This is a genomic window from Pseudomonas sp. WC2 (assembly GCF_050586545.1).
Lineage (GTDB): Bacteria > Pseudomonadota > Gammaproteobacteria > Pseudomonadales > Pseudomonadaceae > Aquipseudomonas.
The window spans coordinates 1-54,743 of record NZ_JBOBDR010000015.1 but is presented as its reverse complement, the minus strand read 5'-3'; the positions used below and the strand labels follow the sequence as shown (position 1 = coordinate 54,743).

Sequence of the window (54,743 nt, the reverse complement as noted above, 5' to 3'; positions counted from 1 at the left end):
TCATTGCTGCGGGCGCAGGGCCTGAGCGTCGGTGTCTACAATTCTCCGCACCTGCTGCGTTATAACGAGCGGGTGCAGCTCAATGGCGTCGAAGCCACTGACGCGCAGCTGTGCGAAGCCTTTGCTGCGGTCGAGGCCGGGCGCGGCGACACTTCCCTGACTTACTTCGAAATGGGCACCCTGGCGGCGTTCTGGCTGTTTCAGCAGGCTGGACTCGATGCGGTGGTACTCGAAGTCGGGCTGGGCGGTCGTCTGGACACGGTCAATGTGGTTGATGCCGATATCGCGCTGGTCACCAGCATTGGCGTCGATCACGCCGATTATCTGGGCGATACCCGCGAATCCGTCGCCTTCGAGAAGGCCGGCATCTTCCGTCAGGGCAAGCCTGCGCTGTGTGGCGATCTCAATCCTCCGCAACCGTTGCTCGACAAGGCGCGCGAACTGGCCTGTCCGTTCTTCTTGCGCGGGCGCGATTTCGACCTCGGCATCACCGATCAGTATTGGCAATGGCGTGGCACCGATGCGCAGGGCCAAGTGATTGAACTGCGTGACTTGCCGCTGCTCGATTTGCCGATGGAAAACGCCGCGCTGGCGTTGCAGGCCTATCTGTTGCTCGATTTGCCGTGGGATGCACAGCAAATCGTCGCAGCCTTGCAGGCGACGCGCGTGGTCGGGCGTCTGGATCGTCGCTCGCTCGAGTGGAACGGCAAGCGCCTGAATGTGTTGCTGGATGTGGGTCACAATCCGCACGCCGCCGAATATCTGGCCCGTCGTCTGGCGGCGCGGCCACCGGTCGGCAAACGCTTGGCGGTGTTCGGTCTGCTGGCTGACAAGGATCTGGATGGTGTCGTCGGTGAATTGAGTGCTAGTGTCGCGCATTGGGCCGTGGCGCCGCTGGATTCGCCACGCTCGCGCCCGGTGGCTGAATTAAACGCTGCATTGCAGAACGTTGGCGCTGCGGTCACGTCTTACGGCAGTGTCGCCGCTGCCCTGGAAGGGCAGTGCGCCGTGGCGACCAGTGACGACGAGATTCTGTTGTTCGGATCATTTTATTGTGTCGCCGAGGCCCTTGAATGGTTGGCCCGGCGCTCCACGGAGGAAGCGGCAAATGGCTTTGCTGGATAAAGCGTACAAGCAGCGCATGGTTGGCGCGTTGGTGCTGGTGGCGCTGGCGGTGATTTTCCTGCCGATGCTTTTTTCCCGTCAGGATGAACAGCGTCAGGTGACCGTTGAGGCGCCGGCGTCTCCGCAGGCGCCTGCCATGCCGCAGATTCAGATGGAAACGGTCGCCGTCCCTGAACCGCAAGCCTTGCCGCAGGAACCCGTGCCAACGGATGACGAAGTCGCTGAAGACACTGCGCCTGCTGCGCCCGTTGCAGCGACCCCGGCGGCCCCGATCATGATCACCAAGCCTGCTGCGCCGCCCGCGGTGGCCAAGTCGATTCCGGCCCCTGCGCAACCTATCGCTGCGGCGTCGAGCAAGCCTGACACCACGCAAAGCCGTGTCGATGCCAATGGCCTGTCGGTCAGCTGGTCGGTGCAGCTGGCGAGCCTGTCGAGCCGTGCCAGTGCCGAAAGCCTGCAGAAAACCCTGCGCAGCCAAGGCTACAACGCCTATATACGCTCGGCCGATGGCAAGAACCGGGTGTTTGTCGGTCCCCTGATCGAGCGAGCCGAAGCCGATCGTCTGCGTGATCTGTTGGGCCGTCAGCAGAACCTCAAGGGTTTTGTCGTGCGCTTCCAGCCTGAGCGCGGCTAAAAACTATCGCCTCGATTGAAATGCACTGACAATCGCAGCTTACCGAGAGGCATGCGCTCTGCTAAAATGCGCCGCCTTATCCGTCTGTAGGCTGCACTGTGCCATTTACCTGGGTTGACTGGGCGATCGTTGCAATCATCGCCATCTCCGCTTTGATCAGTTTGAGCCGCGGCTTCGTCAAGGAAGCATTATCGCTGGTGACCTGGATCATCGCAGGAGCCGTCGCCTGGATGTTCGGTGGTTCACTGTCCGAGTACCTCGCCGGATACATCGAAACCCCATCGGCTCGCGTGATCGCGGGCTGTGCCATCATGTTTGTCGCCACACTGATCGTGGGCGCAATGATCAATTATCTTATCGGCGAGTTGGTACGCGTCACCGGGTTGTCCGGGACCGATCGATTCCTCGGCATGGCCTTCGGCGCTGCGCGTGGCGTGTTGCTGGTGGTCGTGGCGGTCGGGCTGTTGAGCCTGGGGCCGGTACAGCAGGACGGGTGGTGGAAAGAATCACAACTCGTGCCGAAGTTTCTATTGGTCGCCGACTGGTCCAAAAACCTGATCCTCGGGTGGAGCAGTCAGTGGCTTGCCAGCGGAATCAGCGTACCCGCTGATATTCCGTTCAAGGAGCAACTCTTGCCGTCGGCGAAAACGCCTCAGTGAGTGTTGTTCAGTTCAGATCCATAAAGTAGGGGTTGCGTCGCATGTGTGGCATCGTCGGTATCGTCGGTAAGTCGAACGTCAATCAGGCGCTGTATGACGCGCTAACCGTGCTCCAGCACCGCGGCCAGGACGCTGCCGGTATCGTGACCAGCCATGATGGCCGGTTGTTCCTGCGCAAGGACAATGGCCTGGTGCGTGACGTGTTTCAACAGCGTCACATGCAGCGTCTGGTCGGCCACATGGGTATCGGCCACGTCCGTTACCCGACCGCGGGCAGCTCGACTTCGGCCGAGGCCCAGCCGTTTTACGTCAACTCGCCTTACGGCATCACCTTGGCGCACAACGGTAACCTGACCAACGTTGAACAGTTGGCCAAAGAGATCTACGAATCCGATCTGCGTCACGTCAACACCAGTTCCGACTCGGAAGTGCTGCTGAACGTGTTCGCTCACGAACTGGCCCAGCGCGGCAAGCTGCAGCCGACCGAAGAAGACGTGTTTGCCGCCGTGACCGACGTGCACAACCGTTGCGTCGGTGGTTACGCCGTCGTGGCGATGGTGACCGGTTACGGCATCGTCGGTTTCCGCGACCCGCATGGCATCCGTCCGATCGTGTTCGGTCAGCGTCACACCGACGAAGGCGTCGAGTACATGATCGCCTCGGAAAGCGTCTCCCTGGACGTGCTCGGCTTCACCCTGATTCGCGACCTGGCCCCGGGCGAAGCGGTCTACATCACTGAAGACGGCAAGCTGCACACCCGTCAGTGCGCGACCAACCCGTCCCTGACCCCATGCATTTTCGAACACGTCTACCTGGCGCGTCCGGACTCGATCATCGACGGCGTGTCGGTCTACAAAGCTCGTCTGCGCATGGGTGAGAAACTCGCCGAGAAGATCCTGCGCGAGCGTCCAGAGCACGACATCGACGTGGTGATCCCGATTCCAGACACCAGCCGTACAGCGGCGCTGGAACTGGCTAACCACCTGGGCGTGAAATTCCGCGAAGGTTTCGTCAAGAACCGTTACATCGGCCGCACCTTCATCATGCCGGGCCAAGCGGCACGCAAAAAGTCGGTTCGCCAGAAGCTCAACGCGATCGAACTGGAGTTCCGCGGCAAGAACGTGATGCTGGTCGACGATTCGATCGTGCGCGGCACCACTTGCAAGCAGATCATCCAGATGGCCCGCGAAGCCGGCGCAAAAAACGTCTACTTCTGCTCGGCGGCTCCGGCGGTACGCTTCCCGAACGTATACGGCATCGACATGCCGAGCGCGCACGAACTGATCGCGCACAACCGCTCGACTCAGGACGTGGCGGATCTGATCGGTGCTGACTGGCTGATCTATCAGGACTTGCCTGACTTGATCGAAGCGGTCGGTGGCGGCAAGATCAAGATCGAGAACTTCGATTGCGCGGTGTTCGACGGCAAGTACGTCACCGGCGACGTCGATGAGGCGTACTTGAACAAGATCGAGCAGGCGCGTAACGACTCCTCGAAGATCAAAACCCAAGCGGTCAGCGCGATCATCGATCTGTACAACAACTGAGTTTCTACCGGCCCTGAGGGGCCGGTTTTGTATCTGACTTTCAATTTTCGAGAACAGGGCAAGGAGTGACAGCATGAGTCAGGAATGGGATGCCGGTCGGCTGGACAGCGACCTTGAAGGTGTAGCGTTCGATACCCTGGCCGTACGTGCCGGTCAGCACCGCACGCCGGAAGGCGAACACGGTGATCCGATGTTCTTCACCTCCAGCTACGTGTTCCGTACTGCCGCCGACGCGGCTGCGCGGTTTGCCGGTGAAGTGCCGGGCAACGTGTACTCGCGTTACACCAACCCGACCGTGCGCGCGTTCGAAGAGCGCATTGCCGCGCTGGAAGGCGCCGAGCAAGCCGTTGCGACCGCAACCGGCATGGCGGCGATTCTGGCGGTGGTGATGAGCCTGTGCAGTGCCGGCGATCACGTGCTGGTCTCGCGCAGCGTATTCGGCTCAACCATCAGTCTGTTCGAGAAGTACTTCAAACGTTTCGGTGTGGAAGTCGATTATGTGCCGCTGGCTGACCTGTCTGGTTGGGATGCCGCGATCAAGTCGAACACCAAACTGCTCTTCGTCGAATCGCCGTCGAATCCTTTGGCTGAGCTGGTCGACATCGCCGCACTGGCAGAAATCGCTCACGCCAAAGGCGCGATGCTCGTAGTCGACAACTGCTTCTGCACCCCTGCCTTGCAGCAGCCGCTGAAAATGGGCGCAGACATTGTTGTGCACTCGGCAACCAAATTCATCGACGGCCAGGGTCGTTGCATGGGCGGCGTGGTCGCCGGTCGCAGCGAGCAGATGAAAGAAATCGTCGGCTTCCTGCGCACTGCCGGGCCGACCCTGAGCCCGTTCAACGCGTGGATCTTCCTCAAGGGGCTGGAAACCCTGAACCTGCGGATGAAGGCGCACTGCGCGAACGCCCAAGAGTTGGCTGAATGGCTGGAGCAGCAGGACGGCATCGAGAAGGTTCATTACGCCGGTCTCAAGAGCCATCCGCAGCATGAATTGGCTCAGCGTCAGCAAAAAGGCTTCGGTGCGGTAGTGAGTTTCGAGGTCAAGGGCGGCAAAGAGGGCGCGTGGCGCTTTATCGATGCGACGCGATTGATTTCCATCACCGCCAACCTTGGCGACAGCAAAACCACGATCACCCACCCGAGCACCACCTCTCACGGCCGTCTGGCGCCGCAAGAGCGTGAGGCAGCGGGCATTCGTGACAGCCTGATCCGTATCGCGGTCGGTCTGGAAGATGTCGCTGACCTGCAAGCCGACCTGGCACGCGGTCTGGCGGCATTGTGATCGAGTTGTCCACCCCGACAGCCGGTACCCATGGCCGCGTTGCGCTGGTCACGGGTGCTGCGCGTGGCATCGGTCTGGGGATTGCGGCATGGCTGATCAGCGAAGGCTGGCAGGTGGTGCTGACCGATCTGGATCGCGCGCGTGGATCGAAAGTGGCGAAGGTGCTGGGCGAGAATGCCTGGTTCATCGCCATGGACGTTGCTGATGAAGCTCAGGTCGCGCTCGGTGTGGCTGAGGTGCTGGGGCAGTTTGGCCGTCTCGATGCGCTGGTGTGCAACGCGGCGGTGGCTGATCCGCACAACATCACGCTGGAAAGCCTCGATCTGGCTTACTGGAATCGCGTATTGGCGGTGAACCTCAGTGGGCCGATGTTGCTGGCCAAGCACTGTGCGCCGTATCTGCGCGCCCACAACGGTTCGATCGTCAACCTGGCCTCGACCCGCGCGCGGCAGTCGGAGGCGGACTCCGAGGCATATGCGGCGAGCAAGGGCGGTTTGTTAGCGCTAACCCATGCGCTGGCAATCAGCCTGGGGCCGGAGATTCGCGTTAACGCCGTCAGTCCCGGCTGGATCGATGCGCGGGATCCTTCCGCGCGTCGAGCGGAGCCGTTGGCTGATGCCGATCATGCTCAGCATCCGGCGGGTAGGGTAGGGACGGTTGAGGACGTGGCGGCGATGGTCGCTTGGTTGCTGTCGCGGAATGCCGGGTTTGTCACCGGACAGGAATTCGTCGTCGATGGCGGCATGACGAAAAAGATGATCTACAGCGAGTAGATCACCTTTTCGTCTGAATTCGCGTTGAATGAACTGACGCCTTCGCCAGCAGGCTCGCTCCCACATTTGGAATGCAATCCCCCTGTGGGAGCGAGCTTGCTCGCGAAGGCGTTCTTGCAGGATAGAAACAATTTCGTCTTTTTCAGAAAAACTTCAATCCTGCTATTGACTTAGGTTCCCTACCTGCGTAAATTTCGCGGCCTCGGAGATGCAAACGGGTGATTAGCTCAGCTGGGAGAGCGTCTGCCTTACAAGCAGAATGTCGGCGGTTCGATCCCGTCATCACCCACCACTCCCCGAGAAACTTGCGTAAGCAAGAACGTAGGCTGAAAGTGCCTGCACCGACGCGCAGCGGTAGTTCAGTCGGTTAGAATACCGGCCTGTCACGCCGGGGGTCGCGGGTTCGAGTCCCGTCCGCTGCGCCATATTTTACGAGTCAGACATTGTCTGGTTCGCGATTGCCAAGCACCGAAGCTAGCAATCAACACGAGTTACTTGAGCGCAAGCTCAAAGCGATACGCAGCGGTAGTTCAGTCGGTTAGAATACCGGCCTGTCACGCCGGGGGTCGCGGGTTCGAGTCCCGTCCGCTGCGCCATATCTGTTTCAAGGACCACTGAACGCCTTGAAGCACCGAAAGTAGCCTTTGGCTGGTTCGGAATCGATAGCAAAGACCCTGGTCGAAAGACCGGGGTTTTTTGTGTCTGAAATTTGCCTTTTCCCCTCTGCTCCCTCTGCCTGATTCTGAATCCGACACAAATCCCCATGTGGGAGCGAGCCTGCTCGCGAATGCGGTGTATCAGCCAAAATTGCGCTGACTGACACTACGCCTTCGCGAGCAGGCTCGTTCCCACATGGGGCGTCGGTAGGTTCAATGAGCTCCTGCGGTACCACGTCGCATTGATTTTTTGATTCTTTAGTCAAATTTTTGTAACTGGTTGTTTGCTGCGAGCGCAGAAACCTTTAAAGTTAACCTTTCGGTCAGCTTTGCACTGTCAACACGCCCTTTGTTTAGCCAAGAAGGGCTTCTGCAAGACTCGAGATTCCCAGTAGATAACCAGAAGGGCGGACACATAACCGCCCAGAGGATGATCCATGTCCAACCGTGATATATCCCGGCGCTCGTTCCTTCAGGGCGGGCTGGTGGCGGGTGTGAGCGTCACGCTCACGCCGCTCAGCACCCAGGCGCTGGCTGCCTTGATGGAAAATAGCGTGACCGTGCCGTCCGAGAAATGGCTCGGCAACAACGGCAAGGCGCGTCAGCGTAACGATGCACTGTCCAAGGTCTGCGGCAGCAAAGTCTTTGCTCGCGACATTCGCTCCAAGGACATGCCGGGCTGGCCCGAGCAACAAGGCCACGCCATGCTGCTGAAAACCATCAAGGCTGATCGCATCTACGACGGTTACGACCTGTCGTGGCTCGGCGCCGATTTGCAGCCGGACCGCATCGTCACCGCCGCTGATCTGGACAAGGACGGCATCGTCTTCCCGGAAGAGCATGCCCCGGATCCATTGCTGCCGGAAGGCAAAGTGCCGATGTTCATCGGTCACCCGGTGGCCATCCTGATCTGGAACGATTTCGAGCGTTTTCGTCAGGCCAAGAACAAACTCAAATTCAATGACAAAGCGATTCGTTACGGCGCCAAAGTGCCGTTCTACGAAGGCGACCCCTACGGTAGCTTCCGCTATGTGCGCGTCGGTGGCCCGACCTCGGCAGACGAAGACGAATTCGCCAGTCTCAAGGATTCGATCCTCTTTCCGATGCTGAAAAACCGTCGGCCAGTGTGGAATTCCCAGCCGAACCTGCACGGCAACCTGACCGAGCGCGGCCTGTTTTACGCCGACCGCATGAAGAAAGAGATCGATACCCCGCCAGACAACTGGCTGGTGTTCGATGAGCGCTACAAGACGCCATCGATCGAACCTGCGGCAATGGAGCCGGACAACGGCAACGGCTGGTACGACCCGAAGACCAAGACCCTGCATTTCGTGGTGGCCACCCAGTGCCCATTGGAAGCGGCGACCGAGACCGCGAAAATGATTTCGCCATCGCGCTTCGGCCTCGACAACCTCAACATGCACCCGGGTTACACCGTCGGTTACGGTTCCAAAGACCACAACATCTTCGTCTACTACGCCGCCCTCGCTGCGTTGTACGGCGCCGGTGTGCCGGTGCGTCTGGCCAACGATCGATACGAGCAGTTCCAGAGCGGTATCAAGCGTCACCCGTTCGACATCCGCTACCAGTTGGCCGTGGACAAGAACGACTACAGCTTCAAGATTTTCCGCGCTGAAATGAGCGTCGACGGTGGTGGCCGGATCAACTACAGCCCGTCGGTGGCTGCGGTTGGCGCCACTGCTGCGCAGTCGATCTACTACATGCCGCAAAACGATCTGCAAGTGACCGCCTACCACTCGCGTGCTGTCGAGGCCGGTTCGATGCGCGGTTACGGCACCCTGCAGAGCATGGCATCGACCGAAATGATGGTCGACGAAATTGCGGATCGTCTGGGCGTCGACGCCATCGATCTGCGTCGCAAGAACGCGCTCCGTTCGGGTATGAAAAACACCCAGGGCGCGATTCCGGCCGGTGCGCTGCGCCTGCACGAGATTCTCGACAAGGCCTCGGTGCACGAAGTCTGGAAAAATCGCGACGCGATCAAGAAACAACGCGAAGCCGCAGACCCGGACAACTGGTACGGCGTCGGGTTTGCCATTTGCCAGAAAGACTTCGGCACCGGTTCCGAAGCGCCGATGGCCAGTATCGAATTCACTGCCGACGGTCGCATCACCCTGCGCCACATCGGTATCGAAATTGGCACTGGCATGTCCACCTCGCAAGCTTTGGTCGTCGCTGATTTCCTCGGCAGCCCGGCGCACGAAGTGAAGACTGGCGAAACCGAATGGAAGGAAATGCAGCTGATCACCAGCGGCAACCCTTACATCATGAGCCAGGCCGAGCAAGACAATCTGCTGCGCAACCCGCGCTGGGTGGGGAAGTTGGCTTCTGCTTCGTCGGCAACCAACTCGGCGTACTACTTCAGCCATGCCACCCGTGAAGCCGCGCGCGTGCTGTTCAACAACGGTTTGTGGCCTGCGGCCATGGAGATCTGGCGTCAGGGTCCTTACGGCGGTCAGGCCAACCCTTACGTCGTGCGCCGCGAAGATGCGCACTGGGTTGACGGCAAGCTCACCGCTAACGGCATGCAGCCGCTGAGTTTTGAAGAGCTTGCCAAGCACGCTCACGAGCGTGGCCTGGTGACCGGCGCCACCGTTCACGCCTTCAACCGCTGGAGCTGGGCCGAGGCCGAGTACAGCATCGACGGCGTGCGTGAACGCCTGCCGCTCGACGGTCTGGCCGTGAAGTACGGCGACGGTGCGCCAAACGCGAAAAAAGCCCTGATGAACACGGCCGGTTTCCACTTGTTGGATCGCCAGAACATCAACTACCCGGTTGTGCAACTGAACAACGCAGCGGTGACTTACTACAGCCCGGTGGCGACGCTGGTCGAGTTGAAGGTCAACAAAGGCTCGGCAGAAGTCGAAGTGCTCAACCACCATTCGTGGGTCGAGTGCGGTCGTGTGCTGGTCGAAGAGCTGGTCAAGGGCCAGATGGAAGGCGGTATTGCCATGGGCATCGGTCATGCGTTGATGGAAGAAATGCCGCTGTATGAAGGCGGGCCGGGGGAGGGTGACTGGAACTTCAACCGTTACCGTCTGCCGATGGCGCGTCACGTTGCCGTGTGGAAACAGACCTCGGAAATTCTCCCGGCCCTGTCGCCGAGCGATCCGTCCAAAGGCATCGCCGAAGTGGTGATGATCCCGATTGTCGGCGCCATCGGTAACGCCGTGGCGCACGCCATCGGTAAACGTGTTCGCGATCTGCCAATCACTGCTGCGCGCATCAAGGAGGCCCTCAATGGCTAACCGTCCGCTTCAACTGACCCTCAATGGTCAATCCGTCGGTCCGGTGGACATCCCTGATGACCTGCCGATGATCGACTACCTGCACGAATACAAAAACCTCACCGGTTCGCGTCTCGGCTGCGGCCAAGGCATTTGCCACGCCTGCGTGGTGATCGTCGACAACCCGGACGGCACCAGCGAAGAAGTGCGCACCTGCATCACCGGCGCGCATTACTTCGAAGGCAAGAAAGTCCGCACCATCGAATCTCACGCCAAGCGCGACGAGAGCGGCCAGGTCACCGAGCTGAACCCGATCCAGCAACGCTTCGTCGACGAATTCGCCTTCCAGTGCAGCTACTGCGCCCCGGGCTTCGTAAACGCCGCGACCGTGTTGGTCGAGAAGCTGCAGCGCCAGCCGATTGTCAAAAGTCAGCTGGAAAAAGTCATCGAGGACAGCCTCGGCCATCACGTCTGCCGTTGCACCGGGTATGTGCGTTATTACAACGCTACCCGCAACGTGCTGACCGATCTCGGCTTGGTCAAGGAGGGTTAAGCATGAAGCTTTTTCTGACCCGCCTGACCCTGGCGGTCGGCCTCGCTGCGCCAGTGTTGTTTGCCCACGCCGACGATCAGGTCAAGCGCGGCGAGTATCTCGCCCGCGCCGCCGACTGCATGGCTTGCCACACCGCACCGGGCGGCGCGCCGTTTGCCGGTGGTCTGCCGATCGTCTCGCCATTCGGCACCATCTACGGCACCAACATCACGCCGAGCAAAGAGCACGGTATCGGTTTGTACAACGATGACGAGTTCTTCGCGGCGCTGACCGAAGGCAAGCGTCGCGACGGCGCGAACCTGTATCCGGCGATGCCGTACACCTCGTATCACCTGATGCCCCGCGCCGACTCCGATGCGATCCATGCGTACCTGAAAACCATCGAGCCGATCGAGCGCGCAGCACCGGTCACCGGTCTGAGCTTTCCGTTCAACGTGCGTCTGGGCCTGATGGGCTGGAACATGATGTACGGCAAAGCCCTGAAACTGGAGACAGCCGAAGGCAAAAGTGAAACCTGGAAGCGCGGCCAGTACATGGTCGAAGTCCTCGGTCACTGCGGCGAATGCCACACACCACGCGGGCTGCCGGGCGCGATGGAACTGGACAAACGCCTGACTGGCGGCATCCTCAACGGTTACCTGGCGCCGAGCCTACTGGCGACTGATCTGGCCGCGCGTGGCTGGAATCAGGAAGACCTGAGCACATTTCTTAAACACGGCATGAGTGCGCAGGGGACGATGTTCAACGAGATGTTCCCTGTTTTCCATAACAGCACTCAAGGTCTGAGCGATCAGGACTTGGCGGCGATGTCGACCTTCCTGCTCGGTGATAAACCGCCGGCAGCCAAAACGCTCGTCGAAGTGCCCGTAGAGAAACTCAGTACCAGTGCCCAGCGCGGTCAGCAGGAATACCTGAACGTCTGCGCCGGTTGCCATGCGGTCGGTGGAGAAGGCAAGCCGCACATCGCGGTGGCCATGCGCGGCAACACCACGTTGCGTCTGGAAGATCCGCGCAACCTGTTGCGCGTGATCGAGGACGGTATCGGCGAACAGAAATTCTCTGGCTTCGAGCACATGCAACCGATGCCGGGGTTCGCCGACAAGCTCAGTCCTGAACAGCTGACCGATCTGCTCAACTACCTGCGTCAAGGTTGGGGCGGTCAGTCTGCCGAGCTGGCAGTGAGCGAAGTGCAGAGGCTGCAAGCTGACGCGCCATCCATCGAGCACAAGGCGCATTGACATGCAGCATCTCGATCTGCAAGTGGTGCGCCGCGCGCTGGAGTGGTCGGTGGCGGGGCAGCGCATCTGGCTCTGCACCGTGCTGACCACTTACGGCTCGGCACCGCGTGCGCCGGGTTCGCTGCTAGCGGTGAACGATGGCGGACAGTGGATCGGGTCGCTGTCGGGTGGCTGCGTCGAGGAAGACTTTCTCGAGCGCGTCGCCGAAGGTGCATTTCTCGATGCGGTCAACGTCGTGCGTTACGGCGAGGGTGACGATCCGCGTTCGCGGGTCAGCCTGCCCTGTGGCGGCATTCTCGATGTGCTGGTAGAGAAATTTGACGCTGACTGCGATGTGCAAGCGCACCTGCGGGAATTGGAATCGGCACTGCTCGGTCAGCGTCGTTTGATTCGCGAGGTCGATCTGGCCAGCGGTGCGCGCAGTCTGTTTGCGGATCGCGAGCAGGGTGTGCGGATCGAGCGCGAGATTGATCGAGTGCGCATTCGCATTGGTGCGGCGCAGCGCTTGTTGCTCGCCGGTTATTCCAGCGTGGCGCAGGCGTGTGCCGAGTTCGCCGTGGGCCTAGGGTTTGAAGTGATTCTCTGTGATCCACGCGATGAAGTGCTCGAAGGCGTGGTGCTCAATGGCGTGGAGATTCGCCGGCAATTGCCTTCGGTGTTTATCGCCGATGGCGGCTGCCACCGCGATACGGCTGTTGTTGCGTTGACCCATGATCCGCGCATCGATGATCTGGCGATGATGGAAGCGGTGCGCACTGAAGCGTTCTACATTGGCGTGATGGGGTCGCTACAAACATCGCAGAAACGTTTTGAGCGACTGCGCCGGATTGGCGGTTTGGGCGAGGCTGAGTTGGCGCGGATTCATGCGCCGATCGGGCTTAACCTCGGCAGCAAGACGCCGGCGGAAATTGCCTTGGCGGTGCTGGCGGACATCCTGCGGATTCGTAGCGGGATTGCTCGGGATCAGCTTTAAATGTTGAGCAATGAAAAGGGCCGCTATCAGCGGCCCTTTTTTTACATTCCGAATTTGTCGCGCAAGCCGTAATACCACGCGCCCAGCGCGGCGAACGGAGTACGCAGCAACTGGCCACCGGGGAACGGGTAGTGTGGCAGGTCGGCAAACGCATCAAAGCGCTCGGCCTGACCGCGTAACGCCTCAGCCAGCACCTTGCCCGCCAGATGGGTGTACGTCACGCCATGGCCGCTGCAGCCCTGCGAGTAATAGATGTTGTCGCCCAGTCGGCCAACCTGGGGCAAGCGCGACAGAGTAAGCAGGAAGTTTCCGGTCCAGGCGTAATCAATCTTCACATCCTTGAGTTGCGGAAATGCCTTGAGCATTTTCGGACGGATGATCGCCTCGATGTTCGCTGGATCTCTCGCGCCATAAACCACGCCGCCGCCGAAGATCAGGCGTTTGTCACCCGTAAGGCGGTAGTAGTCGAGCAGATAGTTGCAGTCTTCGACACAGTAATCCTGAGGCAGTAACGCTTGCGCCAATTCTTCGCCCAGTGGCTCGGTGGTGATCACTTGCGTGCCGCACGGCATCGATTTGGCCGCCAGCTCCGGCACCAGATTGCCGAGATAGGCGTTGCCGGCGACGATGATGAACTTGGCTCTGACTTTGCCTTGCGGAGTGTGCACGACGGGATTGGCGCCGCGGTCGATACGCACGGCGGGCGATTGCTCATAGATCGAGCCGCCGAGCGACTCAACCGCAGCCGCTTCACCCAGCGCCAGGTTCAAGGGGTGAATGTGTCCGCCACTCATGTCGAGCATGCCGCCGATATATTGATCGCACGCCACGACATCGCGCATACGGCGCTGATCGAGGAGCTCCAGTTGCGTGTGGCCAAAACGCTCCCAGAGGCGCTTCTGCGATTCCAGATGGCCCATCTGCTTGGTGGTCAAAGCGGCAAATACGCCGCCATCCTTCAGGTCGCACTGGATATTGTATTTGGCCACGCGCTCACGAATGATGCGGGCGCCCTCGAACGCCATATGGCCAAGCAACTGTGCTTGCTTGGGACCGACCGAACGTTCGATCACGTCAATGTCACGGCTATAGCTGTTAACGATCTGCCCGCCATTGCGGCCCGAAGCACCGAAGCCCACCTTGGCTGCTTCCAACACGGTCACACGAAAGCCGTTCTCCAACAGAAACAGGGCCGAGGACAGCCCGGTATACCCGGCACCGATCACACAGACGTCCGTCTCCACATCATCCTGCAAGGCAGGGCGGGGCGGTACGGCGTTAGCCGACGCAGCGTAATAGGACTCTGGGTAAGGGGTGTTTGCCATCCTGCAGCCTCTGTTTAATATATTTTACGAGTGCGCCGATCCTACCCGAGTTGAAAAACCTCCGCCAGCCACCGAAAAATCCCCGTCGCCGAAGCGAAATTAAATATTTTGCATATTCATAGGGTTAGGTGAAAAAAAGGTGTTGACACCCCTCCGGAATTCCGTAGAATGCCGCCTCACAGCAGGCACGTAGCTCAGTTGGTTAGAGCACCACCTTGACATGGTGGGGGTCGTTGGTTCGAGTCCAATCGCGCCTACCAAACAAAATCCGCTCTGCTGGGCGGTCTAGAAGGGCTCACCGAAAGGTGGGCCCTTTTTTGTTGTCTGCGATTTGCAAAACTTTTGCAAAACCCCACCTCAGAACGCCAGTTCGGCGCTCACCTCGATTTACACAAGCTTTTCGTTTCTATTCCATGCTGCATGCCCAGCCCGAGATGGTTTGGGTAAAAACCGCGCTTGCCGTAAAAATAACTCGGGTATTTAACAAGTTACGAGATTTTGTAACTGACCGGTTATCCAAAAAAACTTGTTACCCACTGTGAATTTCCGTAACATCCTCCCCGCGTTCACCACCACGGTTTATGCATTTTTAAATCCCAAGCTTCCATCAGCTGCTTGGGATTTTTTTTGCCTGCGATTTGGCAATCACTGCACTGCCCCGAGACCTCGCGGGCAGCTCCGCACTTTTTCAACTACTACTGACTGGCCGATTTCCAACTCTTTCTAATTGGGGGTTTATCGATGCTCGCTCATTGGTTTCTGGCAGCTCTTCATTTACTCGCTTTTGCCTTGGGCTTCTGGGCGGTGCTGACGCGTGGAACGGCATTCAGCCGCCTGGCGGCCGGGACCGGGGACGCCAGGAGCGTTTTACTGGCCGACAATATCTGGGGCGTCTCTGCGCTGATCTTGCTGGTCACGGGCGTGATGCGCGCCTTTGGCGGCTACGAGAAAGGCGCAGACTATTACCTTCATCAACCGCTGTTTAATCTGAAGATGACGTTGTTCGTACTGATTCTGCTGATAGAGCTTGCACCGATGATCACGCTGATCAAATGGCGGATCGCAAAGGCGCGGGGCGCGGCGCTCGGTACCGGGCGTTGCAAGCTGTTCGCCCGCATCAGTCACGTCGAAGCACTGCTGCTGATATTGATGGTCATCGCAGCCACGGGTATGGCGCGTGGCGTGACGTTTGGTTAGGAAGGCGAATTCTCTGTGCTCTATCGGAAATGTCCGACAGTCAGCTCTGGGAATGGCAGGTAATATCGGGCGGCAATGGAGGGCGAAAGCAGAAACGGAGGAGAGCGGGTGTGTCAGGCGCCGTACCCAGCGGAGTGGGGAGCGGATGGCAAAACGGCGCGTGAATCTTTAGCCAGTCATTGCGCGCTGGCAAACGAACTGGCTACTGACTGCAATGCGGCTCAGGGAGTCTGTGGCTTGTCCGGGGCGGTCAGGCCAGCCTGGATGCGCTGATAGATCTCTTCACGGTGCACTGCAACGTTTTTCGGAGCATTGATGCCAATGCGGACCTGTTGGCCGCTTACGCCCAGAATGGTGATAGTGATGTCATCACCAATGTTTATGCTTTCACCGACTTTGCGGGTGAGTATCAGCATGGTCTTCTCCTTGATTGCTTTGTAGGGCACCTGATTCAGACAGTGCAGAGGTCGGTGGTACGTATAGATTAGTGCGAAGTCTCACGGTTTGGGTGCCTCTTTCTGACGCGCAGATGCGGCATTAATTCCCAGGGCGTAACTATACAGAGGCTGCAATCATCAATCTCGTTGTTTTGTGCCCATTTTGCGGGGCTCGCGAAGTATTTATGAATGTTAAGATCGCCGCTTTGAGAATTTCGAGGGAAGCGTTGTGCGCAAATTGGTCTGGTTGGTCGCGGCACTGGCATTGGCAGGATGTGGTGAAGGCAAGAGTGTAGACGTGCAAAAGCCGAAAACGGCGGTCGCAGCAGCTCCTGCCGTAGCGCCGGCTGCGCAGTGGGATCTCGAAGTTCGCGGTGAAACGCCTCAGGCAGTCAGTGACCTGAGCGGCTGGTTGATCGAGCATGCTTTCGTTCCGACCGTTGTCAGGGACAGTAGCGGCAAGACGCGCATTCTGATTGGTCCATTCAACACCCAGGCCGAGGCTGAAGCCCGGAAGGTCCAAGTGGATGCGGCATTGGTGAAAGCTAAAAAGCAGAACGTTGAATCAGTGATTATCGAGCATCCGATCACGCCGTGAGCGCTCCATCCGGCGGAGCTGCCTAAAGGCAATCAAACGCGATTCGTTCCTATAGGACTCGCTGATGATTCCCAGAAGGAGCTCCCCATGGCCTCCGCCAATCCTTACAAGTTGTTCGATGTCACCCTGCACCGTAAAACGCAGTTGAGCCCGCACATGATGCGTCTCACGCTGGTGGGTCCACCGGTTCGCGAGATGGCCACGTGGGCACCGGATCAGCGGGTAAAACTGTTTTTCCCTGCTGCTGACGGTTCGCAATCCAGGCTTGCCCAAGAAGAAGGTTGGTACGCGCGCTTCAAGTCGATGCTTGTAGATCGACGTCCCGCGATGCGTACTTACACCATCCGCCACCTCCGGGCAGAGCAGGGCGAGGTGGATATAGATTTTGTTCTGCACGGTGAAACCGGTCCGGCTTCGCGTTGGGCATTGCGCGCGCAGGCTGGGGATTCCATGCAGATCCTCGCCCCTGATCGTCATTATTCAGCGCAGCAAGCCGGTGGTTTCGAATGGAAGCCGCCAACAGCGCTCAAGCAATTGCTGCTGGTTGCCGATTCGACGGCGTTGCCGGCAGCCATGGGCATTCTCGACGAATTGGCAGTCCGCGCCGAGCCGCCGCAGACACAGGCATTCTTCGAGGTCGACACTGCGCAAGACATGCTGGCCGTCCCTGACTGGCCCGGCTTGTCGGTGCAATGGCTGATTCGCGATGAGTCGGCTGCAACGGTTGCCGGTGCGTTGATGGTTGATGCCGTGCAGCAAGCGTCCTTGCCAGTGCATGCCTCTCATAAGGGGCAGGCTGTAGAACTGGCGGAAGTCGACATCGATCAAGACATTCTTTGGGAGGTCGCCGACACCGCGACTGAAGGCTTTTACGGCTGGATAGCGGGTGAAAGCGCTGCCGTAATGCGTTTGCGCAAGTACCTGATCAAGGAGTGCGGCATCCCACGTGAAGCGCTCAACCTGATGGGCTACTGGCGTTACAACAAGTCTGGCAGCTAGACATGAAAAATGGCCTCGAACATAACGTTCGAGGCCATTTTGTTTTGCGTGGTCGATCAACCGCAGGCTTTCAGGTTCACCGGGCCGACGAACTCGTTACCGCGTCCCATCACGCACGCGACGCTCTGATTGCGCTGGCGCTCCCAATCCTGCACGGGATAAGTCTTGTTCCACGCCTCATACAGTTGCCGATCCTGTTTCGACAGGCGCAAGCCGTATTGCTTGCTCATGTAAAAATAAGTGCGGGCAATCATGCCGCGAATCGAAGGGCGGGGCATGACCTTCTTCGCCTTGAAGTCGACCTGGGTCAGGCACGAGCCGTATTGCCCGGATTGCACCGGCAGCCAGCCATAACTGAAGTTGCTGCGGTCACCATTGACCTCGCCAATGCTCGGCACCAGGTTGTGCAGGTCGGCCTCGGCTTTCTGGTATGTCGGGTCATAGCGCGTACAGTTCTTGCGCCCGCCTTCCTGCCAGCATTGACGCTGATGGCCAAACTGCCAGGCCGGAACAATGTGCTCCCACTCGATGCGCGAAGCGCGCTTGGCGCTTTTGCGCGGTACGTAACCGCAAGCCTTCAAATCAACCTTGTTGCCGGTGTACTTGCACCCGCAATAAAACTCGGTGGACTGCGGTGCGTACAGCTTCCATGCGACCTTCTTGGCTTCGGTGAAGGTGCGGGGTGCGCCAGCCTGGGCGCCCACGGCAATAAACAGCAACAGCAAAGCAAAACAGCGGACACTCATTGAATCAATCTTCCTTCGGCACAACCCAAAAAATCTGCACGCCACCGTCGTCGCGGTAAGCGAGGGTGACGTTGTCGTTCTCGTCGATTTCCTCGAGCAGACGCTCCCAGTCATCCATTGGCTCATCCGGCAAACGGAAGATCAGTGCGGCTTTGGCTTTCTGTGCGGTGGGGGAGTTGATGATTTTCTGAACGCGCATACCCATGCGTTCGTAAGCGTCAGGAGCATCAGGAGAGGTGGCCACGAGGTTATCCTTATTAAGCTGTACGTGCATACAGTATTTAACTGTAAGCATTTTCGCAACTGCTTAAAATTCAAGAAAATCCTCTGACAGCGGTTTTCTGATTTTGGTGTAGGTCGTGTCGAAATTTTTGTAGGAAAAGTACAGAAGGTTTGTAAGTAGCTCACCACCCGCCAAGCACAAGGGTGGTGAGCTCAGTGCCTGATCGAGAATTGATCGGGCGACGGTCAATCAGTACTCCCAGAACATCCGTTGCAGCTCTTTGCTGTCATTGGTTTTGGTCAGTGCGACCATGGCCAGAATGCGGGCTTTCTGCGGGTTCAGGTCGTGCGCAACAACCCAGTCGTACTTGTCATCAGGCTGTTCGGCGTTACGCAAAACGAAGCCGCCAGCATTGACGTGGGATGAACGAATAATCTGCACGCCATCCTTGCGCAACGCCTGCAGGGCTGGCACCACACGGGAGGACACCGAACCATTGCCGGTACCGGCATGGATGATCGCCTTGGCGCCGGACTGGGCGAGCGCTTTGTAGGCGGTATCGCTCACGTTGCCGTAGGAATAGGCGATTTCTACGTCAGGAAGGCTCTTGATGTTTTTGATGTCGAATTCCGAGTCCATGGTGTGACGCTTGGCCGGCAAGCGGAACCAGTAGGATTTGCCTTCAACCACCATGCCCAATGGGCCCCAGGCGCTTTTGAATGCCTCGGTCTTGATGTTGATCATTTTGCTGACGTCACGACCGGACTGAATCTCGTCGTTCATGGTCACCAGCACGCCTTTGCCGCGAGCATCTTTGCTGCTGGCAACGGCGACGGCGTTGTACAGGTTGAGCATGCCATCGGCGGACATCGCGGTGCCCGGGCGCATGGAGCCGACGACGATGATCGGCTTGTCGGTCTTCTCCACCAGGTTGAGGAAGTAGGCGGTTTCTTCCAGGGTATCAGTGCCGTGAGTGATGACGATGCCATCGACGTCTTTGCTGTCAGCCAGTTCCGCGACACGGCGACCCAACTGCAGCAGGTTGTCGTTGGTGATGCTTTCCGAGGCGATCTGCATGACTTGTTCGCCGCGCACATTGGCCAGTTTGTTCAGCTCGGGAATGCCGGCAATCAATTGCTCGATGCCAACTTTCGCGGCCTGGTAGGTGGCGCTGTTGGCTGCGCTCGCGCCGGCACCGGCAATGGTGCCGCCAGTGGCAAGTACCACGACGTTGGCGAGTTTGGTCTGGGCTTCGACTTCTTTCGCCTGAAGGGCGGTGGGCAGGAGCAGCAGAAGGGCGAAAGCGCCCGGAACCAAAGTGTTGAAAGCAGATTTCATTATTTTTCTCTCTAGTGGTGAGACGGTGCTGATGCAGGTTCATCTAGATGCACCCCGGGCCGATCTGAATGCCTGGGGTACCTGGGAAGAGCAGGATCTGTACCAGCCGGTACTTTGCCCGAGAGAAATGTTTAACCTGATGATTTAAATCAATTTTTCATCAATGCTTGAGTGTCAGCGTACGTCCTTTATCCGGGTTTCCGAACAATGGCGGCGTTCGCGTTCGGTTCACCGAAAGGGACTACAGATCCTGTCGAACGAATCGGCTTGCCGGATCACGCCTTTCTGCTAAAGAAAGCCTCGTGCGGGCCGATGAGCTTCAAGGAAACTAAAATTAAGGAAGTCCACATGTCACTGACGATCGGTTTTTCTAACCCTGGCGCAGTCACTATCGGCGGCAAAACCGCAGCGACAATCAATGCATTGAGTGAAGCGGGGGCGGACGCTTCCAGCGAGGCGTTGGGTACTGAGAAGGCACATAGCAATCAGGTTCGAACCGGCGGTGGTGCCGCGCCGGAAGAGACCAAGGCTGAAGGCAGCGACAACCAGAGCGTGACCGTCAAAACGCTGTTGAAGCGGATGCAGGAATTGCAGAGGCAACTCCAGGAGCAGCAGCAACGATTGGCCGCGGCACAGGCTCAAAGCTATCCGACACCGGAGGCCAAATCGCAGGCAGTCATGTCTATTCAAGGGCAGATCGCGCAAACCAGTGGCGAGTTGATGCAGGTCGCGGCAGCACTGGTCAAGGAAATGACCAAGGGCTCCACTAGCGGCAACTTGGTCAGCACAACGGCATAAGCGATGCCGGGGCGAATCAGACGATTCGCCCTACAATAAATGACGACTTCTGATTGTTGACAAATGCTGGCGGGATTCGCATAGTTCGGTCTACGCAAACGTTTGCGCGGGTTTCCGGGTGGCCTGTCTCTCCGAAGAAAGCCCTGTAGCTTACGCTGGCGCAAGCGTTGCTCACAATAATCATAAGATCGGAGTGAACCCATGAAGCTGCCATTCGCTGGACGTCTTCTTGCTGTCGCTATGCTGGCTGCCACAGCCGCCGCACTACCTGTCTCTTCGGCATTCGCCGAGTCCCCGGAAAAACCTAAAGTCGCGCTGGTCATGAAGTCTCTGGCCAATGAATTCTTCCTGACCATGGAAGACGGCGCCAAGGCTTATCAAAAAGAACACTCCGCCGATTTCGACCTGATCTCCAACGGTATCAAAGACGAAACCGACACCGCCGGCCAGACGCGCATCGTCGAGCAAATGATCCTGGCGAAGGTCAATGCGCTGGTCATCGCACCTTCTGATTCCAAGGCCATGGTGCCGGTGATCAAGAAAGCGGTCGATGCCGGTATTACTGTAATCAACATCGACAACCAGCTCGATCCGGCCATCGTCAAAAGCAAAAACATCAGCGTGCCTTTCGTAGGGCCGGACAACCGCAAAGGTGCGCGTCTGGTCGGTGAGTACCTGGCCAAGCAGCTCAAGGCCGGTGATGAAGTCGGCATCATTGAAGGTGTCTCGACGACCACCAACGCCCAACAGCGCACCGCCGGCTTCAAGGATGCAATGGATGCGGCGCAGATCAAGGTTGTTTCGCTGCAATCCGGCGACTGGGAAATCGACAAGGGCAACAAGGTTGCCGCATCGATCCTCAGCGAATACCCGGACGTCAAAGCGCTGCTGGCCGGCAACGACAGCATGGCCGTCGGTGCTGTTTCCGCTGTGCGCGCCGCCGGCAAGGCCGGTCAGGTGCAGGTCGTCGGTTACGACAACATCAACGCGATCAAGCCAATGCTGAAGGACGGTCGAGTGCTGGCCACCGCTGACCAGTACGCCGCCAGGCAGGCGGTGTTCGGCATCGAAACCGCGCTGAAAATCATCAAAGGCGAGAAAGTCGACAGCGGCACCAATGGCGTGATCGAAACGCCGGTCGAGCTGGTCACCAAGTAAGTCTTCTGGCGACACAACGGCGCTCGTCCGTCCGGGCGAGCGCATGGAGAGTTTATATGTCAGTTTCCGCCCCGAACGCTGTCCTCTCGGTCAGCGGTATCGGTAAGACCTATGCGCAACCGGTGCTGAACGGCATCGATTTGACGCTGATGCGCGGTGAAGTGCTGGCGCTGACTGGCGAGAACGGCGCCGGTAAAAGCACCCTGTCGAAAATCATTGGCGGATTGGTCACGCCGACCACGGGCCAGATGCAGTTTCAGGGCAAGGATTATCGCCCGGGCAGCCGCACTCAGGCCGAAGAGCTTGGCGTGCGCATGGTCATGCAAGAGCTCAATCTGTTGCCGACGCTGTCGGTGGCAGAGAACCTGTTTCTCGATAACCTGCCGAGCAACGGTGGCTGGATCAGCCGCAAGCAACTGCGCAAAGCGGCGATCGAAGCCATGGCACAAGTCGGCCTCGACGCGATCGATCCGGACACGCTGGTCGGCGAGCTAGGCATTGGCCATCAACAAATGGTCGAAATCGCCCGCAACCTGATCGGTGATTGCCATGTGCTGATCCTCGACGAGCCGACCGCGATGCTGACGGCGCGCGAAGTCGAAATGCTCTTCGAGCAGATCACCCGACTGCAGGCGCGTGGTGTCTCGATCATCTACATTTCCCATCGACTCGAAGAGCTGGCGCGCGTCGCTCAGCGAATTGCAGTCCTGCGCGACGGTAATCTGGTCTGCGTCGAGCCGATGGCCAATTACAACAGCGAGCAACTGGTCACGTTGATGGTCGGCCGTGAGCTGGGCGAACACATCGACATGGGCCCGCGCAAGATTGGCGCGCCGGCCCTGACGGTGAAAGGTCTGACCCGCTCGGACAAAGTGCGTGATGTGTCCTTTGAAGTGCGTGCTGGCGAGATTTTCGGAATTTCCGGGTTGATCGGGGCAGGGCGCACCGAGCTGCTGCGGCTGATCTTCGGTGCCGATGTCGCCGACAGCGGAACGATCGCGCTCGGTTCGCCGGCGCAGGTGGTGAGTGTGCGCTCGCCGGTCGATGCAGTGCGCAATGGCATTGCCTTGATTACTGAGGATCGCAAAGGCGAGGGCCTTCTGCTTAGCCAGTCGATCAGCGCCAATATCGCACTGGGTAACATGCCGGAAATTTCCCGTGGGGGAGTCGTCAACAACGGCGACGAAATCTCCTTGGCGCAACGTCAGATCGACGCCATGCGCATCCGCAGTTCGAGCCCGACACAGCTTGTTTCAGAGTTGTCAGGCGGTAACCAGCAGAAAGTGGTGATCGGCCGCTGGCTGGAGCGTGATTGTTCGGTGCTGCTGTTCGACGAGCCTACCCGTGGCATCGACGTCGGCGCCAAGTTCGACATCTATGGCCTGCTCGGCGAATTGACCCGCCAGGGCAAGGCGCTGGTGGTGGTCTCCAGTGATCTGCGTGAGCTGATGCTGATCTGCGACCGTATCGGTGTCTTGTCGGCAGGGCGTCTGATCGACACCTTCGAGCGCGACAGCTGGACCCAGGATGATTTGCTTGCCGCCGCATTTGCCGGCTACCAAAAACGTGATGCGTTGCTCAACGAAGCAGCGCCTAGGGATCTCCCATGAAAACTGCATCTCCTGCCGGCAAACGTAGTGGCAACTTCTACGGGTTGGGCACCTATCTGGGCCTGGCCGGGGCCTTGCTGGCGATGGTCGCGCTGTTCTCGGTATTGAGCAGCCACTTTTTGTCCTATAACACCTTCAGCACGCTGGCCAACCAGATTCCTGACTTGATGGTGCTGGCGGTCGGCATGACCTTCGTGCTGATCATCGGTGGCATCGACCTTTCGGTGGGGTCGGTGTTGGCATTGGCCGCGTCGACCGTCAGCGTGGCGATTCTCGGCTGGGGCTGGGGCGTCTTGCCCTCGGCGTTGCTCGGCATGGCGGTGGCGGCACTGGCCGGTACCGTCACCGGTTCGATCACCGTCGCCTGGCGTATTCCGTCGTTCATCGTGTCCCTCGGCGTGCTGGAAATGGCCCGGGGGCTGGCCTATCAGATGACCGGGTCGCGCACCGCCTACATCGGCGATTCGTTTGCCTGGCTGTCAAACCCGGTGGCCTTCGGGATCTCGCCGTCGTTCATCATTGCCTTGCTGGTGATTTTCATCGCGCAGGCGGTGCTGACTCGCACGGTGTTTGGCCGCTATCTGATCGGCATTGGTACCAACGAAGAGGCGGTGCGTCTGGCCGGGATCAATCCGAAACCCTACAAGATTCTGGTGTTCAGCCTGATGGGGTTGCTGGCCGGGGTCGCTGCGCTGTTCCAGATTTCGCGTCTGGAAGCGGCTGACCCCAACGCGGGCTCCGGGCTCGAACTGCAAGTGATCGCGGCAGTGGTGATCGGCGGAACCAGCCTGATGGGTGGGCGCGGTTCGGTGATCAGCACGTTCTTTGGCGTCTTGATCATTTCCGTACTGGCGGCCGGTCTGGCGCAGATCGGTGCGACTGAACCGACCAAGCGGATCATCACCGGGGCGGTGATCGTCATCGCTGTGGTGCTCGACACTTATCGCAGTCAACGCGCCAGTCGCCGGGGCTGAGATACCGATATGGCAACGATCAAAGATGTAGCGGCGCTCGCGGGCATTTCCTACACGACCGTGTCCCATGTGGTGAACAACACGCGGCCGGTCAGCAAGGAAGTTCGTCTGAAGGTCGAGGCGGCCATCAAGACCCTCGACTACGTGCCCAGTGCGGTGGCGCGCTCGTTGAAAGCCAAGACGACGGCAACCATCGGTTTGCTGGTGCCCAACAGTCTCAACCCTTACTTCGCCGAGCTGGCGCGAGGGATCGAGGATTACTGCGAGCGTAACGGCTACTGCGTGATCCTGTGCAACTCCGACGACAACCCGGAAAAGCAGCGCAGCTATCTGCGTGTGCTGCTGGAAAAACGCATCGATGGTCTGATCGTCGCCTCTGCGGGTGGCGACAGTGGCCTGGCACAGGGTCTGGCGGGTGTGAAAACGCCCATGGTCATCGTCGACCGTGGCCTGGATGGCGTCGATGCCGATCTGGTGCGCATTGATCACGAATACGGCGCGTACCTCGCCACCCGGCATCTGCTCGAATTGGGTCACCGCGACATTGCCACCATCGGCGGCCCGGCGAGCACCAGCGTGGCGCAGATGCGTCAGGCCGGATATTGCCGGGCGCTGAAAGAGGCGGGCATCGCAGTTCGCCAGGCGCGCATGCTGGAAAGTGATTTCACCAGTACCGGCGGTTACAACGCGGCGGCTATTCTGCTGGAGAGCAATCCGCCCAGCGCGATCTTCGCCGGTAACGACATGATTGGTATCGGCGTGCTGCGTGCCGCGGCCGAGCGCAATGTGCGCGTTCCGAGCGAACTGTCTGTGATCGGCTTCGACGATATCCAGATGAGCCGTTATGTGTATCCGGCACTGACCACCGTCGGCCAGTCGATCCTGCAACTGGGCGAAATGGCGGCGGAAGTTTTGTTGCGAAGAATTGCCACACCGAATCTGGGCACCGATCAACGCATCGTGACCCCGAGTATTGTCCTGCGCGAATCGACTGCGCCGCTGTCCGGCGTGTTCACCGAATACCGCTGAAACCGAATTGACGAGTACTGATGTATGCCAGCAAATGTAGTGGTAATAGGCAGCCTGAACATGGATCTGGTCACCCGGGCGCCACGGCTGCCGCGGGGCGGTGAAACTCTGATCGGTCATTCCTTCGCCACCGTTTCAGGTGGCAAGGGCGCCAATCAGGCGGTGGCCGCTGCACGGCTGGGCGCCCAGGTTGCGATGGTTGGCTGCGTCGGCAACGATGACTATGGCGTGCAACTGCGCGACGCTTTGCTGGCCGAGCAGATCGACTGTCAGGCGGTCAGTACCGTCGAGGATTCCAGCGGTGTGGCGTTGATCGTGGTCGATGACAACAGTCAGAACGCCATTGTGATTGTCGCCGGCGCCAACGGTGCGATGACGCCTGCGGTCATCGATCGGTTCGATGCGGTGCTGCAAGCCGCCGACGTGGTGATCTGCCAATTGGAAATTCCCGACGCAACCGTGGGCCATGCGCTCAAGCGTGCGCGCGCACTGGGCAAGACTGTCATTCTCAATCCGGCGCCGGCCAGTCGGCCGCTGCCGGCGGACTGGTATGCCGCGATCGACTATCTGATTCCCAACGAAAGCGAAGCCGCTGCATTGAGCGGGCTGCCGGTCGACTCACTGCAAACCGCGGAAGTTGCTGCCAGCCATCTGATCGGCATGGGCGCGGGCAAAGTCATCATCACCCTTGGTGCCGAGGGCTCGTTGTTCGCGAGCGGCAAAGGCTTCGAGCATTTCCCCGCGCCCAAGGTGAAAGCGGTCGACACCACTGCGGCTGGCGACACCTTTGTCGGTGGGTTTGCGGCGGCGCTCGCCAGCGGCAAATCCGAAGCCGAGGCCATTCGCTACGGGCAGATCGCCGCCGCACTGTCGGTTACCCGAGCCGGCGCGCAACCGTCCATTCCAACCATGTCCGACGTACAGGCCTTTGACCCCGCATGAAAAAGACTCCTCTGCTCAACGTCGCGCTGTCGCGACTGATTGCTTCTTTGGGCCATGGCGACATGGTAGTCATCGGTGACGCCGGGCTGCCGGTGCCGCCGGGTGTCGAGCTGATCGACCTGGCGCTGACGCACGGAATCCCCGATTTCGTCAGCACCCTGAAAGTGGTGCTCAGCGAGATGCAAGTGGAGAGCCATGCGCTGGCCAAGGAGATCTTCGACAAACAACCGACAGCGCTGACCGCGCTCGATACGTTGAATGACGAAGGTGAGCTGGGCCGTCGCGACCTGCTCAGTCATGAGCAATTCAAAGTCCTCAGCCGACAGGCACGGGCGATTGTTCGTACGGGCGAATGTCAGCCGTACTGCAACATCGTGCTCGTCGCTGGGGTCACGTTCTGATTTTTGATTTCACTGCACAAGGAATGCGCCATGCAACGCTATGCTCACAAACTGCATCAACTGATCCGGAGTCTGCTGCTTTTGTCCGTGATAACTGCCACCGGCGCTCACGCGGCGGAAAAAATCGACCTGATCATCGACACCGATCCCGGTGCTGACGACGTGGTCGCCTTGTTGTTTGCCTTGGCTTCGCCGGATGAACTGAATATTCGCGCGCTGACCACTGTCGCCGGCAACGTGCGCCTCGACAAGACTTCGCGTAACGCGCGTCTGGCCCGCGAGTGGGCAGGGCGCGAGGATGTACCGGTATATGCTGGCGCTCCAAAGCCGTTGATGCGCACGCCAATCTATGCCGAGAACATCCATGGCAAGGAAGGCCTGTCGGGTGTCACCGTTCACGAGCCGAAAAAGGGCCTGGCGCAAGGCAATGCGGTCAACTATCTGATCGATACCCTGAAGAACGCCAAGCCGCACAGCATCACCATTGCCATGCTTGGTCCGCAGACCAACCTGGCGCTGGCGCTGATCCAGGAGCCTGAGATCGTTCAGGGCATCAAGGAGGTGGTGATCATGGGTGGCGCGCACTTCAACGGCGGCAACATTACCCCCGTGGCGGAATTCAACTTGTTTGCCGACCCGCAAGCGGCTGAAGTTGTGCTCAAAAGCGGTGTGAAGCTGACTTATCTGCCGCTGGACGTGACCCACAAGATCCTCACCAGTGATGCCCGTCTGAAGCAGATTGCCGCACTCAACAACAATGCGAGCAAAATTGTCGGCGACATCCTCAACGAGTACATCAAGGGCGACATGGAGCACTACGGTATCCCGGGTGGCCCGGTGCATGACGCAACCGTCGTGGCATATTTGCTCAAGCCGGAACTGTTTACCGGTCGTTCGGTGAACGTTGTGGTGGACAGTCGTGAAGGGCCGACGTTTGGTCAGACCATTGTTGACTGGTATGACGGCCTGAAAGCGCCGAAGAATGCGTTCTGGGTGGAAAACGGCGATGCCCAGGGCTTTTTCGACCTGCTCACTGAACGTCTGAAACGCTTGAAGTAAGCCGCCAACCCGCAGGTGCCAGCTTGCGGGTATTCACACCTTCTCTGCGTGTGCGTGCCCGGCCTGTTCGGTCGGGTAGCGCTCGAAAATCTGCTTGATGAATTGTTGCGCCCCTTGGGTTCCCAATTCCTTGACCAATAGATCGATGCCTATAAGTGCCAACTCTTCCGTGGTTCCCGGACTGTAAGAACTGTGTCCGTCTGCCCATTTGGCGTTGATGGCGGCGTCGATGCTGATGGTGGTCATGAGAGCGCTCGAAAAGTCGGAAGGTCTTATGTCGAGTTAACCATTTTGTCCGGCGTTTGGCACTGCGACTTAGGCATGAGCGGAGTGCTATGCGACACTTGGTCTTTTCCGGCTGACCCAAGGATCGTGCTGTGCAGATCGATTTGAATACCCCTGATGGCCTCACGCTCGACGCGGTGCGCCAATTACTCGCCTCCGCCAGCGATGACGAGCACACACAGTTGCGCGTTACGAAGGGCGGTATTGCCTATATTTCCACGGGCGTTACCGGCGGGCAGGACATCGACGGTCTGCTGTTTCGCCTTGAGACGTGGGCCAAGGGCTCTGGCTATGTCGGAAATGTCGCGGCTAGTGATGAGGTCTGGGTGATGCAGATTTTCAATGCGCTGAAAGAGAACTGGCCCAAACCTCCGTATGACTACATCGACGTTTACTGAGCGCCGTTAATATTCAGTCACGATTGATTGATGAAGAGCCGAGCGTCGCTCAGGCACACTCGGCGTTTTTCCGGTCGTGGGGCAGGGGGATGGCCTTGGCCGTGAAACCAAACGCCGGAATGGCGGTCGCACGATCTCAGCTTAACTTTTTGAAAACAAGGAGGCTTCATGCCTTTGAAGTTCGCGACACTGGGTGCACTTATGGCCGCTGCCCTGTTGGCCGGTTGCAGTACGAGTTCCAGCGAGTCGGCAAAGGATGCAGTGGCAACCGAATCCGGTCATAGCCGCTGTGAAGCGACGGCGGCGGAGTTCGCCATTGGCAAGAAGGCTTCGCCAGAACTGCTGGAGCAGGCTCGCGTCAAGGCTGGCGCGCAGAATGCCCGTTTCCTCAAGCCCGACGATATGATCACGCTGGAGTACCGTTCTGATCGCTTGAATCTGAACACCGACAACAACCTGGTGATCACGCGCGTCAACTGCGGCTGATCGCAGGACGCTTTTGTTGCAGGCATAAAAAACCCCGTCACATGGACGGGGTTTTTTTAGTGCGCCGAGAAATTACTCTGGGCGAACCTGTGCAGCTTGCATACCCTTTTGGCCTTTCTCAGCCACGAAGGAGACGGTCTGGCCTTCTTTCAGGCTTTTGAAACCGTCGGATTCGATAGCTTTGAAGTGTACGAACAGGTCGTCACCGCCACCTTGAGGAGTGATGAAGCCGAAGCCTTTTTCATCGTTGAACCACTTAACGGTGCCGGTTTGGCGATTAGACATGGTGTATCTCCAAGAAACATATATTTTTCAGTACTGTGCTGCTCAGGCCAACTGGGCACACCCGGGTATCATAGTCGAAATGTTCGCTTTGGTAGCCCCCCGGACGTGCTGTTTGCCAATCAGTCGTGTTTTCTTTACTGCCTTTTTTCGCTGAAAGCCCCGGTTTAAAAGGCTTTGAGGGAAAAGTAAAGACAATAAAAAAACCTGTAAAACCTGCATAAATCGTCTGAAAAGGCTCAATTCGGCTACTTTTTTCGCCCCTTTAGCTGATCATTCAGGCCTTTTTTGTCACTTTTTAACTGGTGTGTTTGCCTTGCATTTGGCGATTTGGCCGAGCGCTTTTTGCTGCAGCTGCGGGGTCGCCTTGTTGTCCATCAGTGCCTGAATATCGCTGGCCGGATAGGACTTGATGGCGTCAGCACCACACGCGCAATGGGATTTCGCTGCAGCAGCGCCAATCTGTGGAGTCGCCGCCTGGGTGCACTGCGCCATGTACTTGTCACGCTCGCCCTTCGGCCAATCGGCGTGAGCACTCAGTGGCAGCAGCAGAACAATGGGGGCGACTACGGCGAATAGGGTATTCAGACGCATGCGAGGATGCTCCTTGTGGGTCAATGTCTTGTTATCTGAGGGCTGAAGGGCCGATCAAGTTCAGCACTCTGGCATAAAAACGGACGATTCGCCTTCTGATCAAACAGAGGCATAAGTGACCGCTCATCTGTGCTAGCATGCCGGGCTCAAGCGTTATCAGGCTCCGGATGACCTTCAGTCCCGGTGCGGTCAACGTGCGAATATTCTCGATTTGAATCCCAGTCACTCTGGTTCGGTTTTCCGGTTGGCCGCAAGGCTCCTGCCGCTGTAAGGCAGGCGTTCGTCATTGAATGGCCTGGATCGGATCTTGTACTGGCTCATCCCAACCCACGTGACCTTTGGTAGGGGTCACCACTAGGAGAGGAGGCGCCATGCCAACTATTACTCTTCCCGACGGCAGTCAACGTTCATTCGATCATCCGGTTTCCGTAGCCGAGGTCGCCGCATCCATTGGTGCGGGTCTGGCCAAAGCCACACTGGCCGGTAAGGTCAATGGTCAACTGGTCGACGCCAGCGACATCATCAGCAGCGACGCGACCCTGCAAATCATCACGCCAAAGGATGAAGAGGGGCTGGAGATCATTCGCCACTCTTGCGCCCACCTGGTCGGCCACGCGGTCAAGCAGCTGTACCCGACTGCGAAAATGGTCATCGGCCCGGTCATCGACGAAGGCTTCTATTACGACATCGCCTTCGAGCGTCCTTTCACCCCGGACGACATGGCGGCCATCGAACAGCGCATGCAGCAGCTGATCGAGAAAGATTACGACGTCATCAAGAAAGTCACTCCGCGCGCTGAAGTGATCGAGGTGTTCAAGGCCCGCGGCGAAGACTACAAGCTGCGTCTGGTCGAAGACATGCCGAACGAACAGGCCATGGGTCTGTACTATCACGAAGAATACGTCGACATGTGCCGCGGCCCGCACGTGCCGAACACGCGTTTCCTGAAGTCCTTCAAACTGACCAAACTGTCCGGTGCCTACTGGCGCGGCGACGCCAAGAACGAGCAATTGCAGCGCGTTTACGGCACCGCTTGGGCAGACAAGAAGCAGCTGGCGGCTTACATCCAGCGCATCGAAGAAGCTGAAAAACGCGATCACCGTAAGATCGGCAAGCGTCTGGGCCTGTTCCACACCCAGGAAGAATCTCCGGGTATGGTGTTCTGGCACCCGAACGGCTGGACTCTTTACCAGGTGCTCGAGCAGTACATGCGCAAGATCCAGCGCGATAACGGCTATCTTGAGATCAAGACTCCTCAAGTCGTCGACCGCAGCCTGTGGGAGAAATCCGGGCACTGGGCCAACTACGCCGACAACATGTTCACTACCCAGTCGGAAAACCGCGACTACGCCATCAAGCCGATGAACTGCCCTTGCCACGTGCAGGTGTTCAACCAAGGCCTGAAGAGCTACCGCGAGCTGCCGATGCGTCTGGCCGAATTCGGCGCCTGTCACCGTAACGAGCCGTCGGGTGCGCTGCACGGCATCATGCGCGTGCGTGCGTTCACTCAGGACGACGCCCACATCTTCTGCACTGAAGAGCAGATGCAGGCTGAATCCGCCGCGTTCATCAAACTGACCATGGACGTTTATCGTGACTTCGGCTTTACCGATGTCGAGATGAAGCTGTCCACTCGTCCGGAAAAACGCGTCGGTTCCGACGAGTTGTGGGATCGCGCTGAAGCGGCATTGGCTGCAGCCCTTGATTCTGCGGGCCTGCCGTACGATCTGCAGCCGGGTGAGGGTGCGTTCTACGGTCCGAAGATCGAATTCTCGCTGAAAGATTGCCTCGGTCGCGTCTGGCAATGTGGTACCTTGCAGCTCGATTTTAACCTGCCTGTCCGTTTGGGCGCTGAATACGTCTCCGAAGACAACAGCCGCAAACACCCAGTGATGTTGCACCGTGCGATCCTCGGTTCCTTCGAGCGTTTCGTCGGGATTCTGATCGAGCACTACGAAGGTGCATTCCCTGCGTGGCTCGCGCCGACTCAGGCGGTGATCATGAATATCACTGATAAACAGGCAGATTTTGTTGCAGAAGTTGAAAAAACTCTCAACGAAAGCGGATTTCGTGCCAAGTCCGACTTGAGAAATGAAAAGATCGGCTTTAAAATCCGCGAGCATACTTTGCTCAAGGTTCCTTATCTCTTGGTAATCGGGGATAAGGAAGTCGAGATGCAGACTGTCGCTGTGCGTACTCGTGAAGGTGCTGACCTGGGCTCGATGCCCGTCGCCCAGTTCGCTGAGTTTCTCGCGCAAGCGGTTTCCCGGCGTGGTCGCCCAGATTCGGAGTAATTATTATTAAGCGTGAAATGAGACAAGATAAACGAGCTGCACCGAAAGCCCCGATCAACGAGAATATCTCGGCACGCGAGGTTCGGTTAATTGGGGCTGAAGGTGAACAGCTTGGGATTGTGTCAATTGAAGACGCGCTTCTTAAGGCTGAAGAGGCCAAACTGGATTTGGTGGAAATTTCCGCCGATGCAGTACCCCCTGTTTGCAAACTGATGGATTACGGCAAATCGATCTTCGAGAAGAAGAAGCAGGTTGCCGCAGCCAAGAAAAACCAGAAGCAGATTCAGGTTAAAGAAATCAAGTTTCGTCCAGGGACGGAGGAAGGGGATTACCAGGTAAAACTGCGCAACCTGGTACGTTTCCTGAGTGATGGGGACAGGGCCAAGGTATCCTTGCGATTCCGCGGCCGTGAGATGGCCCACCAGGAGCTGGGGATGGAACTCCTCAAGCGGGTTGAAGCTGACCTGCTCGAGTACGGTTCGGTCGAACAGCATCCTAAGATGGAAGGACGCCAGCTGATCATGGTCATCGCCCCGAAAAAGAAGAAGTAATCAACAGGGCACGGCAGGCCTTCTGATTATGTTTATCAACTGAATGCGGAGTATCCGAACATGCCAAAAATGAAGACCAAAAGTGGTGCTGCTAAGCGGTTTCTGAAAACTGCTAACGGTATCAAGCACAAGCACGCTTTCAAGAGCCACATCCTGACTAAAATGTCGACCAAGCGTAAGCGTCAACTGCGCGGTAGCAGCTTGCTGCATCCGTCTGACGTGGCAAAAGTCGAGCGCATGCTGCGCCTTCGTTAATTTAGTCAAGAATAGAGGAAGTAACTCATGGCTCGTGTAAAGCGTGGCGTCATTGCCCGTAAGCGTCACAAAAAAATTCTGAAACTTGCTAAAGGCTACTACGGCGCGCGCTCCCGCGTATTCCGTGTTGCCAAGCAAGCGGTAATCAAGGCAGGCCAATACGCCTACCGTGACCGTCGTCAGAAAAAACGTCAGTTCCGCGCTCTGTGGATCGCTCGTATCAACGCTGGTGCTCGTGTTAACGGTCTGTCCTACAGCCGTTTCATCGCTGGCCTGAAAAAAGCGTCCATCGAGATCGACCGTAAGGTTCTGGCTGATCTGGCAGTGAACGAAAAAGCGGTGTTTGCTGCGATTGTCGAGAAAGCTAAAGCCACCTTGGCTTAAGTACCCCCGACAATCACCCGGCCTCACTTCCGTGGGGCCAGGTGGTAAACGTCTTAAATAGGGGAAGAGCCTTCAAGCTCTTCCCCTATTTTGTATCTGGAGTCTGTACATGGAAAACCTGGATGCGCTGGTCTCTCAAGCACTAGAGGCTGTGCAAAGCGCTGAAGATATCAATGCCCTGGAGCAAATCCGGGTTCAATACCTTGGCAAGAAGGGCGAATTGACTCAGGTGATGAAGACCCTGGGGAATTTGCCGGCAGAAGAGCGTCCGCAAGTCGGCGCCCTGATCAACGTTGCCAAGGAACGTGTCACAGGCGTACTCAATGCGCGCATGGCCCTGTTTGAGGAAGCCGAACTGGCTGCCAAACTGTCCGCCGAATCCATTGACGTGACGTTGCCGGGCCGTGGCCAGACCTCCGGTGGTCTGCATCCGGTGACCCGGACTCTGGAGCGTGTTGAACAGTTCTTTACCCGCATCGGTTACGGCATTGCCGAAGGCCCTGAGGTCGAAGACGACTATCACAACTTTGAAGCGCTCAACATCCCAGGCCACCACCCGGCCAGGTCGATGCATGACACCTTCTATTTCAACGCCAACATGTTGCTGCGCACCCATACCTCGCCGGTACAGGTCCGCACCATGGAATCGAAGCAGCCGCCGATCCGCATTGTCTGCCCGGGCCGTGTGTACCGCAGCGACTCCGATATCACCCACTCGCCGATGTTCCACCAGGTCGAAGGCCTGCTGGTTGATCGCGACATCAATTTTGCCGATCTCAAAGGCACCATCGAAGAATTCCTGCGCGTGTTCTTCGAAAAAGAATTGGCCGTACGTTTCCGTCCTTCGTACTTCCCGTTCACCGAGCCGTCCGCTGAAGTCGACATGGAATGCGTGATGTGCAGCGGTAAAGGCTGCCGCGTCTGCAAGCAGACCGGCTGGCTGGAAGTGATGGGCTGCGGCATGGTTCATCCGAACGTGTTGCGCATGTCCGGCATCGACCCGGAAGAGTTTTCGGGCTTTGCCTTCGGCATGGGCGTCGAGCGTCTGGCCATGCTCCGTTACGGCGTGAACGACTTGCGTCTGTTCTTCGACAACGACTTGCGGTTCCTCGCGCAATTTCGCTAGTCGTAACGAATTCTTAGGAGAGCAGGATGAAATTCAGTGAACAATGGCTGCGTGGCTGGGTTAGCCCGCAGGTAAATCGCGATGAGCTGGTTGCTCGTCTGTCGATGGCCGGTCTTGAGGTCGATAGCGTTACGCCGGCCGCCGGTGTTTTCAGCGGCGTGGTAGTGGGCGAGGTGCTGAGCACCGAGCAGCACCCTGATGCCGACAAGTTGCGCGTTTGCCAGGTCAGCAATGGCGCGGAAACCTTCCAGGTCGTATGCGGAGCGCCAAACGTGCGTCCGGGCCTGAAGATCCCGTTCGCCATGATCGGTGCCGAACTGCCGGGCGACTTCAAGATCAAGAAGGCCAAGCTGCGCGGCGTCGAGTCCAATGGCATGTTGTGCTCGCAAGCCGAGCTGCAGGTCGGTGAAGGCAACGACGGTCTGATGGAACTGCCGGCCGATGCGCCGGTGGGCGAAGACTTCCGAGTGTACCTGGATCTGGAAGACGCCAGCATCGAGGTCGACCTGACCCCGAACCGTGGTGACTGCCTGTCCCTGGCCGGTCTGGCCCGTGAAGTCGGCGCGCTGTACGACGCGCCGGTCACCCGTCCAGTGGTCATGACTATTCCTGCCGTGCACGACGAAGTGCGTGCGGTAGAAGTACTGGCGCCTGCCGCGTGCCCACGTTACTTGGGTCGCGTCATCCGCAATGTCGACTTGTCGAAGCCAACGCCGCTGTGGATGGTTGAGCGTCTGCGTCGCGCCGATGTGCGCAGCATTGACGCTGCCGTCGACATCACCAACTACGTGATGCTTGAGCTGGGTCAGCCACTGCACGCTTTCGATCTCGCCGAAATCAACGGCGGCATCCGCGTGCGTATGGCGGAAGAAGGCGAGAAGCTGGTATTGCTGGACGGTCAGGAAGTCAGCCTGCGTAGCGATACGTTGGTGATTGCTGACCACACTCGCGCGCTGGCGATCGCCGGTGTGATGGGTGGCGAGCACAGCGGTGTATCCGCGACCACTCGCGACGTATTCCTTGAGTCTGCGTTCTTCGACCAGATCGCTGTCGCCGGCAAGGCTCGTTCCTACGGTCTGCACACTGATGCCTCGCACCGCTACGAGCGTGGCGTTGACTGGCAACTGGCCCGTGAAGCCATGGAGCGTGCCACTGGCCTGCTGCTGGAGATCACTGGCGGTGAAGCCGGCCCAGTCATCGAGACGGTCAGCGAGCAGCACCTGCCGTCGATCGCGCCGATCACTTTGCGTTCCCAGCGCATCGCTCAGATGCTGGGCATGGAAATGGATTCGGCACAGGTCGAGCGTTTGCTCAGCGGCCTGGGTCTGGGCATTGTTGCTGAAGGTGAAGGGCAGTGGCGCGTAGAAGTGCCAAGCCATCGCTTCGACATCAGCCTGGAAGTGGATCTGATCGAAGAACTGGCTCGCTTGTACGGCTACAACCGTCTGCCGGTTCGCTACCCGCAAGCGCGTCTGGCGCCACAAGCCAAGGCCGAGGCGCGTAGCGACTTGCCGGAACTGCGCCGTCTGCTGGTGGCTCGTGGTTATCAGGAAGCGATCACCTACAGCTTCATCGATCCCCGTCAGTTCGAACTGTTCAACCCGGGCGTTGAGCCGTTGTTGCTAGCCAATCCGATCTCCAACGACATGGCCGCCATGCGTTCGTCGCTGTGGCCGGGTCTGGTCAAGGCACTGCAGCACAACCTCAATCGTCAGCAGGATCGCGTGCGTTTGTTCGAAAGCGGTCTGCGCTTCGTCGGTCAGCTCGAAGGTCTGAAGCAAGAGCCGATGCTGTCGGGCGTGGTTTGCGGCAGCCGTCTGCCGGAAGGTTGGGCGCAAGGTCGCGACACCGTCGATTTCTTCGACGTCAAAGCTGACGTGGAAGCGGTTTTGGGCTTCGCCGGTGCGCTGGATTCGTTCACTTTCGCAGCGGGCAAACACCCGGCGCTGCACCCGGGTCAAACCGCGCGTATCGAGCGCGAAGGGCGTGAAGTTGGTTTCATCGGCGCCATTCACCCGGAATTGTCGAAAGCCTTGGGTCTGGATCGTCCAGTCTTCGTTTTCGAGCTGGTTCTGGCTGAAGTGGCAGTCGGTAAAATGCCGAAATTCCATGAGTTGTCGCGCTTTCCTGAAGTGCGTCGTGACCTTGCACTGATTGCGCACAAAGACGTCGCGTCCGCGGCCGTGCTGGACGTAATCCGTGAAAATGCAGGCGAATGGCTCACAGATCTCAGGCTGTTTGACGTATATCAGGGTAAAGGCATTGATCCTGATAGAAAAAGCCTCGCAGTTGGCTTGACCTGGCAGCATCCATCGCGCACTCTTAATGACGATGAGGTGAATTCGACGACGCAAAATATCCTCACCTCGCTCGAACAAAGGTTGAACGCCACGTTAAGGAAGTGACGTATGGGGGCTTTGACGAAAGCTGAGATGGCGGAACGTCTGTATGAAGAGCTGGGCCTGAACAAGCGGGAAGCCAAGGAATTGGTAGAACTGTTTTTCGAGGAAATCAGGCACGCTCTTGAAGACAACGAGCAGGTCAAATTGTCCGGTTTTGGCAATTTCGACCTTCGGGACAAGCGCCAGCGGCCTGGCCGCAACCCGAAAACGGGGGAAGAAATCCCGATCACGGCTCGCCGTGTGGTCACCTTTCGTCCAGGGCAGAAGTTGAAGGCCCGAGTTGAGGCTTATGCTGGAACCAAGTCATAACGACGAACTACCCGTTATCCCGGGCAAACGCTACTTCACCATTGGTGAAGTCAGCGAGCTGTGTGCCGTAAAGCCACACGTGCTGCGCTACTGGGAGCAGGAGTTTCCTCAACTCAACCCCGTCAAACGCCGCGGGAACCGCCGGTATTATCAGCGCCAGGACGTGCTGATGATCCGGCAGATCCGCGCGCTCCTTTACGATCAGGGTTTCACCATCGGCGGCGCACGTCTGCGCCTGTCCGGCGATGAAGCCAAAGACGACACCACTCAATACAAACAGATGATTCGGCAGATGATTGCCGAGTTGGAAGACGTACTGGTGGTTCTCAAGAAATAAAAAGCTGCGTTTGAATACTTCCAGTTTTCAAAAGCTTGCGATATATTCTTGAGCGTTCTTCGAGGTGAAGAGCGAGTTGCAAGACCAGTCGGGGCGTAGCGCAGTCCGGTAGCGCACTAGCATGGGGTGCTAGGGGTCGAGTGTTCGAATCACTCCGTCCCGACCATATTTCCTGAGTAAAATCAGACACTTAAGCCGATCATATGGATCGGCTTTTTTGTGCGTGCGCAATACCCGCGCAAAACTCCGCGTTGAGTTCACCGAGGCCCATAGACCCGTTTCGGCAGAATGTGCTGCCTGTTGCTTCACCTACTCCTCGGGTTTATTGAGCTGCGGTCTTTTGCGCGGCATCAATGCAAAGTGAGTAATACGTTTGCTGAAATTCTTTGGTCAAGCCTCGCTGCATCTTGACGTTCGGCTGCCGCGGAAACTCGTAGGCTTTTCCGATCAGGCTTCGATACAAGCTACCCACGTACTCACTTTCCTTACGTGCGTTGTCGGCTAACTCCAACGCTGTCGCAATGGGCAGGCCTTCTTGCCTGGCCTTCATGATGGCTCCTGCCGAGTTTTTTACGCGTTGGCACTCTTCCGAGAGTTCATTAGGTATATTCGCGCTGTGTGCCGCAAGACTTGTGAACATTACCGATGCTGCTACAACAAATCGTTTGATCATGACGCGCCATCCCTGTTTTGAGCACGAACTTTACCATTCGTGGCTTAGCGCCACCATCTGATGCTCTCTCGAATCAGGCGCAGTTCACTGCCCGGATTTTTTCATATCCCCCGAGTCACTCGAGCCTGCAGCATCCTTCTGCGTCTCGTGGGCTTCAGCTCCGGAGTTCGAACCCGACGCCTCTTCGCCTTTCTTGTCAGCCTTGTCCTCTTTCGACTCCGACCCGCCCTGATTCACACCCGGCATTGCCGTAGGCGGCGTTGCCGCGCCCGCTGTTTTTTCCGCAGCTAGCGAAAAGAGCGGGCTGATCAAAAGAAGCCCGGTGAGCCCGCACACAGCAATTTTCTTGTTCATGATGTCGATTTCCAAGCCAATGGATGTACTGGTTTGGAAACAACCGATGGCGGAACGTGCGGATCATCAGACCGGCGGCGGCTCTGGGCGGTGACCGGTCCCGATCATGCTAGTGAAGAAGCCGTTCGGCCGCTGAGATTTCCATGCAAAAAAAACCACTGAAAAGCGGCAAATTGCTGGCCCCCGAGCTGCGGTTTCATCGGCAAACTCGCTTTTTTTCAAGAGGTTAGGTTGGCACTATGAGGACGATTGTCATCACCGTTGCAACGCTTTCCCTGGCTGTACTCGCCTCGGGAGTCCAGGCGAAGGAATTGAGTAAAAGTCATCGTTTCGCGTGCACTTGGGGTTCGGACATCGCAGCCGGAGCCCAGCAATCGAAACTGTCCGGGGTCTCGCTTTACGGAGCGCGCAAGCAATTGCAGGTGCGGAGGTTCCAGCAGCCGTGGATGCGCATGACGGCGATGGGGATTACCGAGCAGACCTACAACAGCAGCTCGAAGCTCAAGCCAGCGGCGGTCAAGCAGACGTATTACGAGCAGTGCGTCAGGCACGAACTGGCGCAGCGCTAACCCGAAAGCCCAACCTCGACCGGTTGGGCTTTTTGATGCCTGAGAGGCTTATTTTTCACTCTCGCAATTGACCATCCACGACACGCCAAATCGATCCACCAGCATGCCGAAACGGACGGCCCAGAAGGTCGCTTCCAACGGCATATCGATGCGACCGTCCTCGGCCAATGCGTTGAACACGCGCTCGGCCTCGGCAATGCTGTCGACATTCAACGAAATCGAACAGCCGCTCATGCCTTGGCTGGGCCGATCGGGCGTCGTGTCCGAAGCCATGATCTTCTGATCATCGACCTTGAGGCAGGTGTGAATGATCAAGTGACGATGTTCTTCGGGGACATGCTCGGCGGCAGGTGTTTCGCCGAAGGCCATCATCGCCTCGAGCTTGCCCTGCAAGGCTTGCTCGTAAAAGGTGAAAGCCTCGCGGCAGTCGCCGTTGAAAATCAGGTACGGGTTGATTCTCATGTCTTTGCTCCCGGCAGTCAGGCGCGGAACGTGGCGGGTGGTGTTCGCCGGGTTCCGCGGGGGCGGTTAAAACATAGCAGAGCGTTGGACGCCGCGAAGGGCAGAGTCTCCCAGATGTTTTTGTTCTGAAAAACGCCGAACTTAGCGCAGGGAAACTTTGCGGTGTGAAATCCACCCTTAGCGCTGGAGTACCATGGCTAACTTGATTCCCTGCTGAGCCCAACACTCCATGCCTGATCTATCGCGTTTCACCTCACTGTTCGATCAGGCGCAGCGCGCCTTGCGGTTGGTCTGGGGAACATCGCGAGGCTTGTTTCTCGGATTGGTGCTGGCGACGTTGGTGGCCGGGTTGCTCCCGGCTCTGGCGGCATGGTTGGGGCAGCGGATTGTCGATGCCGTGGTCGCGGCCATGCAGTTGCATGCACAAAACGGCAGTGCGCCGCTGTGGCCAGTGTTGCGTTACGTGTTGCTGGAAGCCGGAGTGCTGGCGCTGTTGTCCGGCACGCAACGGGCACTCTCGGTGCAGCAGTCGCTGTTGCGCGTGCAACTGGGGCAGAAGGTCAATACGCTGATTTTGCAGAAAGCGCAGACCCTGTCACTGGTGCAGTTCGAGAACTCCGAGTTCTACGACAAACTGGTGCGCGTGCGTCGCGAGGCCTCCACCCGGCCATTGGCGTTGGTCATGAAGTCGTTGGGCTTGATTCAGAATCTGATCATGCTGATCAGCTTTGGTGTCCTGCTGGTGCACTTTTCCCCTTGGGCGCTGTTGCTGCTGGTGGTGGGGGCGTTGCCGGTGTTCTTCGCCGAAGCGCATTTTTCCGGTGACGCCTTTCGTCTGTTCACCCGACGCGCGCCGGAGAGCCGGCAGCAGAATTACATCGAAACGCTTCTGTCCCACGAAACCTATATCAAAGAGGTCAAGCTGTTCGGCTTTGCCCCGCTGTTGCTGCAACGCTATCGCGACACCTTCGCCAGGCTGTACGCCGAGGACCGGCGCCTGACATTGCGCCGGGATGGCTGGGGTTTCGGCCTCGGCTTGCTCGGCACTGCGGCTTTTTATGTGGCCTATGGCTGGGTGGTGATCGATGCCGTGCATGGCCAGATCAGCCTTGGCCAGATGACCATGTATCTGGTGCTGTTCAAGCAAGGCCAGAGCGCGGTGAGCAGCAGCCTGAGTGCGATCAGCGGCCTCTACGAAGACGGCCTCTACCTGACGAGTCTGTATGAATACCTGGCCGAACCGGTTCAGGTCGATACCGGCCACCTGACCGCCGGCATCTTGCCGGGCGATGGCCTGCGTTTCGAAAACGTCGGTTTCCGGTATCCGGGGGCCAGTCGAGCAGCACTGGAAAACATCGACCTGCAACTGATGCCGGGGCAGAGCATGGCGTTGGTCGGGGAGAACGGTTCTGGCAAGACCACGCTGATCAAGTTGCTGACCCGCCTGTACCGGCCTGATCAAGGACGCATTCTGCTCGACGGCAGCGACTTGCAGGATTGGCAGGAAACCGCGCTGCGTCGGCGCATTGGCGTGATTTTTCAGGATTACATCCGCTACCAGTTCAGCGTCGGCGAGAACATCGGCGTCGGCGATACCTTGGCATTCAATGACCAGCAACGGTGGAAGGAAGCGGCCGCCCAAGGTATGGCGGCGCCTTTCATCGAAGGGCTCGACAAGGGTTACGCAACGCAGTTGGGACGCTGGTTTGCCGGTGGCCAGGAATTGTCCGGTGGGCAGTGGCAGAAGATTGCCTTGTCCCGCGCGTACATGCGCCGTGATGCCGACATTCTGATCCTCGATGAGCCGACTTCAGCCCTCGACCCGGCGGCCGAAGCGGCGGTGTTCGAGCATTTCAGCCAGCACACCCAAGGGCGCATGACCTTATTGATCTCCCATCGTTTTTCCAGTGTACGCAATGCCAACCACATTATCGTGCTGCAACAGGGGCGGATTCTGGAGCAGGGTGGTCACGATCAACTGATCGCCGCTGCCGGGCATTATGCGCAACTGTTCGACTTGCAGGCGCGCGGCTACCGCTAGGTGTCTCGGCCGCTGCGCAAGGTTGCAGGGCCCGCCACCCGAGGCGCGGGTTTGCTCTGCATCAAACTGTCGAGGGCCTTGCGGTAGTTCTGCCCGCCGAGCGCCATGCTGTTGTTGTGCGTGGCGCCGGGCACCAGCAACAGACGTTTGGGTTGCTGCGCTGCGTTGAACAATTGCTCGCTGAAACGCGGCGGCACGAAAGCGTCAGCCAGACCATGCACCACCAGCAGAGGCATATGGATCTCGGCGATTTTGTCGATGGAATCGAATTTCTGCGACAGCAGCCAACGCACCGGCAACGACGTATTGGCCACGGCGGCCGCAACATCAGCCAGGGACGTGAAGGTCGATTCGATCACCAGACCCCGCACCGGTAGCGGGGTATTTTTACGAGCAGCATCCTGGCCGAGTTCTGCGGCGAGATCGATCGCAACAGCGCCACCGAGTGAATGGCCATAGATCAGCCGTTTGCTCGGATCGGGTTGCAGCAGTTTGAAGCGCTCCCACGCCACCCGAGCGTCTTCGTAAACGCTGCTTTCCGACGGCAGATCACCTTTGCTCTGGCCAAAGCCGCGGTAATCGATGGCCAGCACCGAATAGCCCGCCGCGCGCAGTTGTTCGATGCGGAACAACTGACCGGTGAGGTTCCAGCGCACGCCGTGTAGATAAAGGATGGCCGGGGCATTGGCTTTTTCCGCCGGCCACCACCAGGCATGGATGTTCTGCCCGGCCTTGAAACTCTTCGGTTGCAGATCGAGTTCCTGCACGCTGCCCGGCAGGCCGTGATACCAGCCGGCCGTACCCGGTTCTATGCGAAACAGCAGTGTGCGCTCGGTGTGTTGGAGCACGGCACAACTCGTCGGCACGCCGATAATCAGCGCAGCCATTAAGGCGAACGCCAAGCGGCGGCGACGCAGACGAGTCATGAAGGCGAGGAACATTAAACGTTTCACCAAAGGTCGGACAAAGAACGCTTTTTACCAGATGCCTCGGCCTGCGCGTGACATTTTCGACCACCGTGCATGTGCAACGATTACAAAATGCTGCAACGGCTCAACCGACCTGCAACACGATTTTGCCGATATGGTCACCGGCCTCCATGTGCGCGTGGGCTTGGGCGGCGTCGGCGAGCGGGTAGACCTTGTCGATCAGTGGCAGGCAGCGCCCGGCGGCCAGTGCCGGCCACACGTGTTCGCGCAGTTCACTGGCAATCGCCGCTTTTTCCGCAGCGCTGCGCGCGCGCAGCAGCGAACCGGTGATCACTGCACGCTTGGCCATCATCGCCAGCAGGTCAAAATCATTGGCGCGGGCACCGCCGAGGAAACCGAGCATCACCAGCCGGCCGTCCATCGCCAGGGCGCTGACGTTATCGTTGAGGTAAGAGCCGCCCATGATGTCGAGAATCACATTCACGCCTTCACCGGCGGTGTGTTCGGCGATGACTTTGGCAAACTCTGCGTCGCGATAGTTGATCGGCTGGCCACCGAGCTTGCTGATCGCCGCGCATTTCTCAGGGCTGCCAGCGGTGGCAAAGGCCTGGATGCCGAATTCGCGGCAAAGCATCAGGGCGGTAGTGCCGATGCCGCTGGTGCCGCCGTGGATCAATGCGCGCTGGCCCTTGCTGGCGCCACCGAGGCCAAAAAGATTGGCCCACACGGTAAAGAAGGTTTCCGGGATCGCAGCGGCGTGGACCCAATCGAGACCCTCGGGAATCGGCAGCGTTTGCCCGGCGGGCACGGCGGCGTATTCGGCGTAACCGCCACCGTTGGTCAGCGCGCAGACCCGATCACCTACAGCGAACTGACTGACGCCGGCGCCAAGCGCCACCACCACCCCGGACACTTCCAGGCCGGGGATCGGGTTCATGCCCGGTTTCATCGGATACTTGCCGGCGCGTTGCAGGGCGTCGGGGCGATTGATCCCGGCGGCGTGCACGCGAATCAGCACTTCGCCCTCGGCGACGTCCGGCAGCGCCACGCGTTTGGCTTGCAGAACCTCAGGGCCACCGGGTTCGGTGATTTCGATGCGGGTCATTTCGTTGGGTAACGACATAGTGTTTCCTCCTGATAGAAGTGTGTGTAGATGGGAGTCGTGCATCCCTCGATAAATTCAGGTCAACCCCGATAACCTGTGGCAACGAGCTTGCAGGCGAAGGCGTCGGAACAGTCAGCGCAGGGTGTCAGATAAAGCGCTTTCGCGAGCAGGCTCGCTCCTACCTTGGGTCATGCGTGCCCAGATGTTCATGGCTTGTTCCAGGAGCAACGCCACGCCAATCGAACCGCAGGCAATCATGAACAGCATCGCGTGGTGGCCACCGTTGGCGTTGAACAGCGCCGAATAGCCGAACCCCGCCAGCGCCTGAAACGTGGCGAACGATACGGTGGCGCGGCTCCAGGCGATTTGCTGGCGAGCGTGCTCCGGCACCAGTTCATGCACCCGCGCCAACGCCAGCGGCACAATGCCGGGGGGGAACGAACCGAGAATCACCGCGAGCACCGCCAGTGCCACGAAGGACTGGGAAACGGCCAGCAGGCCAAGAGCAATCGCCTGAATCACCAGCACCAAACGGATGCTCAAGCGTGCGCCGAGCTTGTCGGCGAGAAAGCCATAACTCACCGGGCCGACAATCGCGCCCACGCCGTACATCACCCAGACCAGCGCGCCGACGTGAGCCCCCGCGCCGAGGCCGCGCGCCACGTAATCGACGAGGAAGACCATTGCCGGCACCAGCCCGGCCGCCATAAAGGCGTATTGGGCGAACAGTACATAAACGCCGGGAGGTGTCGGTGCGATCACTGCGCCGTGGGAAACGGTCGCCTTCGGCAGATCAGCGGGCCAGCCGAACCAGCTCAACACCGTCAGCAATAATGCGATCGCGCCGAGCCCGAACCAGGTGGCTTGCAGACCGAGACTCAACAGCGGCGGCACAATCGTCCCGGAGCCGGCAATACCGAGGCCGATGCCCAGGAAAATCGCGCCACTGGCCAGCCCTTTACGCGCCGGCGGAACATGCGGCAGCACGGTCGCCGCGACCAGCACCATGATTGCGCCCCCAGCGATGCCGGACAGCAAGCGCCAGCCGAAGAACCAGCTCACGGACAACGGATACGCACAAGCGAAAAACGCCGCAGTCACCACCAGCATCATCAGGCGCAGCGCGTTTTTATTACCGAGATGACCCGCCATCGGCCGGCCGAGCAGGGCGCCGATCAAGTAACCAATCAGATTGGCCGCGCCGAGGTAGACCACATCGTTGGCGGAAAACCACTGTGCCTGAATCAGTGCGGGAATCAGTGGTGTGTAGGCGAAACGGGCCAGACCAATGCTGACCAGGCTGGCACAGAGTCCGGCGACGATCGGCAGCCAGAGAGCACCGGGGGTTGGAGTGCGCATGATATTCACGTTTCCGAAGAAGGTTTATGGCGCCCAGCATATCGGCTATGGTTGCTGCGTTTATGCAGCGATTTTCCATTGTTGTGATGCGTATGTGCATCATCAGGAGGCAGGATGAATTGGGATGATGCACGGATGTTTCTCGCCGTTTGTCGCGCCTCGACATTGCGTGGGGCCGCGCGGCTTCTGAACGTCGATCAGGCGACGGTCGGGCGGCGTATCAGCGCGCTGGAAAAGTCCCTCGGCGCGACGTTGTTCCTGCGCACCTCCGACGGCTACGCCTTGACGGCGGTGGGGGAGGCGGCGCTGAAGAACGTCGAGAAAATGGAACATTCAGCGCTCGAGCTGGAGCGGCAGATCCAGGGGCTTGATGATCGACTTACGGGCAGTGTGCGGGTCAGCACCACCGATTCGCTGGCCATCGATTTCCTGATTCCAGCCATTGCGCGCCTGCATGAGCAGCATCCGGATGTGCAGGTGCAACTCGATGCTTCAACGCAGATCCTCAGCCTGGCCAAGCGCGAGGCGGATATCGCCGTGCGCAATACGCGCCCCGACAATCCTGATCTGATCGCCCGGCGAATAGCGCGCTGGCCTGTAGGACTTTTCGCGGCTCAGGCCTATGTCGACAGCAAAGGCGCGCCGGAGCCGGGCAGGGCGTTCGAAGGCCATGATCTGGTGGTCTATCAACCGTATCTGCAACATAAAAAGGACCTGACGCTGGTCTCGGAACCGATGACTCGCGGGCGTCTCGTCGCCAGTCTCAGTTCCAGTCTGTTGGTGCGCCGCTCAATAGCGGCAGGTGTGGGCATCGGCGAAATTCCGCTGTACATGGGCGAGCGTGATGGTCTGGTCCGAATTTGGCCGGAGCGAACCCGGCCAGAGCCCTACGAGGTGTGGCTGGTGACCCATGCCGATCTGCGCCATACCGCGCGGGTACGGGCGGTGATCGAGCAGATTGTCGAGGCGTTTGCACTGGAGAATGAGTAGCTTGGAGCGCGGTTTTGGCCGGGCTACAAGGTCTGACGAAACGGCCTACATCCGGGTCAGAAACCGCTGGCTTGTGGGTTGTCGGGGACAAATATATCGTTGACGCCAATGGCCACGGAAGGTCTCGGTAACCCCAAAAGGTGTCGAATTGAACGTCAGGGAAGTGCTTCAGAATCCAGTGTGTGACACGTCGAGCGAAAGTCGGAATACCCAAGCCATGAATGACATCAGACGCGAAGAGTTCAATGCCAGGATCGAGACCATCGAGGCACGGATGGATGCTCGGGTGAATGAGGTGTCGGCAAGAATTGATCTTCGGGTTAATGAGATGTCGGCAAAAATCGATGCGTTTCTCGTCGCTCAGGCTGTGCGGGACGAGGCTCATTACGAAATCCACCAGGAAAGGGATAAACGTTACGAGTTGATGTGGGAGGGGGTGCAAAAACTTTCCGAAGAGTCGAGAGAGGCCATCAAACAATCCTCGTCGGCGAAGGCTAATTATTGGGCGGCAAGCGTTGTCCATTTTCTTGGCGTCGCTACCCTTGTCGTCGGCGCGCATTTCGCCAATCAAGCTGCCGTTTTATCCACCGTGCAAACAGCGCTCGCGGCCATTCAGGTGGGCAAAGACATCGGCACAGCAAAGCCGGATTTGCTGCAAACGCCGTTATCCCCTCAATAAAAAACGGCCTTCATCGGAAGGCCGTTTTTTGTGGGCGTTAATGTGCTGCCTCATGGCATCTGCGGCAACTCCTGGGGCCGCAAGTCAAACACCAGCACTTCGGCATCCACGCCATTGCTCAAGGTCAGCGCCTGTTCCTCACGAACCCGCACGCCGTCACCTTCGCGCAATGGCTCGCCGTTCAGTTCAACACTGCCGCGTGCCACATGCACATAGGCGTAACGGTTGGCCGGGAGTTTCAGCGTGGCGCTTTCCTTGCCGTCGAACAGCCCGGCGTAGACCCGAGCGTCCTGACGCACTTTCAGCGATCCGTCGCTGCCGTCCGGCGAGATGATCAGTTGCAGGCGACCGCGTTTTTTCTGCGCGCTGAAATGCTCCTGCTGGTAGCGCGGTTTGGCGCCGCTGACTTCCGGCACGATCCAGATTTGCAGGAAGTGCACAGGCTTGCTCGCTGAATGGTTGAACTCGCTGTGCGCCACGCCGCTGCCGGCGCTCATCAGTTGCACGTCCCCGGGGCGGATGACTGAGCCAGTGCCCAAGGTGTCCTTGTGTTCCAGCGCACCTTCGAGCACATAGGAGAAAATCTCCATGTCGCGGTGCGGGTGCTGGCCGAAACCTTTGCCGGCGGCCACGCGGTCATCGTTGATCACCAGCAGGTCGGAGAAACCCTGCTCACGCGGGTCGCGGTAGCTGGCGAAAGAGAATGTGTGGAACGACTTCAACCAGCCATGATTGGCGAGGCCACGATCGGAGGCTTTGCGAAGGGTCAGCATGATGAAATCTCCTTGCGGGACGTGAATTCGTCCGAGTGAGGAGAAGGTTACTGTTTACTTTGCTGCACAATAAGTAGATGGAAATTGAAAGACTGTCCTGATCAGGTTGACAGTTTTGCGGCGTCGTTCACGGATTCTCTTGTACCGGCCACGCCACACTTGGCCATAATGTTCAGCCTGTCTGAAGCGTTTATCTTCTTTGATCTCAGTGATGTGTTCCCATGAAAACCGTGGCAATGGTGCTGTTCCCCGATTTTCTGCTGCTCGACATGGCCGGGCCGATGGAAGTGTTTTCGGTGGCCAACCGTTACTTGCAAGCCGATCTGCACTACCAGTTGATCACCCTTGGCACCGAGCACGGGCCGTTGCGCGCTTCCAATGGCGTGCGGGTGCAGGCCGATCTTCACATTGAAGAGGCCAATGATCGTTACGACTTATTGCTGGTGCCAGGCGGGCCGGGCGCCTACAACGAAAGATTTCCGCAGTTGTTCGCCTGGCTGCCTGGTGCGGTGCAGCGTGCGACTTGCTTCGGCTCGATCTGCACCGGCGCTTTCGTGCTGGGGCATGCCGGATTGCTCGACGGCTATCGCGTGACTACCCACTGGAACTACACCGAGCGCTTGATCAAAGGTTTCCCCAAGGCCAGCGTCGCCACCGATCAAATCTTCGTCGAGGATCGAAATCTGATTACGTCCGGCGGGGTCACCGCAGGGATTGACCTGGCGCTGGCAGTGATTGCCCGGGACCACGGCAAGAAACTCGCTCAGGACGTGGCCAAAGTGCTGCTGGTGGTGATGAAACGGCAGGGCGGTCAGGCGCAGTTCAGTCCGTTGATGGCTGCTGTGGCTCCGCAGGAAACACCTATCACCCGAGTGCAGAATCACGTGCTTGAACACCTCGACGAAGCGTTCACCGTCGAGCGCATGGCGGGGCTGGCGAACATGAGTCCACGACACTTCGCCCGTCTGTTCGCCCGTGACGTCAACATGACGCCAATGGAGTTTCTGCAAAGTGCGCGCATCGATTGTGCGCGAAACTTGCTCGAAACCAGCGATCTGCCGCTGAAAACCGTGGCCTATAAAAGTGGCTTTGGCAGCGTGCGGCACATGCGCTCACTGTTCGCCGAAAAGCTCGGCCTGACCCCGGCGCAGTACCGCGAACAGTTCAGCTAGAGCGGTTCTGTCCGTGTAGCGCACCCGGATGTCCGTGCTGCGCCCTGCGTGGTGGTTGTACCGTCACCTGAGACTGCCAAGATACTTGGCATGAACAGCCATCACGATGTGAACCCGGCGTCGGTGCTGCGTTTCGGCCCCTACGCGTTTCATTTGCGCCAGCGGCTGATCCTCGAAGGGGATCGGCCATTGCGTATGGGCGGACGTGCGCTGGACATTCTGCAAGTGCTGGTCGAACGCGCCGGTCGGGTGGTCAGTAAAGCGCAATTGATTGCCTTGGTCTGGCCAACGTCGGTGGTCGAAGAAATCAATTTACGCGTGCACATCGCTGCGCTGCGCCGTGCTTTGCGCGACGGCGAGAACGCTCAGCGCTACATCGTCAACGTGCCGCAACGCGGTTACAGCTTCATCGCCCCCGTGCATTACGACAACACCGCGCAAGTGGTTTTCGAACACCTGCATGCGCCGCAACATAACTTGCCCGCCAGACTGACGCCGGTCACTGGCCGCGACTCCCTGGTCGGCAGTCTGGTGCGGCAATTGCCGTTGTGCCGAATGATGACCATCACCGGCCCGGCCGGCGTCGGCAAAACCACGGTGGCGCTGCGTGTGGCAGAGCTGTTGCTGGAGCATTTTTGCGATGGCGTCTGGCGGGTGGATCTGGCCGCGTTCGACGACAGCGCGCCACTGCTCGAGGCTGTGCTGAACACCCTTGAAACCGACTTTGCCGGCCTGACCCAACGGCATGCCTTGCTGGTCCTGGATAACTGCGAGCATCTGCGCGAACGCTGTCAGGCGTTGCTGCAATGCTTGCTCGAAGCGGCGCCGCGCCTGTCGGTGTTGGCCACCAGTCGCGAGGCGCTGCAGGTCAGTCTGGAAACGCTGCAGCCGTTACGGCCCCTCACGGTGCCCAAATCGTCCCAGCTGATCAGTGTCGAGGAGGCGATGAATTACTCGGCGGTGCAGTTGTTCGTCAGCCGCGCGCGTACCCGCCAGCAAGGTTTCGTCCTGCGTGAACAGGATCTGAAAGCGGTCTGCGATATTTGCCGTCGGCTCGATGGATTGCCCTTGGCGATTGAATTGGCGGTGACGCAGATCGATGCACTGGCCCTCGTCGGCTTGCAAGCGCAGCTAGGCAATTGCTTGCAGTTGCTCAGTCATGGCCGGCGCACCGCGGTGCCGCGGCACCAGACGCTGAAGGCCGCGCTGGACTGGGGTTATCAAGGTCTTGATGATGCGGAAAAATCGGCGCTGCAACGACTGTCGGTGTTCCCGAAAACCTTCACGCTGGATGACGCGTTGGCCGTCATCACTTGTGCGAATCTGCCGCCGCACGTGTTGGTGGCAGTGGTTGCGCAACTGGTTGCCAAGTCGTTGCTGTGTGTGGAGCGGGGCAGCGGAATGCCACGCTACCGAATGCTCAACACCACCCGCAGTTACGCCCGCGAACTGTGGCTCTTGCGGACAGAGCGGGCCGATATCGAGCAGCGCTATGCGCGCTACACATGCCGATTTTCAGAGGTTCAACTGGCGGTTTAATGCGTCCAGCAGTCTGCGCACTTTGCGCAAGTCAGGGGTCGCGTAACCCTCGGTGAACCGTTGATGGATTGGCGTCAGCAGTTCCAACGCTTCGCGATAACGATGTTGCCGTTGCCACAGCTGCGCCAGTGAAGTGGCGCTGCGCAACTCCCAGGCCAGTGCGCCTTGGGATTGGGCGATGGACAGGGCTTGCTGGAGGATCTGCTCTGATGTTTCCAGGTTGTCGGTGGCTGGACTGACGCCTTCGCGAGCAGGCTCGCTCCCACAGGTTTGTGCGGTGTACTGATGAAGTGGGCTCAACCCCAATCCATTGTGGGAGCGAGCCTGCTCGCGAAGGCGTCCGTCAGTACACCGCAAATCTTCAGCCACCCTTCGATCCGCCTGCGCCCGCAGAATCTCCGCCGTGCTCCAACCCGCTTCGCCACTGCGCGCGCGCTCCACCAGTGACTCGTCAACAAACCGGTCATCCAGCGTGACCATGATTTCCCGAATCAAACCACTGTCCTGTGCCTGCACCGGCGCCGCATGCTCGGCATCAATCACCTGCGCATAATGCCGTGCCCACGTATGAAACAGCAGCACCGAATGCTTCTGCGATTGTTCGAGCAGCAACTGCAACAGCGCCCGGGCGTTCTGCTGGTCACCGTTGTAATGGGCGATCACACACGTGGCCAAGGCCAGGGTGTAACAGATCGATGTGCCGTGGTTGATCTGCACGGCGATGTCCAGCGCCTGCCGCGCGGTTTTCCAGGCCTGCTCGGGAAAGCCCTGCAGCCACAGCACCCGCGCAAGCACCGTCAGCGAGGCGACGCTCTGGTCGTATTGCACGCCAAAACCTTGGGTAAACCGATTGCGGTGGCCGCTGTGGGCCATGCGCTCGATCACTTGTTCAGCATGCTCCCGCGCCTGCGGCTGGTCGCCCGCGTAATGCAGGGCCAGCACCCGCAGACGGTGCGTGCTGAGGGACAACAACGGATCATCGTGAGGGCCGAGCCGGTCGAACTGATCGCTTTGCGCCAGTGCCATGCGGTAATGCCCGCAACTGAGATTGACCGCCATGTGCCCGGACACCGCCCGCAATTGCCCGGCGACATCGCCATGCGCCTCTGCGAGTGCGTGGGCCTTGATGAACGCCTCAATGGTTTCCGGAGTGCCACCCCAAGTGTGATAGCACGCGCTGCCAAGGGCCAGTTGCAAGGCGATATTCAGGCGCGGGCAGGGTGGCTGAATACCTTCCAGCAGACGCAAGGCCTGGCGCACATAGCCGCCGTATTCCTTGAGCAACGACAGCTCTTGCCACAGCGGCGCCGACGCTGCCGTCAGGCCGATCCCCAGATCGTCCGGCCCGTCGCCGCTCAGGCACCAATCCAACGCGGCGCGCAGATCTTCGAGGCCACGGGCGTAGCGCTCGATCCACAACGAAGTCGGCGTGGTTTCCCAATCCGTCTGCGCCTGACGCATCAACGCCAGACAACGTTCGGCATGACGCTCGCGGGTCTCGGCCAGCTCGACAGCCTGTTCGAGTTTTTCCAGCGCATAGCGGCGCGTGGTGTCGAGCAGACGGTAGAAGACTTCTTCATCGCCGACCTCGACACTCAGCAGCGACTTGGCGACCAACTGCGTGATCGAGGCGAACACCGCCTCGGGTTCGATCTGTGGGCCGACGATCACCGCCGCCGCAGACTCCAGGGTAAAACCGCCGCGGAACATGCTCAAGCGGCGCAGGCCAGTCTGCTCGCAGCGGTTGAGCAGATTGAAACTCCAGTCCAGCGTGGCACGCAGGGTCAGATGCCGCTCCAGGCTGGTCTGATTGCCCGGCGCCAAGGCCGGCAAACGCCCCTGCAACTGGCTCAGCAACCCCTCCAGCCCCAATTCGGCGACTTGCGCCGCCGCCAACTCCAACGCCAGCGGAATCCCGTCCAGCCGATGGCAGATTTCAATCGCCAAGGGCAACTGAGACTCGTCCAGTTCGAAACTTTCCTGCGCCGCCGTGGCCCGTTCGACCAACAGTTGCAGGGCCGAGAATTGCAGCGCCTGCTGGCGGTCGAGCACCGTTGACATCGACGGGTAATCGAGGGAATCCAGACGCTGCACATATTCACCTTCCGCCCGCAGACTCTCGCGGCTGGTGGCGAGGATATGCACCTTCGGCGCCCCGCGCAGGACGCTCTCGCTGAGCGCGGCGACGGCATCAATCAAGTGCTCGCAGTTGTCGAGCACCAGCAACATTTGCCGTTGGCTCAAACCGCTGACCAGACACGCCTGCGGATCACCGTCGACCAGCGCCAGATCGAGCAGGGCGGCGACGTGTGAGCAGATCAATTGAGGGTCATTGAGCGGCGCCAGATCCACTAGCTGAATGCCGTCACGATATTGCCCGATCAATTGCTCGGCCACGCGCAGGGCGACGGTGGTTTTGCCGATCCCGCCGGGGCCGAGCAGAGTGATACAGCGCTGGCGCGGCAGTTGCGTCATCAGGCTGTCGACCAGCGCCTGACGCCCGATCATGCGCGTGCGGCGCAGCGGCAGGTTGTGCCGGGGCGCACTGACGACAGCGCGTTGTTCAATGGATTGCGAAAGAATCGGCGCGACAAAACTGTAGCCGCGTTGCGCCACAGTAATGATGTAGCGCTGACCGGCCTGGCCATCGCCGAGCGCCTTGCGCAGCGCCGCCATGTGCACGCGCAGGTTGATCTCTTCGACCACGCTGTCGGGCCAGACCGCCGCCATCAATTGCTGCTTGCTCAGCACTTCCCCGGCGTGCGCGAGCAACGTCAGCAGAATGTCCATCGCCCGACGGCCCAAGCGCAGCGGCTGGTCGCCTTCGAGCACCAAGCGTTGCACGGGATCAATCCGATAGGGGCCGAAACCGATGGCCGAACTCGGGGAAAGACTCAACAGCTCGCTCCTGCGGTGATGCGGCGGACAAGACGAATCAGGGCCGGGCGCGCGCGCAGGCCTTCTAATCCGGGGTGTCCCGGCATAATCCTCAGGTTTGGGTGTCAGCGCAACGGCTGGCGCAGAAGCCGTCGTCAAAACAGGGCGGTTTGTGGGCGGTTGATTTTCGGTTCACGCAGGGCCTGACAGCGCCAGGCAAACGGATTGATACCTTCGCTGCGGGTGAACATGTGGCAGAAATGCGCCTGATCGCAGAAACCGCATTCCAGGCTGATCTGCGTCAGGCTCAGGTCGGTGTGCTGGATCAGCAGCTTGGCGCGGGCGAGGCGCTGGGTGCGAATCCAGTCCTGCGGCGACACCCCGGTGCTGCATTTGAAGGCGCGGGAGAAATGGCTGCGTGACAGCGAACAGGCGCGGGCCAGTTCGGTCACTTCAAGGCTCTCGCCCAAGCGTTCGAGGATCAGTTGTTTGACCTGTCGTTCGCGTTGCGGACTGAGTCCGCCGATAGCGCTTTTGCGCGGTTCGCAGGCAGGGGCGAGGGCAACGGTTTGCAGCATATGAGCCATGGCCAAGGTCCGTGTCGGTGGGGAGTGCACGGTCAGCGCCTTCCCTCAGATCAAAAAACAACGCTGAGCGGAGGAATTCATTGTTGGTCGAGGCGCGATGGCTGACGAGTTAATCGTTGTTAATTTCGCTCTGGCCCGGCGCTCACGGGCGCGCGGATCGCGTAAAGTGCGTAGCACTTGCGTCTGGTTGGCTATAAGGAATCCGTGCCCATGAACCGTAACGATCTGCGCCGCGTCGACATGAACCTGCTGGTGATTTTCGAAGCGCTGATGTTCGAAAAGAACCTGACCCGCGTCGCCGAAAAACTGTTCATGGGCCAACCGGCGGTGAGCGCGGCGCTGGGGCGTTTGCGTGATCTGTTCGACGATCCATTACTGCTGCGCAATGGTCGCGGCATGGAACCGACGGCACGGGCACTGGCCATTCTCAAAGAACTGCAACCGGCGATGGACGTGATTTCCGGCGCCGTCAGCCGCGCCAAGGAGTTCGAACCGGCGAGCAGTTGCGACGTGTTCCGTATCGGTTTGTCGGACGACGCCGAGTTTGGACTGTTTCCGCCGCTGTTGCGCCAGCTCCAGCAAGAAGCACCGGGGATTGTCGTGGTCGTCCGCCGCGCCAACTATCTGTTGATGCCGGCATTGCTGGCCTCGGGGGAAATCTCCGTCGGCGTCAGTTACACCACGGAATTGCCGGCCAACGCCAAGCGCAAAAAACTCCGTGACATTCCCTGCAAAGTCCTGCGCGGCGACGACCGCCCGGGCCCGCTGACGCTGGACGAATACTGCGAACGCCCGCACGCGATGGTGTCGTTCTCCGGCGACTTGAGCGGCAACATCGACATGGACCTGGCCAAGGTCGGGCGCACTCGCCGCGTCGTTCTCGGCGTGCCGCAATTCAGCGGCCTGCGCGCCTTGCTCGCCGGCACCGAAATGATCGCCACCGTGCCGGATTACGCCGCGTGTGCATTGGTCGAAGGCTGTGCGCTGCGCGCCGAAGACCCACCGTTCCCGATTGATGCGGCGCAGTTATCGATGGCGTGGAGCGGGGTGCACGACAACGACCCGGCGGAGAAATGGCTGCGTGCGCGGATCAGCCAGTTCATGGCGGCACCGCTGGATATTCCGGCGGTTTGAATCTCTGACAAAATTCCAGCAAGCACGCAAAACCCCTGTGGGAGCGAGCCTGCTCGCGAAAGCGGTGTGTCATTCAGCTGATTGGTCACTGAGCAGGCGCCTCCGCGAGCAGGCTCGCTTCCAGAGTTAACATCGCTCCGTTCATCGGAAAACACCCTCCACCTGTCAGACCTGACAGGTGACACCCCGCCCACTCTGCGCCTAAATCACTCCGTTGCTTTCCACGACCGGAGCCCGCCATGACCACTCCTGAATTGCCCGACAACAGCACT

The 54,743-nt window shown here is 59.0% G+C and carries 56 protein-coding genes and 5 tRNA genes (1 of these 61 running past the window's edge); 43 read left to right on the top strand and 18 right to left on the bottom strand.

The annotated features are described in order from the left end of the window. The 13 genes from folC to ACQ4OE_RS18925 form a co-directional block, all read left to right on the top strand. Positions 1 to 1,125, top strand: partial view of a bifunctional tetrahydrofolate synthase/dihydrofolate synthase gene (gene folC, locus ACQ4OE_RS18985; protein ID WP_430947538.1) — the 3' portion only. Its footprint begins 183 nt before the window's first position; the window shows 1,125 of its 1,308 coding nt (coding positions 184-1,308); its start codon lies beyond the left edge, outside the window; it ends in the stop codon at positions 1,123 to 1,125. Further along, positions 1,109 to 1,759 carry an SPOR domain-containing protein gene (locus ACQ4OE_RS18980; protein WP_430947537.1) on the top strand — a complete coding sequence of 217 codons (651 nt, stop codon included), beginning with the start codon at positions 1,109 to 1,111 and terminating at the stop codon, positions 1,757 to 1,759. Before folC ends, ACQ4OE_RS18980 begins: the two co-directional genes overlap by 17 nt. Positions 1,760 to 1,857: 98 nt before the next feature. Further along, positions 1,858 to 2,418 (top strand): CvpA family protein, encoded by a 561-nt coding sequence (locus tag ACQ4OE_RS18975; RefSeq protein WP_039771589.1) that lies wholly within the window; start codon positions 1,858 to 1,860, stop codon positions 2,416 to 2,418. A gap of 41 nt (positions 2,419 to 2,459) precedes the next feature. Further along, complete coding sequence (gene purF / locus ACQ4OE_RS18970; RefSeq protein ID WP_007913462.1) at positions 2,460 to 3,965, top strand: amidophosphoribosyltransferase; 1,506 nt, start codon at positions 2,460 to 2,462, stop codon at positions 3,963 to 3,965. Between the two features lie 73 nt (positions 3,966 to 4,038). Next, the gene (locus ACQ4OE_RS18965) at positions 4,039 to 5,250 is read left to right on the top strand and encodes an O-succinylhomoserine sulfhydrylase (protein ID WP_122592464.1); all 1,212 of its coding nucleotides are present in this window, start codon (positions 4,039 to 4,041) and stop codon (positions 5,248 to 5,250) included. Beyond that, a complete protein-coding gene (locus ACQ4OE_RS18960) occupies positions 5,247 to 6,023 on the top strand; it encodes an SDR family oxidoreductase (protein WP_430947536.1) in 777 nt (258 codons plus the stop codon). Before ACQ4OE_RS18965 ends, ACQ4OE_RS18960 begins: the two co-directional genes overlap by 4 nt. A 216-nt stretch (positions 6,024 to 6,239) precedes the next feature. After that, positions 6,240 to 6,315 (top strand) — tRNA-Val (locus tag ACQ4OE_RS18955). A gap of 56 nt (positions 6,316 to 6,371) precedes the next feature. Then, a tRNA-Asp gene (locus ACQ4OE_RS18950) sits at positions 6,372 to 6,448 on the top strand. A gap of 94 nt (positions 6,449 to 6,542) precedes the next feature. Further along, positions 6,543 to 6,619: transfer RNA gene (locus tag ACQ4OE_RS18945), tRNA-Asp, on the top strand. A gap of 497 nt (positions 6,620 to 7,116) precedes the next feature. Further along, on the top strand, positions 7,117 to 9,948 hold the full coding sequence (locus ACQ4OE_RS18940) for a xanthine dehydrogenase family protein molybdopterin-binding subunit (RefSeq protein WP_122592462.1): 2,832 nt from the start codon (positions 7,117 to 7,119) through the stop codon (positions 9,946 to 9,948). Continuing rightward, the gene (locus ACQ4OE_RS18935; RefSeq protein ID WP_086793210.1) at positions 9,941 to 10,480 is read left to right on the top strand and encodes a (2Fe-2S)-binding protein; all 540 of its coding nucleotides are present in this window, start codon (positions 9,941 to 9,943) and stop codon (positions 10,478 to 10,480) included. The genes ACQ4OE_RS18940 and ACQ4OE_RS18935 overlap by 8 nt, the downstream gene beginning before the upstream one ends. 2 nt (positions 10,481 to 10,482) lie before the next feature. After that, entirely contained in the window at positions 10,483 to 11,718 is a 1,236-nt protein-coding gene (locus tag ACQ4OE_RS18930) for a c-type cytochrome (RefSeq protein WP_430947535.1), read from the top strand. A gap of 1 nt (position 11,719) precedes the next feature. Further along, positions 11,720 to 12,691, top strand: coding sequence for an XdhC family protein (locus ACQ4OE_RS18925; RefSeq protein WP_430947534.1), 972 nt, complete (start codon positions 11,720 to 11,722; stop codon positions 12,689 to 12,691). Between the two features lie 41 nt (positions 12,692 to 12,732). Here the strand turns inward: ACQ4OE_RS18925 and ACQ4OE_RS18920 are convergent, their stop codons facing one another. Further along, complete coding sequence (locus tag ACQ4OE_RS18920) at positions 12,733 to 14,016, bottom strand: NAD(P)/FAD-dependent oxidoreductase (RefSeq protein ID WP_430947533.1); 1,284 nt, start codon at positions 14,014 to 14,016, stop codon at positions 12,733 to 12,735. 183 nt (positions 14,017 to 14,199) lie between these two features. On the opposite strand from ACQ4OE_RS18920, the gene ACQ4OE_RS18915 reads away from it, so the two are divergent. Next, positions 14,200 to 14,276: transfer RNA gene (locus ACQ4OE_RS18915), tRNA-Val, on the top strand. Between the two features lie 481 nt (positions 14,277 to 14,757). Beyond that, the gene (locus ACQ4OE_RS18910; RefSeq protein ID WP_430947532.1) at positions 14,758 to 15,213 is read left to right on the top strand and encodes a DUF2214 family protein; all 456 of its coding nucleotides are present in this window, start codon (positions 14,758 to 14,760) and stop codon (positions 15,211 to 15,213) included. 221 nt (positions 15,214 to 15,434) lie between these two features. Here ACQ4OE_RS18910 and csrA read toward each other — a convergent pair whose 3' ends face one another. Continuing rightward, positions 15,435 to 15,629: a carbon storage regulator CsrA gene (csrA, locus tag ACQ4OE_RS18905; RefSeq protein ID WP_003179932.1), complete on the bottom strand. Its 195-nt coding sequence runs from the start codon at positions 15,627 to 15,629 to the stop codon at positions 15,435 to 15,437. 250 nt (positions 15,630 to 15,879) lie between these two features. Between csrA and ACQ4OE_RS18900 the strand changes: the two genes are divergently transcribed. After that, positions 15,880 to 16,248: an SPOR domain-containing protein gene (locus ACQ4OE_RS18900; protein WP_122592457.1), complete on the top strand. Its 369-nt coding sequence runs from the start codon at positions 15,880 to 15,882 to the stop codon at positions 16,246 to 16,248. Between the two features lie 87 nt (positions 16,249 to 16,335). Next, the gene (locus tag ACQ4OE_RS18895; RefSeq protein ID WP_430947531.1) at positions 16,336 to 17,247 is read left to right on the top strand and encodes a siderophore-interacting protein; all 912 of its coding nucleotides are present in this window, start codon (positions 16,336 to 16,338) and stop codon (positions 17,245 to 17,247) included. A 56-nt stretch (positions 17,248 to 17,303) separates the two neighbouring features. Here the strand turns inward: ACQ4OE_RS18895 and ACQ4OE_RS18890 are convergent, their stop codons facing one another. From ACQ4OE_RS18890 to ACQ4OE_RS18880, 3 genes are all read right to left on the bottom strand, one after another. Further along, positions 17,304 to 17,993: an endonuclease I family protein gene (locus ACQ4OE_RS18890; protein WP_122592455.1), complete on the bottom strand. Its 690-nt coding sequence runs from the start codon at positions 17,991 to 17,993 to the stop codon at positions 17,304 to 17,306. 4 nt (positions 17,994 to 17,997) lie between these two features. Further along, the gene (locus ACQ4OE_RS18885) at positions 17,998 to 18,267 is read right to left on the bottom strand and encodes a DUF1654 domain-containing protein (protein ID WP_090282667.1); all 270 of its coding nucleotides are present in this window, start codon (positions 18,265 to 18,267) and stop codon (positions 17,998 to 18,000) included. 198 nt (positions 18,268 to 18,465) lie between these two features. Then, complete coding sequence (locus tag ACQ4OE_RS18880; protein ID WP_430947530.1) at positions 18,466 to 19,554, bottom strand: asparaginase; 1,089 nt, start codon at positions 19,552 to 19,554, stop codon at positions 18,466 to 18,468. A 348-nt stretch (positions 19,555 to 19,902) separates the two neighbouring features. Here ACQ4OE_RS18880 and ACQ4OE_RS18875 point away from each other — a divergent pair, with 348 nt between their 5' ends. The 8 genes from ACQ4OE_RS18875 to ACQ4OE_RS18840 all read left to right on the top strand — a co-directional run bounded on the left by ACQ4OE_RS18875 (position 19,903) and on the right by ACQ4OE_RS18840 (position 27,525). After that, positions 19,903 to 20,352: a hypothetical protein gene (locus ACQ4OE_RS18875; protein WP_430947592.1), complete on the top strand. Its 450-nt coding sequence runs from the start codon at positions 19,903 to 19,905 to the stop codon at positions 20,350 to 20,352. A gap of 201 nt (positions 20,353 to 20,553) precedes the next feature. Beyond that, positions 20,554 to 21,510 (top strand): sugar ABC transporter substrate-binding protein, encoded by a 957-nt coding sequence (locus tag ACQ4OE_RS18870; protein ID WP_122592452.1) that lies wholly within the window; start codon positions 20,554 to 20,556, stop codon positions 21,508 to 21,510. Positions 21,511 to 21,566: 56 nt separating this feature from the next. After that, on the top strand, positions 21,567 to 23,120 hold the full coding sequence (locus ACQ4OE_RS18865; RefSeq protein WP_430947529.1) for a sugar ABC transporter ATP-binding protein: 1,554 nt from the start codon (positions 21,567 to 21,569) through the stop codon (positions 23,118 to 23,120). Then, complete coding sequence (locus tag ACQ4OE_RS18860; RefSeq protein WP_430947528.1) at positions 23,117 to 24,094, top strand: ABC transporter permease; 978 nt, start codon at positions 23,117 to 23,119, stop codon at positions 24,092 to 24,094. The genes ACQ4OE_RS18865 and ACQ4OE_RS18860 overlap by 4 nt, the downstream gene beginning before the upstream one ends. A 9-nt stretch (positions 24,095 to 24,103) precedes the next feature. Beyond that, positions 24,104 to 25,123, top strand: a complete 1,020-nt coding sequence (locus ACQ4OE_RS18855; protein WP_430947527.1) for a LacI family DNA-binding transcriptional regulator — start codon at positions 24,104 to 24,106, stop codon at positions 25,121 to 25,123. A 24-nt stretch (positions 25,124 to 25,147) separates the two neighbouring features. Continuing rightward, a complete protein-coding gene (gene rbsK / locus ACQ4OE_RS18850; RefSeq protein WP_430947526.1) occupies positions 25,148 to 26,065 on the top strand; it encodes a ribokinase in 918 nt (305 codons plus the stop codon). Next, the gene (rbsD, locus tag ACQ4OE_RS18845) at positions 26,062 to 26,466 is read left to right on the top strand and encodes a D-ribose pyranase (protein ID WP_430947525.1); all 405 of its coding nucleotides are present in this window, start codon (positions 26,062 to 26,064) and stop codon (positions 26,464 to 26,466) included. Before rbsK ends, rbsD begins: the two co-directional genes overlap by 4 nt. 30 nt (positions 26,467 to 26,496) lie before the next feature. Continuing rightward, positions 26,497 to 27,525, top strand: coding sequence for a nucleoside hydrolase (locus tag ACQ4OE_RS18840; protein WP_122592446.1), 1,029 nt, complete (start codon positions 26,497 to 26,499; stop codon positions 27,523 to 27,525). 33 nt (positions 27,526 to 27,558) lie between these two features. Here the strand turns inward: ACQ4OE_RS18840 and ACQ4OE_RS18835 are convergent, their stop codons facing one another. Continuing rightward, entirely contained in the window at positions 27,559 to 27,771 is a 213-nt protein-coding gene (locus ACQ4OE_RS18835) for a hypothetical protein (RefSeq protein WP_430947524.1), read from the bottom strand. Positions 27,772 to 27,902: 131 nt separating this feature from the next. Here ACQ4OE_RS18835 and ACQ4OE_RS18830 point away from each other — a divergent pair, with 131 nt between their 5' ends. Continuing rightward, positions 27,903 to 28,208 carry a hypothetical protein gene (locus tag ACQ4OE_RS18830; protein WP_122592444.1) on the top strand — a complete coding sequence of 102 codons (306 nt, stop codon included), beginning with the start codon at positions 27,903 to 27,905 and terminating at the stop codon, positions 28,206 to 28,208. Positions 28,209 to 28,376: 168 nt separating this feature from the next. Continuing rightward, on the top strand, positions 28,377 to 28,694 hold the full coding sequence (locus ACQ4OE_RS18825) for an I78 family peptidase inhibitor (protein ID WP_122592443.1): 318 nt from the start codon (positions 28,377 to 28,379) through the stop codon (positions 28,692 to 28,694). Between the two features lie 72 nt (positions 28,695 to 28,766). Here ACQ4OE_RS18825 and ACQ4OE_RS18820 read toward each other — a convergent pair whose 3' ends face one another. Both ACQ4OE_RS18820 and ACQ4OE_RS18815 read right to left on the bottom strand, forming a co-directional pair. Next, complete coding sequence (locus ACQ4OE_RS18820) at positions 28,767 to 28,979, bottom strand: cold-shock protein (protein WP_003179963.1); 213 nt, start codon at positions 28,977 to 28,979, stop codon at positions 28,767 to 28,769. Between the two features lie 288 nt (positions 28,980 to 29,267). Beyond that, complete coding sequence (locus tag ACQ4OE_RS18815; protein WP_430947523.1) at positions 29,268 to 29,570, bottom strand: hypothetical protein; 303 nt, start codon at positions 29,568 to 29,570, stop codon at positions 29,268 to 29,270. A 371-nt stretch (positions 29,571 to 29,941) separates the two neighbouring features. On the opposite strand from ACQ4OE_RS18815, the gene thrS reads away from it, so the two are divergent. From thrS to ACQ4OE_RS18770, 9 genes are all read left to right on the top strand, one after another. Next, positions 29,942 to 31,864, top strand: a complete 1,923-nt coding sequence (thrS, locus tag ACQ4OE_RS18810; protein ID WP_007913488.1) for a threonine--tRNA ligase — start codon at positions 29,942 to 29,944, stop codon at positions 31,862 to 31,864. After that, positions 31,864 to 32,415, top strand: coding sequence for a translation initiation factor IF-3 (gene infC / locus ACQ4OE_RS18805; RefSeq protein ID WP_170947229.1), 552 nt, complete (start codon positions 31,864 to 31,866; stop codon positions 32,413 to 32,415). The genes thrS and infC overlap by 1 nt, the downstream gene beginning before the upstream one ends. Positions 32,416 to 32,475: 60 nt before the next feature. Then, a complete protein-coding gene (gene rpmI / locus ACQ4OE_RS18800) occupies positions 32,476 to 32,670 on the top strand; it encodes a 50S ribosomal protein L35 (protein WP_002553160.1) in 195 nt (64 codons plus the stop codon). A gap of 27 nt (positions 32,671 to 32,697) precedes the next feature. Continuing rightward, positions 32,698 to 33,054 (top strand): 50S ribosomal protein L20, encoded by a 357-nt coding sequence (rplT, locus tag ACQ4OE_RS18795; protein WP_007913489.1) that lies wholly within the window; start codon positions 32,698 to 32,700, stop codon positions 33,052 to 33,054. Between the two features lie 109 nt (positions 33,055 to 33,163). Beyond that, entirely contained in the window at positions 33,164 to 34,180 is a 1,017-nt protein-coding gene (pheS, locus tag ACQ4OE_RS18790) for a phenylalanine--tRNA ligase subunit alpha (protein WP_003226365.1), read from the top strand. Positions 34,181 to 34,206: 26 nt separating this feature from the next. Further along, positions 34,207 to 36,585, top strand: coding sequence for a phenylalanine--tRNA ligase subunit beta (gene pheT, locus ACQ4OE_RS18785; RefSeq protein ID WP_430947522.1), 2,379 nt, complete (start codon positions 34,207 to 34,209; stop codon positions 36,583 to 36,585). Positions 36,586 to 36,588: 3 nt separating this feature from the next. Beyond that, positions 36,589 to 36,891, top strand: a complete 303-nt coding sequence (gene ihfA, locus ACQ4OE_RS18780; RefSeq protein WP_002553164.1) for an integration host factor subunit alpha — start codon at positions 36,589 to 36,591, stop codon at positions 36,889 to 36,891. Further along, the gene (locus ACQ4OE_RS18775) at positions 36,872 to 37,228 is read left to right on the top strand and encodes a MerR family transcriptional regulator (RefSeq protein ID WP_003179985.1); all 357 of its coding nucleotides are present in this window, start codon (positions 36,872 to 36,874) and stop codon (positions 37,226 to 37,228) included. The genes ihfA and ACQ4OE_RS18775 overlap by 20 nt, the downstream gene beginning before the upstream one ends. A gap of 89 nt (positions 37,229 to 37,317) precedes the next feature. Then, positions 37,318 to 37,394 (top strand) — tRNA-Pro (locus tag ACQ4OE_RS18770). Positions 37,395 to 37,550: 156 nt separating this feature from the next. On the opposite strand, the gene ACQ4OE_RS18765 is transcribed toward ACQ4OE_RS18770, so the two are convergent. Next, a complete protein-coding gene (locus tag ACQ4OE_RS18765) occupies positions 37,551 to 37,901 on the bottom strand; it encodes a hypothetical protein (RefSeq protein ID WP_430947521.1) in 351 nt (116 codons plus the stop codon). Between the two features lie 84 nt (positions 37,902 to 37,985). Beyond that, positions 37,986 to 38,255 carry a hypothetical protein gene (locus ACQ4OE_RS18760; RefSeq protein WP_430947520.1) on the bottom strand — a complete coding sequence of 90 codons (270 nt, stop codon included), beginning with the start codon at positions 38,253 to 38,255 and terminating at the stop codon, positions 37,986 to 37,988. Between the two features lie 239 nt (positions 38,256 to 38,494). On the opposite strand from ACQ4OE_RS18760, the gene ACQ4OE_RS18755 reads away from it, so the two are divergent. Beyond that, a complete protein-coding gene (locus ACQ4OE_RS18755) occupies positions 38,495 to 38,824 on the top strand; it encodes a hypothetical protein (RefSeq protein WP_122592438.1) in 330 nt (109 codons plus the stop codon). Between the two features lie 48 nt (positions 38,825 to 38,872). Here ACQ4OE_RS18755 and ACQ4OE_RS18750 read toward each other — a convergent pair whose 3' ends face one another. Further along, entirely contained in the window at positions 38,873 to 39,286 is a 414-nt protein-coding gene (locus tag ACQ4OE_RS18750) for a VOC family protein (protein WP_430947519.1), read from the bottom strand. A 229-nt stretch (positions 39,287 to 39,515) separates the two neighbouring features. Between ACQ4OE_RS18750 and ACQ4OE_RS18745 the strand changes: the two genes are divergently transcribed. After that, the gene (locus ACQ4OE_RS18745; protein ID WP_430947518.1) at positions 39,516 to 41,327 is read left to right on the top strand and encodes an ABC transporter ATP-binding protein; all 1,812 of its coding nucleotides are present in this window, start codon (positions 39,516 to 39,518) and stop codon (positions 41,325 to 41,327) included. On the opposite strand, the gene ACQ4OE_RS18740 is transcribed toward ACQ4OE_RS18745, so the two are convergent. The 3 genes from ACQ4OE_RS18740 to ACQ4OE_RS18730 all read right to left on the bottom strand — a co-directional run bounded on the left by ACQ4OE_RS18740 (position 41,324) and on the right by ACQ4OE_RS18730 (position 44,720). Next, positions 41,324 to 42,268 carry an alpha/beta hydrolase gene (locus tag ACQ4OE_RS18740; protein ID WP_430947591.1) on the bottom strand — a complete coding sequence of 315 codons (945 nt, stop codon included), beginning with the start codon at positions 42,266 to 42,268 and terminating at the stop codon, positions 41,324 to 41,326. The two genes, ACQ4OE_RS18745 and ACQ4OE_RS18740, sit on opposite strands and share 4 nt — an antisense overlap. Positions 42,269 to 42,380: 112 nt before the next feature. After that, positions 42,381 to 43,379, bottom strand: a complete 999-nt coding sequence (locus ACQ4OE_RS18735) for an NAD(P)H-quinone oxidoreductase (RefSeq protein ID WP_430947517.1) — start codon at positions 43,377 to 43,379, stop codon at positions 42,381 to 42,383. Between the two features lie 114 nt (positions 43,380 to 43,493). Continuing rightward, on the bottom strand, positions 43,494 to 44,720 hold the full coding sequence (locus ACQ4OE_RS18730; protein WP_430947516.1) for a YbfB/YjiJ family MFS transporter: 1,227 nt from the start codon (positions 44,718 to 44,720) through the stop codon (positions 43,494 to 43,496). 114 nt (positions 44,721 to 44,834) lie between these two features. Here ACQ4OE_RS18730 and ACQ4OE_RS18725 point away from each other — a divergent pair, with 114 nt between their 5' ends. Together ACQ4OE_RS18725 and ACQ4OE_RS18720 are read left to right on the top strand one after the other, a co-directional pair. Next, positions 44,835 to 45,710, top strand: coding sequence for a LysR family transcriptional regulator (locus tag ACQ4OE_RS18725; protein WP_430947515.1), 876 nt, complete (start codon positions 44,835 to 44,837; stop codon positions 45,708 to 45,710). A gap of 217 nt (positions 45,711 to 45,927) precedes the next feature. After that, positions 45,928 to 46,389: a hypothetical protein gene (locus ACQ4OE_RS18720; RefSeq protein WP_430947514.1), complete on the top strand. Its 462-nt coding sequence runs from the start codon at positions 45,928 to 45,930 to the stop codon at positions 46,387 to 46,389. A 50-nt stretch (positions 46,390 to 46,439) separates the two neighbouring features. On the opposite strand, the gene ACQ4OE_RS18715 is transcribed toward ACQ4OE_RS18720, so the two are convergent. Continuing rightward, the gene (locus tag ACQ4OE_RS18715) at positions 46,440 to 47,162 is read right to left on the bottom strand and encodes a pirin family protein (RefSeq protein ID WP_430947513.1); all 723 of its coding nucleotides are present in this window, start codon (positions 47,160 to 47,162) and stop codon (positions 46,440 to 46,442) included. A 221-nt stretch (positions 47,163 to 47,383) separates the two neighbouring features. Here ACQ4OE_RS18715 and ACQ4OE_RS18710 point away from each other — a divergent pair, with 221 nt between their 5' ends. Both ACQ4OE_RS18710 and ACQ4OE_RS18705 read left to right on the top strand, forming a co-directional pair. Further along, on the top strand, positions 47,384 to 48,334 hold the full coding sequence (locus ACQ4OE_RS18710; protein WP_122592429.1) for a GlxA family transcriptional regulator: 951 nt from the start codon (positions 47,384 to 47,386) through the stop codon (positions 48,332 to 48,334). 90 nt (positions 48,335 to 48,424) lie between these two features. Beyond that, a complete protein-coding gene (locus ACQ4OE_RS18705; protein WP_430947512.1) occupies positions 48,425 to 49,873 on the top strand; it encodes an ATP-binding protein in 1,449 nt (482 codons plus the stop codon). On the opposite strand, the gene ACQ4OE_RS18700 is transcribed toward ACQ4OE_RS18705, so the two are convergent. Further along, positions 49,850 to 52,771, bottom strand: a complete 2,922-nt coding sequence (locus ACQ4OE_RS18700) for an ATP-binding protein (RefSeq protein WP_430947511.1) — start codon at positions 52,769 to 52,771, stop codon at positions 49,850 to 49,852. The two genes, ACQ4OE_RS18705 and ACQ4OE_RS18700, sit on opposite strands and share 24 nt — an antisense overlap. 134 nt (positions 52,772 to 52,905) lie before the next feature. After that, a complete protein-coding gene (locus tag ACQ4OE_RS18695) occupies positions 52,906 to 53,337 on the bottom strand; it encodes a helix-turn-helix domain-containing protein (RefSeq protein WP_430947510.1) in 432 nt (143 codons plus the stop codon). Positions 53,338 to 53,547: 210 nt separating this feature from the next. On the opposite strand from ACQ4OE_RS18695, the gene ACQ4OE_RS18690 reads away from it, so the two are divergent. Next, a complete protein-coding gene (locus tag ACQ4OE_RS18690) occupies positions 53,548 to 54,471 on the top strand; it encodes a LysR family transcriptional regulator (protein ID WP_016987820.1) in 924 nt (307 codons plus the stop codon). 85 nt (positions 54,472 to 54,556) lie between these two features. Here ACQ4OE_RS18690 and ACQ4OE_RS18685 read toward each other — a convergent pair. Further along, positions 54,557 to 54,743: hypothetical protein (locus ACQ4OE_RS18685; protein ID WP_430947509.1), on the bottom strand; the 187-nt coding region annotated here is incomplete at its 5' end.

What these genes read in the sequence shown, in the direction of transcription:
- ACQ4OE_RS18980 (WP_430947537.1), top strand. Translation starts at nt 1,109, where the DNA reads ATGGCTTTGCTGGATAAAGCGTACAAGCAGCGCATGGTTGGCGCGTTG.
- purF (WP_007913462.1), top strand. Translation starts at nt 2,460, where the DNA reads ATGTGTGGCATCGTCGGTATCGTCGGTAAGTCGAACGTCAATCAGGCG.
- ACQ4OE_RS18965 (WP_122592464.1), top strand. Translation starts at nt 4,039, where the DNA reads ATGAGTCAGGAATGGGATGCCGGTCGGCTGGACAGCGACCTTGAAGGT.
- ACQ4OE_RS18940 (WP_122592462.1), top strand. Translation starts at nt 7,117, where the DNA reads ATGTCCAACCGTGATATATCCCGGCGCTCGTTCCTTCAGGGCGGGCTG.
- ACQ4OE_RS18935 (WP_086793210.1), top strand. Translation starts at nt 9,941, where the DNA reads ATGGCTAACCGTCCGCTTCAACTGACCCTCAATGGTCAATCCGTCGGT.
- ACQ4OE_RS18930 (WP_430947535.1), top strand. Translation starts at nt 10,483, where the DNA reads ATGAAGCTTTTTCTGACCCGCCTGACCCTGGCGGTCGGCCTCGCTGCG.
- ACQ4OE_RS18925 (WP_430947534.1), top strand. Translation starts at nt 11,720, where the DNA reads ATGCAGCATCTCGATCTGCAAGTGGTGCGCCGCGCGCTGGAGTGGTCG.
- ACQ4OE_RS18920 (WP_430947533.1), bottom strand. Translation starts at nt 14,016, where the DNA reads ATGGCAAACACCCCTTACCCAGAGTCCTATTACGCTGCGTCGGCTAAC.
- ACQ4OE_RS18910 (WP_430947532.1), top strand. Translation starts at nt 14,758, where the DNA reads ATGCTCGCTCATTGGTTTCTGGCAGCTCTTCATTTACTCGCTTTTGCC.
- csrA (WP_003179932.1), bottom strand. Translation starts at nt 15,629, where the DNA reads ATGCTGATACTCACCCGCAAAGTCGGTGAAAGCATAAACATTGGTGAT.
- ACQ4OE_RS18895 (WP_430947531.1), top strand. Translation starts at nt 16,336, where the DNA reads ATGGCCTCCGCCAATCCTTACAAGTTGTTCGATGTCACCCTGCACCGT.
- ACQ4OE_RS18890 (WP_122592455.1), bottom strand. Translation starts at nt 17,993, where the DNA reads ATGAGTGTCCGCTGTTTTGCTTTGCTGTTGCTGTTTATTGCCGTGGGC.
- ACQ4OE_RS18885 (WP_090282667.1), bottom strand. Translation starts at nt 18,267, where the DNA reads ATGCACGTACAGCTTAATAAGGATAACCTCGTGGCCACCTCTCCTGAT.
- ACQ4OE_RS18880 (WP_430947530.1), bottom strand. Translation starts at nt 19,554, where the DNA reads ATGAAATCTGCTTTCAACACTTTGGTTCCGGGCGCTTTCGCCCTTCTG.
- ACQ4OE_RS18875 (WP_430947592.1), top strand. Translation starts at nt 19,903, where the DNA reads ATGTCACTGACGATCGGTTTTTCTAACCCTGGCGCAGTCACTATCGGC.
- ACQ4OE_RS18870 (WP_122592452.1), top strand. Translation starts at nt 20,554, where the DNA reads ATGAAGCTGCCATTCGCTGGACGTCTTCTTGCTGTCGCTATGCTGGCT.
- ACQ4OE_RS18865 (WP_430947529.1), top strand. Translation starts at nt 21,567, where the DNA reads ATGTCAGTTTCCGCCCCGAACGCTGTCCTCTCGGTCAGCGGTATCGGT.
- ACQ4OE_RS18860 (WP_430947528.1), top strand. Translation starts at nt 23,117, where the DNA reads ATGAAAACTGCATCTCCTGCCGGCAAACGTAGTGGCAACTTCTACGGG.
- ACQ4OE_RS18855 (WP_430947527.1), top strand. Translation starts at nt 24,104, where the DNA reads ATGGCAACGATCAAAGATGTAGCGGCGCTCGCGGGCATTTCCTACACG.
- rbsK (WP_430947526.1), top strand. Translation starts at nt 25,148, where the DNA reads ATGCCAGCAAATGTAGTGGTAATAGGCAGCCTGAACATGGATCTGGTC.
- rbsD (WP_430947525.1), top strand. Translation starts at nt 26,062, where the DNA reads ATGAAAAAGACTCCTCTGCTCAACGTCGCGCTGTCGCGACTGATTGCT.
- ACQ4OE_RS18840 (WP_122592446.1), top strand. Translation starts at nt 26,497, where the DNA reads ATGCAACGCTATGCTCACAAACTGCATCAACTGATCCGGAGTCTGCTG.
- ACQ4OE_RS18835 (WP_430947524.1), bottom strand. Translation starts at nt 27,771, where the DNA reads ATGACCACCATCAGCATCGACGCCGCCATCAACGCCAAATGGGCAGAC.
- ACQ4OE_RS18825 (WP_122592443.1), top strand. Translation starts at nt 28,377, where the DNA reads ATGCCTTTGAAGTTCGCGACACTGGGTGCACTTATGGCCGCTGCCCTG.
- ACQ4OE_RS18820 (WP_003179963.1), bottom strand. Translation starts at nt 28,979, where the DNA reads ATGTCTAATCGCCAAACCGGCACCGTTAAGTGGTTCAACGATGAAAAA.
- ACQ4OE_RS18815 (WP_430947523.1), bottom strand. Translation starts at nt 29,570, where the DNA reads ATGCGTCTGAATACCCTATTCGCCGTAGTCGCCCCCATTGTTCTGCTG.
- thrS (WP_007913488.1), top strand. Translation starts at nt 29,942, where the DNA reads ATGCCAACTATTACTCTTCCCGACGGCAGTCAACGTTCATTCGATCAT.
- rpmI (WP_002553160.1), top strand. Translation starts at nt 32,476, where the DNA reads ATGCCAAAAATGAAGACCAAAAGTGGTGCTGCTAAGCGGTTTCTGAAA.
- rplT (WP_007913489.1), top strand. Translation starts at nt 32,698, where the DNA reads ATGGCTCGTGTAAAGCGTGGCGTCATTGCCCGTAAGCGTCACAAAAAA.
- pheS (WP_003226365.1), top strand. Translation starts at nt 33,164, where the DNA reads ATGGAAAACCTGGATGCGCTGGTCTCTCAAGCACTAGAGGCTGTGCAA.
- pheT (WP_430947522.1), top strand. Translation starts at nt 34,207, where the DNA reads ATGAAATTCAGTGAACAATGGCTGCGTGGCTGGGTTAGCCCGCAGGTA.
- ihfA (WP_002553164.1), top strand. Translation starts at nt 36,589, where the DNA reads ATGGGGGCTTTGACGAAAGCTGAGATGGCGGAACGTCTGTATGAAGAG.
- ACQ4OE_RS18775 (WP_003179985.1), top strand. Translation starts at nt 36,872, where the DNA reads ATGCTGGAACCAAGTCATAACGACGAACTACCCGTTATCCCGGGCAAA.
- ACQ4OE_RS18765 (WP_430947521.1), bottom strand. Translation starts at nt 37,901, where the DNA reads ATGATCAAACGATTTGTTGTAGCAGCATCGGTAATGTTCACAAGTCTT.
- ACQ4OE_RS18760 (WP_430947520.1), bottom strand. Translation starts at nt 38,255, where the DNA reads ATGAACAAGAAAATTGCTGTGTGCGGGCTCACCGGGCTTCTTTTGATC.
- ACQ4OE_RS18755 (WP_122592438.1), top strand. Translation starts at nt 38,495, where the DNA reads ATGAGGACGATTGTCATCACCGTTGCAACGCTTTCCCTGGCTGTACTC.
- ACQ4OE_RS18750 (WP_430947519.1), bottom strand. Translation starts at nt 39,286, where the DNA reads ATGAGAATCAACCCGTACCTGATTTTCAACGGCGACTGCCGCGAGGCT.
- ACQ4OE_RS18745 (WP_430947518.1), top strand. Translation starts at nt 39,516, where the DNA reads ATGCCTGATCTATCGCGTTTCACCTCACTGTTCGATCAGGCGCAGCGC.
- ACQ4OE_RS18740 (WP_430947591.1), bottom strand. Translation starts at nt 42,268, where the DNA reads ATGTTCCTCGCCTTCATGACTCGTCTGCGTCGCCGCCGCTTGGCGTTC.
- ACQ4OE_RS18735 (WP_430947517.1), bottom strand. Translation starts at nt 43,379, where the DNA reads ATGTCGTTACCCAACGAAATGACCCGCATCGAAATCACCGAACCCGGT.
- ACQ4OE_RS18730 (WP_430947516.1), bottom strand. Translation starts at nt 44,720, where the DNA reads ATGCGCACTCCAACCCCCGGTGCTCTCTGGCTGCCGATCGTCGCCGGA.
- ACQ4OE_RS18725 (WP_430947515.1), top strand. Translation starts at nt 44,835, where the DNA reads ATGAATTGGGATGATGCACGGATGTTTCTCGCCGTTTGTCGCGCCTCG.
- ACQ4OE_RS18720 (WP_430947514.1), top strand. Translation starts at nt 45,928, where the DNA reads ATGAATGACATCAGACGCGAAGAGTTCAATGCCAGGATCGAGACCATC.
- ACQ4OE_RS18715 (WP_430947513.1), bottom strand. Translation starts at nt 47,162, where the DNA reads ATGCTGACCCTTCGCAAAGCCTCCGATCGTGGCCTCGCCAATCATGGC.
- ACQ4OE_RS18710 (WP_122592429.1), top strand. Translation starts at nt 47,384, where the DNA reads ATGAAAACCGTGGCAATGGTGCTGTTCCCCGATTTTCTGCTGCTCGAC.
- ACQ4OE_RS18705 (WP_430947512.1), top strand. Translation starts at nt 48,425, where the DNA reads ATGAACAGCCATCACGATGTGAACCCGGCGTCGGTGCTGCGTTTCGGC.
- ACQ4OE_RS18695 (WP_430947510.1), bottom strand. Translation starts at nt 53,337, where the DNA reads ATGGCTCATATGCTGCAAACCGTTGCCCTCGCCCCTGCCTGCGAACCG.
- ACQ4OE_RS18690 (WP_016987820.1), top strand. Translation starts at nt 53,548, where the DNA reads ATGAACCGTAACGATCTGCGCCGCGTCGACATGAACCTGCTGGTGATT.